Origin of the sequence: Clostridium sp. FP1 (genome assembly GCF_011065975.2) — a bacterium.
GTDB lineage: Bacteria > Bacillota > Clostridia > Clostridiales > Clostridiaceae > Clostridium_AD > Clostridium_AD tagluense.
On sequence record NZ_JAAMNJ020000001.1, the window covers coordinates 3,195,447 to 3,253,117 of the forward strand.

51 protein-coding genes (2 of these 51 cut by a window edge) are annotated in these 57,671 nt (G+C 31.4%); 5 read left to right on the forward strand and 46 right to left on the reverse strand.

What is annotated here, in order from left to right; all coding sequences use genetic code 11:
• The 3 genes from G9F70_RS15650 to G9F70_RS15660 all read right to left on the reverse strand — a co-directional run.
• Positions 1-576, reverse strand: the 5' portion of a protein-coding gene (locus G9F70_RS15650) for a YczE/YyaS/YitT family protein (RefSeq protein WP_164943855.1). The gene continues 93 nt to the left of window position 1, outside the view; only the first 576 of its 669 coding nucleotides appear in the window; it begins with the start codon at positions 574-576; its stop codon lies off the left edge, out of view.
• A 282-nt stretch (positions 577-858) separates the two neighbouring features.
• Complete coding sequence (locus tag G9F70_RS15655) at positions 859-2,436, reverse strand: diguanylate cyclase (protein WP_164943856.1); 1,578 nt, start codon at positions 2,434-2,436, stop codon at positions 859-861.
• Between the two features lie 480 nt (positions 2,437-2,916).
• Positions 2,917-4,725, reverse strand: a complete 1,809-nt coding sequence (locus G9F70_RS15660; RefSeq protein WP_164943857.1) for an N-acetylmuramoyl-L-alanine amidase — start codon at positions 4,723-4,725, stop codon at positions 2,917-2,919.
• 416 nt (positions 4,726-5,141) lie between these two features.
• Here G9F70_RS15660 and gltS point away from each other — a divergent pair, with 416 nt between their 5' ends.
• Positions 5,142-6,374 carry a sodium/glutamate symporter gene (gltS, locus tag G9F70_RS15665; protein ID WP_164943858.1) on the forward strand — a complete coding sequence of 411 codons (1,233 nt, stop codon included), beginning with the start codon at positions 5,142-5,144 and terminating at the stop codon, positions 6,372-6,374.
• Between the two features lie 82 nt (positions 6,375-6,456).
• Here the strand turns inward: gltS and G9F70_RS15670 are convergent, their stop codons facing one another.
• The 3 genes from G9F70_RS15670 to G9F70_RS15680 form a co-directional block, all read right to left on the reverse strand.
• Entirely contained in the window at positions 6,457-7,575 is a 1,119-nt protein-coding gene (locus G9F70_RS15670) for an NAD/NADP-dependent octopine/nopaline dehydrogenase family protein (RefSeq protein ID WP_164943859.1), read from the reverse strand.
• 578 nt (positions 7,576-8,153) lie between these two features.
• A complete protein-coding gene (locus tag G9F70_RS15675; protein ID WP_164943860.1) occupies positions 8,154-8,870 on the reverse strand; it encodes a VanZ family protein in 717 nt (238 codons plus the stop codon).
• 370 nt (positions 8,871-9,240) lie between these two features.
• Positions 9,241-10,683, reverse strand: coding sequence for a serine hydrolase domain-containing protein (locus G9F70_RS15680; RefSeq protein ID WP_164943861.1), 1,443 nt, complete (start codon positions 10,681-10,683; stop codon positions 9,241-9,243).
• A 340-nt stretch (positions 10,684-11,023) separates the two neighbouring features.
• On the opposite strand from G9F70_RS15680, the gene G9F70_RS15685 reads away from it, so the two are divergent.
• Entirely contained in the window at positions 11,024-11,890 is an 867-nt protein-coding gene (locus G9F70_RS15685; protein ID WP_164943862.1) for a polysaccharide deacetylase family protein, read from the forward strand.
• A gap of 90 nt (positions 11,891-11,980) precedes the next feature.
• On the opposite strand, the gene G9F70_RS15690 is transcribed toward G9F70_RS15685, so the two are convergent.
• The 14 genes from G9F70_RS15690 to glyA all read right to left on the reverse strand — a co-directional run bounded on the left by G9F70_RS15690 (position 11,981) and on the right by glyA (position 32,193).
• On the reverse strand, positions 11,981-15,766 hold the full coding sequence (locus tag G9F70_RS15690; RefSeq protein WP_164943863.1) for a DUF2062 domain-containing protein: 3,786 nt from the start codon (positions 15,764-15,766) through the stop codon (positions 11,981-11,983).
• 442 nt (positions 15,767-16,208) lie between these two features.
• The gene (gene ord, locus G9F70_RS15695) at positions 16,209-17,255 is read right to left on the reverse strand and encodes a 2,4-diaminopentanoate dehydrogenase (RefSeq protein ID WP_164943864.1); all 1,047 of its coding nucleotides are present in this window, start codon (positions 17,253-17,255) and stop codon (positions 16,209-16,211) included.
• A 2-nt stretch (positions 17,256-17,257) separates the two neighbouring features.
• Positions 17,258-18,313, reverse strand: a complete 1,056-nt coding sequence (ord, locus tag G9F70_RS15700; RefSeq protein WP_164943865.1) for a 2,4-diaminopentanoate dehydrogenase — start codon at positions 18,311-18,313, stop codon at positions 17,258-17,260.
• A 53-nt stretch (positions 18,314-18,366) separates the two neighbouring features.
• Entirely contained in the window at positions 18,367-19,437 is a 1,071-nt protein-coding gene (orr, locus tag G9F70_RS15705; protein WP_164943866.1) for an ornithine racemase Orr, read from the reverse strand.
• Entirely contained in the window at positions 19,434-20,840 is a 1,407-nt protein-coding gene (locus tag G9F70_RS15710; RefSeq protein ID WP_202017945.1) for a GlmL-related ornithine degradation protein, read from the reverse strand. The genes orr and G9F70_RS15710 overlap by 4 nt, the downstream gene beginning before the upstream one ends.
• A gap of 16 nt (positions 20,841-20,856) precedes the next feature.
• Entirely contained in the window at positions 20,857-23,073 is a 2,217-nt protein-coding gene (gene oraE / locus G9F70_RS15715; RefSeq protein WP_164943867.1) for a D-ornithine 4,5-aminomutase subunit OraE, read from the reverse strand.
• Positions 23,073-23,438 carry an ornithine aminomutase subunit alpha gene (locus G9F70_RS15720; RefSeq protein ID WP_164943868.1) on the reverse strand — a complete coding sequence of 122 codons (366 nt, stop codon included), beginning with the start codon at positions 23,436-23,438 and terminating at the stop codon, positions 23,073-23,075. The genes oraE and G9F70_RS15720 overlap by 1 nt, the downstream gene beginning before the upstream one ends.
• A gap of 30 nt (positions 23,439-23,468) precedes the next feature.
• Positions 23,469-24,881, reverse strand: a complete 1,413-nt coding sequence (gene ortB, locus G9F70_RS15725) for a 2-amino-4-oxopentanoate thiolase subunit OrtB (RefSeq protein ID WP_164943869.1) — start codon at positions 24,879-24,881, stop codon at positions 23,469-23,471.
• Between the two features lie 37 nt (positions 24,882-24,918).
• Entirely contained in the window at positions 24,919-25,209 is a 291-nt protein-coding gene (gene ortA, locus G9F70_RS15730) for a 2-amino-4-oxopentanoate thiolase subunit OrtA (RefSeq protein WP_124999275.1), read from the reverse strand.
• Positions 25,210-25,448: 239 nt separating this feature from the next.
• Entirely contained in the window at positions 25,449-26,843 is a 1,395-nt protein-coding gene (locus G9F70_RS15735; RefSeq protein ID WP_164943870.1) for a sigma-54 interaction domain-containing protein, read from the reverse strand.
• A 139-nt stretch (positions 26,844-26,982) separates the two neighbouring features.
• Positions 26,983-28,491, reverse strand: coding sequence for an alanine/glycine:cation symporter family protein (locus G9F70_RS15740; protein ID WP_164943871.1), 1,509 nt, complete (start codon positions 28,489-28,491; stop codon positions 26,983-26,985).
• 208 nt (positions 28,492-28,699) lie between these two features.
• Positions 28,700-29,530 carry a DNA-binding domain-containing protein gene (locus G9F70_RS15745; RefSeq protein WP_164943872.1) on the reverse strand — a complete coding sequence of 277 codons (831 nt, stop codon included), beginning with the start codon at positions 29,528-29,530 and terminating at the stop codon, positions 28,700-28,702.
• Positions 29,527-30,795 (reverse strand): ATP-binding protein, encoded by a 1,269-nt coding sequence (locus G9F70_RS15750; RefSeq protein WP_164943873.1) that lies wholly within the window; start codon positions 30,793-30,795, stop codon positions 29,527-29,529. The genes G9F70_RS15745 and G9F70_RS15750 overlap by 4 nt, the downstream gene beginning before the upstream one ends.
• A gap of 171 nt (positions 30,796-30,966) precedes the next feature.
• Positions 30,967-32,193: a serine hydroxymethyltransferase gene (glyA, locus tag G9F70_RS15755; protein WP_164943931.1), complete on the reverse strand. Its 1,227-nt coding sequence runs from the start codon at positions 32,191-32,193 to the stop codon at positions 30,967-30,969.
• 405 nt (positions 32,194-32,598) lie between these two features.
• On the opposite strand from glyA, the gene G9F70_RS15760 reads away from it, so the two are divergent.
• Complete coding sequence (locus tag G9F70_RS15760; protein WP_164943874.1) at positions 32,599-33,372, forward strand: threonine/serine exporter ThrE family protein; 774 nt, start codon at positions 32,599-32,601, stop codon at positions 33,370-33,372.
• Positions 33,369-33,794: a threonine/serine exporter family protein gene (locus G9F70_RS15765; protein ID WP_124999263.1), complete on the forward strand. Its 426-nt coding sequence runs from the start codon at positions 33,369-33,371 to the stop codon at positions 33,792-33,794. The genes G9F70_RS15760 and G9F70_RS15765 overlap by 4 nt, the downstream gene beginning before the upstream one ends.
• Before the next feature lie 31 nt (positions 33,795-33,825).
• Here the strand turns inward: G9F70_RS15765 and G9F70_RS15770 are convergent, their stop codons facing one another.
• The 22 genes from G9F70_RS15770 to G9F70_RS15875 all read right to left on the reverse strand — a co-directional run bounded on the left by G9F70_RS15770 (position 33,826) and on the right by G9F70_RS15875 (position 54,602).
• Positions 33,826-34,113, reverse strand: coding sequence for a metal-sensitive transcriptional regulator (locus G9F70_RS15770; RefSeq protein WP_224617608.1), 288 nt, complete (start codon positions 34,111-34,113; stop codon positions 33,826-33,828).
• A 229-nt stretch (positions 34,114-34,342) separates the two neighbouring features.
• Entirely contained in the window at positions 34,343-36,127 is a 1,785-nt protein-coding gene (gene aspS / locus G9F70_RS15775; protein WP_164943875.1) for an aspartate--tRNA ligase, read from the reverse strand.
• 56 nt (positions 36,128-36,183) lie between these two features.
• Positions 36,184-37,437: a histidine--tRNA ligase gene (gene hisS, locus G9F70_RS15780; RefSeq protein ID WP_164943876.1), complete on the reverse strand. Its 1,254-nt coding sequence runs from the start codon at positions 37,435-37,437 to the stop codon at positions 36,184-36,186.
• A gap of 91 nt (positions 37,438-37,528) precedes the next feature.
• On the reverse strand, positions 37,529-38,956 hold the full coding sequence (locus G9F70_RS15785; RefSeq protein WP_164943877.1) for a coproporphyrinogen III oxidase: 1,428 nt from the start codon (positions 38,954-38,956) through the stop codon (positions 37,529-37,531).
• A 55-nt stretch (positions 38,957-39,011) separates the two neighbouring features.
• Positions 39,012-39,620, reverse strand: coding sequence for an MBL fold metallo-hydrolase (locus G9F70_RS15790; RefSeq protein ID WP_164943878.1), 609 nt, complete (start codon positions 39,618-39,620; stop codon positions 39,012-39,014).
• Between the two features lie 10 nt (positions 39,621-39,630).
• On the reverse strand, positions 39,631-40,077 hold the full coding sequence (gene dtd / locus G9F70_RS15795; protein ID WP_164943879.1) for a D-aminoacyl-tRNA deacylase: 447 nt from the start codon (positions 40,075-40,077) through the stop codon (positions 39,631-39,633).
• A gap of 33 nt (positions 40,078-40,110) precedes the next feature.
• Positions 40,111-42,312, reverse strand: a complete 2,202-nt coding sequence (locus tag G9F70_RS15800; RefSeq protein ID WP_164943880.1) for a RelA/SpoT family protein — start codon at positions 42,310-42,312, stop codon at positions 40,111-40,113.
• Between the two features lie 120 nt (positions 42,313-42,432).
• Complete coding sequence (locus G9F70_RS15805) at positions 42,433-42,990, reverse strand: adenine phosphoribosyltransferase (RefSeq protein WP_263577345.1); 558 nt, start codon at positions 42,988-42,990, stop codon at positions 42,433-42,435.
• 112 nt (positions 42,991-43,102) lie between these two features.
• Positions 43,103-43,981 carry a DHH family phosphoesterase gene (locus tag G9F70_RS15810; protein ID WP_164943882.1) on the reverse strand — a complete coding sequence of 293 codons (879 nt, stop codon included), beginning with the start codon at positions 43,979-43,981 and terminating at the stop codon, positions 43,103-43,105.
• A gap of 155 nt (positions 43,982-44,136) precedes the next feature.
• A complete protein-coding gene (secF, locus tag G9F70_RS15815) occupies positions 44,137-45,015 on the reverse strand; it encodes a protein translocase subunit SecF (protein ID WP_164943883.1) in 879 nt (292 codons plus the stop codon).
• Positions 45,016-45,019: 4 nt separating this feature from the next.
• Complete coding sequence (gene secD / locus G9F70_RS15820; protein WP_164943884.1) at positions 45,020-46,258, reverse strand: protein translocase subunit SecD; 1,239 nt, start codon at positions 46,256-46,258, stop codon at positions 45,020-45,022.
• Between the two features lie 79 nt (positions 46,259-46,337).
• Positions 46,338-47,702 (reverse strand): thioether cross-link-forming SCIFF peptide maturase, encoded by a 1,365-nt coding sequence (gene scfB, locus G9F70_RS15825; RefSeq protein ID WP_164943885.1) that lies wholly within the window; start codon positions 47,700-47,702, stop codon positions 46,338-46,340.
• A gap of 62 nt (positions 47,703-47,764) precedes the next feature.
• A complete protein-coding gene (gene scfA / locus G9F70_RS15830) occupies positions 47,765-47,902 on the reverse strand; it encodes a six-cysteine ranthipeptide SCIFF (RefSeq protein ID WP_124999239.1) in 138 nt (45 codons plus the stop codon).
• Between the two features lie 67 nt (positions 47,903-47,969).
• On the reverse strand, positions 47,970-48,338 hold the full coding sequence (locus tag G9F70_RS15835) for a TIGR04086 family membrane protein (protein ID WP_164943886.1): 369 nt from the start codon (positions 48,336-48,338) through the stop codon (positions 47,970-47,972).
• A gap of 96 nt (positions 48,339-48,434) precedes the next feature.
• Positions 48,435-48,728 (reverse strand): preprotein translocase subunit YajC, encoded by a 294-nt coding sequence (yajC, locus tag G9F70_RS15840; RefSeq protein ID WP_164943887.1) that lies wholly within the window; start codon positions 48,726-48,728, stop codon positions 48,435-48,437.
• A 128-nt stretch (positions 48,729-48,856) separates the two neighbouring features.
• Complete coding sequence (tgt, locus tag G9F70_RS15845; RefSeq protein ID WP_164943888.1) at positions 48,857-49,987, reverse strand: tRNA guanosine(34) transglycosylase Tgt; 1,131 nt, start codon at positions 49,985-49,987, stop codon at positions 48,857-48,859.
• Positions 49,988-50,037: 50 nt separating this feature from the next.
• Entirely contained in the window at positions 50,038-51,063 is a 1,026-nt protein-coding gene (gene queA / locus G9F70_RS15850; protein ID WP_224617610.1) for a tRNA preQ1(34) S-adenosylmethionine ribosyltransferase-isomerase QueA, read from the reverse strand.
• Positions 51,064-51,095: 32 nt separating this feature from the next.
• Entirely contained in the window at positions 51,096-52,154 is a 1,059-nt protein-coding gene (gene ruvB / locus G9F70_RS15855) for a Holliday junction branch migration DNA helicase RuvB (protein ID WP_187352957.1), read from the reverse strand.
• Positions 52,155-52,177: 23 nt separating this feature from the next.
• A complete protein-coding gene (gene ruvA, locus G9F70_RS15860) occupies positions 52,178-52,777 on the reverse strand; it encodes a Holliday junction branch migration protein RuvA (protein ID WP_164943891.1) in 600 nt (199 codons plus the stop codon).
• A 193-nt stretch (positions 52,778-52,970) separates the two neighbouring features.
• The gene (locus tag G9F70_RS15865; RefSeq protein WP_164943892.1) at positions 52,971-53,729 is read right to left on the reverse strand and encodes a hypothetical protein; all 759 of its coding nucleotides are present in this window, start codon (positions 53,727-53,729) and stop codon (positions 52,971-52,973) included.
• A gap of 61 nt (positions 53,730-53,790) precedes the next feature.
• Positions 53,791-54,015, reverse strand: coding sequence for a DUF1722 domain-containing protein (locus tag G9F70_RS15870; protein WP_202882611.1), 225 nt, complete (start codon positions 54,013-54,015; stop codon positions 53,791-53,793).
• A 17-nt stretch (positions 54,016-54,032) separates the two neighbouring features.
• Entirely contained in the window at positions 54,033-54,602 is a 570-nt protein-coding gene (locus tag G9F70_RS15875) for a DUF523 domain-containing protein (protein WP_202882612.1), read from the reverse strand.
• 301 nt (positions 54,603-54,903) lie between these two features.
• On the opposite strand from G9F70_RS15875, the gene aat reads away from it, so the two are divergent.
• A complete protein-coding gene (aat, locus tag G9F70_RS15880) occupies positions 54,904-55,572 on the forward strand; it encodes a leucyl/phenylalanyl-tRNA--protein transferase (protein WP_164943893.1) in 669 nt (222 codons plus the stop codon).
• A gap of 103 nt (positions 55,573-55,675) precedes the next feature.
• On the opposite strand, the gene rd is transcribed toward aat, so the two are convergent.
• From rd to G9F70_RS15900, 4 genes are all read right to left on the reverse strand, one after another.
• Positions 55,676-55,834 carry a rubredoxin gene (rd, locus tag G9F70_RS15885; protein WP_124999217.1) on the reverse strand — a complete coding sequence of 53 codons (159 nt, stop codon included), beginning with the start codon at positions 55,832-55,834 and terminating at the stop codon, positions 55,676-55,678.
• Positions 55,835-56,041: 207 nt separating this feature from the next.
• The gene (splB, locus tag G9F70_RS15890; protein ID WP_164943894.1) at positions 56,042-57,052 is read right to left on the reverse strand and encodes a spore photoproduct lyase; all 1,011 of its coding nucleotides are present in this window, start codon (positions 57,050-57,052) and stop codon (positions 56,042-56,044) included.
• A 182-nt stretch (positions 57,053-57,234) separates the two neighbouring features.
• The gene (locus G9F70_RS15895; RefSeq protein ID WP_164943895.1) at positions 57,235-57,468 is read right to left on the reverse strand and encodes a hypothetical protein; all 234 of its coding nucleotides are present in this window, start codon (positions 57,466-57,468) and stop codon (positions 57,235-57,237) included.
• Positions 57,469-57,586: 118 nt separating this feature from the next.
• Positions 57,587-57,671: the 3' end of an LURP-one-related/scramblase family protein gene (locus tag G9F70_RS15900; RefSeq protein ID WP_164943896.1), read on the reverse strand. Its footprint extends 407 nt past the window's final position; the window shows 85 of its 492 coding nt (coding positions 408-492); its start codon lies off the right edge, out of view — the gene reads right to left on this strand; its stop codon occupies positions 57,587-57,589.

The following is a 57,671-nucleotide window of genomic DNA, read 5'->3' on the forward strand; positions in this document are numbered from 1 at the left end:
TTGTATGAATGGACCTGTCAATAATGCAGATGTTATTGTACCTATACCAAATATTCCGCCGAGTGTAAAGCCTATTATTAAAAAGCTAACATCTAATGCCATACGAATCCAACGATATTCTAAATTAGTTTTATCTTTTATTATAAATGAAATAATATCATTTGGTGCAACACCTAGATTACTTGCTGAAAGTATAGAAAAACCGATTGCAATTAGAACACAACCGAATACAACTAAAAGTATTTTTATACCAATATTTAAAGATTCAATTGGAAAAAATGAAACGGCCTTTACTCCAAGGTCAATAATGGGTCCTACTCCAATCACGCATATAATTGTTCCTATCTTTATACGAGTTCTTTCAACTAAAAGTATTATGCAAAACAATACAAATAAAATAATCATATTAGCATTTCCAGGTGTTTTCTTTAATAAAAATGCTAATCCTTGAGTAAATAAAGTAAACGGATCAGAACCAATATTAGTTTTTAAAAACAAAGCTACTCCAATCTGTATTATACTCATTCCTACAAAAAATAGAATTAGTCTTTTAATTAGATTTAGTTTTTTAGTCATATTTTCCATCCTTTTCTTTATATTTTATAGTTATTCTCTATAATATTTTCAAGATTTTTATTATAAACTAGCAAAAACAGCAATTTTAATTATACAATGATACAAATTTTTATACAAGCAGATATTAGAATAAATAACCTTTCATATAGAATTACCATTTATTACATCCCCCTTGTAGATATGCAGATGGAAGGTCAAACTTTACCTTTCTAATACAAAATACCAGCAAAGTGTATAATATACTTTGCTGGTATTTTTAATTCATTCCTTAGTTCACCATTATCAAACATTTATGTTACATTGACTTTCAACTGACTGAAAAGCAACTTTGTTTCTACCACTAGTTTTTACTGAATATAGTGCCAGATCAACTGCCTTTATAAGTATTTCAACAGATGATTCGGCTGAATAATTTTCGAATCCTGTTACACCAAAACTTGCAGTCACATTTATTTTACTATTATTATAATCACAATAACCCACCTCTAACCGACTACGAATACGTTCTGCTATATCTATTGCATCATCAATTTTAGTTTTGGGCAGTAATATCATAAATTCTTCTCCACCATATCTAGCAACAACATCTGTAGCTCTTAAAGAATCCTTACTCATAGTTGCAACATATTTTAGTACTTCATCACCTGCTTGATGACCATAATTATCATTAACTTTTTTAAAGAAATCAATATCAAACATAATCAAACAAATAGGTGTATTCCTTTGCTTTACATTTTCAAATTCTCGATAAAACAACTCAAAGAAAAATCTCCGATTGAATAGGCTTGTTAAATCGTCAACTGTAGCATGAACTTCAAGTTGTTTTTGATTATTAATCAGCTTTGTTATATCACTTACAGTAAAAAGCCATCCTAAAGTACTATCGGTCTTTGTTTTTAGTCGTATATTTTCTAAGGAATAATACCGTTCAGCTCCTGATTTTGTCAAAGAAAATTCAAAAGATTCATTTTTCTCAGATAAATCACCTATTTCCAACCACTTAGGAAATAAGTTGTAAAATTTATGATTTAGATGTTTATCAGTTAACCCTTCAAATATAGATATAGCTGCCTGATTAAAGTCAATTATATTTTCATTGTAATCAAGAATAATTATTCCATCCTTTGAATGATGAAAAACTGTATTTCTAGCTATAGGTATAGTTCTCAAAATTCTAAACCTAAAAATCCCCAGCATATAAAGAATGGAAGAAGGGCACAGTAATATAACACTATAATCTATTCCATATGGAGCAGTATTTGTCACATTCATATAAAAGGCAAGCCATGGGAATAGAGATGCCAAAACCATTAGTAAAATAGGTACATGGGTAACAATAGATGAATTAATGGCCGTTTTCAGATAAATTACAGTGGAACAAATCATGCATATAGTTAAAAATAATATGTAATAATAATAAAGTGGACCTTTACTCTTTACTAAAATATTAAAAAATCCATTTGATTCTAAAGCTACAGAAGTATAATACAAATGATGAATATTATTAGTAAATCTAATAACTATAATTGAAGTTGGTACTAAAACTAAACAAATTAGTCTAGCTTTAGACTGGAATATTTTAGTATTACCTGTATACTCAAATGCCATAAGAACAGCAAAAAGGCATAAAAAAGGACCTGCAAGATATCGAAATCTATTCCAAAACAAGGAAATTTCTATTGATTTACTTTGTAATTCCATACAATACCCAAAACAAAATATTGCAACTAAACAACATAAAAGAGTAAAATATTTCGCTCCAGGCACAATAGTACTCTTTACTGAGTATATTGCTAATGCAACTGCAATAATTGTAGAAGAAAATAATATTGCGAAAAAAATAATGGCTATATAATTCAAATTTTCACCTGCCTTTATTAAAATAAGTTTGTAAACATGCAATTTTTGATTAAAGATTCTGAATGTCAGTCGCCACAATGTAACACATTATTTACATGTGGTTATTATTCTACATAAATATGTGGAAATCCTCTAATATAAAACAAAAATTGTAGTATATTCAAATAAAGTCTGCCTAAAAATGTAAAAACCATGAGATATTAAGCATAAGATGCGTATTTTTACAAATACCTGTTTCTTCCACTTCTCCCTAGGTGATTCAAGAAATTGGAACGTAGTGAAGATTTTTTGTTGCTAATTATCCTTCAACCCTAGACAAAAAAAGTGAAAGTCCCCGGAACATAACTTCCATGGACTCCTTAACTATTTTTAATTATATAAAATACCATCGCTAATTTTATACTAACTTAATCTAATTAGATTAAGAAGTGATATCTTCACTTTTTAAAGCTTTCCACAAAGATATAAATGCGAATATCTTTAAAATACTATTTTACTTACTCCTAAACTCTTAAGAATACCCGTTGAGATTCCCTTAGCTAATTTATTTTGGTAGTCTTCGCTAGCTAATAGCTTTTCTTCCGTTGAATTAGAAATGAATGATGTTTCTACCAATATAGCCGTAGCATTCATATTTTTCAAAACATAAAAACCTGCAGTTTTAATATTCCTATCTACTCTACCAGTTTCTTTGATTAATTCAGTTTGGACAGACTGAGCTAATTTTGCCCCTGCTTCACTCCCCCTATTAGAATAAGTTTCAATGCCACTAGCTGACTCAAGTGAAAATGAATTTGCATGAATACTTACAAAATAATTTGGGTTAGCATTATTAGAAATATCACATCTTTCTTGAAGATTTTGTGCTTCATTAGTGGACCAAGTTATATTGTCACTTGTTCTTGTGTATATGACTTGAACACCATTCTTAGATAATATATTTCCTATTTTTAAAGCAATTGCTAATGTTACAGCCTTTTCCTGAATGCCTGTTGGCCCTACTGCTCCCGAGTCACTTCCTCCATGACCTGCATCTAAAACTACTTTGTACTTTTGCTTAGCAGTCGCTTTTACATTAATTATGGCTTTAATTTTTTTGTCATAATTTTTTATAACTCCTTCATAGGTCTGGGTACCTTCCTTATTTAAAGAAACTGAATCTTGAAGCCATTCTACCCCAACCTCTTTTTTTGAGTTATTATTCATAGTAGCCAGTACCGTTTTAGGAAAGGTATATTGATCACCTACTTCTAAATTAACCATTATATCTTGAACTGAAGATATTTCAAAAATAGGTTCCTTAATAAAATTGTAATTAGTATCATTGTTCTCAAATCCAGCATAGTCCATTAACCCATTAGCTATAGCCTTTGCAAGATTATTTTGATACTCTGGACTGCTTAATAATATTTCTTCCTTTTGATTGCTTAGAAACCCTAATTCCAAAGCTACCGTAGGACAGCTTGTCTTTTTTAATATTTCAAAACTTCCTTCTTGTATTCCCCTATCCTTAGCATTTGTTGCTTTTATAAGTTCAGTTTGTATTTCACCTGCTAACACCTTATTATTACTAATACCAGATAGGTAATATGTTTCAATCCCATTTGCAGTATCTAAATCATATGAATTAGTGTTAATACTTAAAAATACATCAGCCTTTGCATTCTTAGCTATTGCAACTTTTGCATCATCCTCGCTAATCTTATCCCAAGATACTGAATCACGGTCTCTAGTGTATACTACTTTGAATCCTCTTGTTTTTAGTATATTACCTAGTTTTATCGCTGTGCTTAAATTTATATCTTTAGCTTTTGCACCATTTTCGCCAGTAATTTCTTTATAGTACTGAGCTGGATCAATGCATACAGTAAACTCACTTGGTTTTGTAGGTAAACTTGGTTTTGTAGGCTCACTTTTAGTCCTAAAGTCCATTCTAACTTCTTTAGGAAGATGCTTTCCATCTGCAGACTTAACATTTTCCGTCACTATAAGCGTATAGGACTTATTAGATTCATAGTTTTTTACAGCTTGAACTATTATATTTTTATTATTAGCTAAACTAACCTTAATATCTATATATTTATTATCATCTCCAAGCACTTTTATATTTGTGTTGTTCACAGTAGTAGAACTAAGCGGTTTATTAAAGCTCACTGTCCAGGGTTTACTAACTATAACATCTTTTTTAGATCCCATACTTGTATATGTACTAGCCTTTACTATTTGCACAGGTATACACAATGCAAAAGTTAAAATCGTAATTATAAATGCTTTAAAGATGTTTTTCATATAATCCCTCCTAAATTGTCATTATCTTAAGTATATATGTAAATTATGGTGTTAATCATCCATTAATTATACTACACTTTTTATCTTAATCTGGATAATTTATAAATATTTTTTCAAATACGCATTAAATCATCACATGAGGTGCAATATAATTCATCTTTTTAGTTTGCTAAATAAAAAATCAATTCTGATTTTTTAGTATTCTAAAACATTTTAGTGAAAATACATTATTTTATTATTAGATAATATAAGTTATAAGTACAATCGTTGACTTTTTAATAAAAGTGTTTTACGATGATATTGTTAATATTTATGTTTTGTAAACCTTTTCAATTTAAATGAGAGTTTTTAACTCAAGCTTACATGCTATTTTGAGGGTGTATTAACACTATCTTAATATTAGAGGAGGATGAATTATGAAGACGGAATTAGTAGAAGGTTTACTTACTCTGAAGGTTGATATGGTAGCAACCTTAGCAACCGCAATTTTATTGTTACTATTAGGTTATTGGCTTATAAAAAAGGTAGCTTTTTTTAGGAAGTTCTGTATTCCTGCTCCTGTAATTGGAGGTTTGTTATTTTCAATACTTGCCCTCGTTTTAAAACAGAGCGGCATAATAACAATTAGTATGGATACAACCTTTCAATCACCTTTTATGATAGCCTTCTTTACAACTATTGGACTTGGCGCAAGTTTTAAATTACTTAAAAAGGGTGGAAAATGGTTAATTATCTATTGGATGCTTTGTGGCGTACTTGCTATTTCACAGAATCTTATAGGTGTTGTATTTGCAAAGATTACTGGTATTCATCCTATGTTTGGTATTATGGCAGGTTCAGTTTCCATGGAAGGTGGACATGGTGCCGCAGCAGCTTTTGGAAAAACTGCTGAAGCTATGGGTATAGCTGGTTCTACCACCGTAGCTATAGCTGCTGCCACTTTTGGTCTTATATCTGGTGGGCTTATCGGAGGCCCTATTGCAAAACATTTAATAGACAAGTACAAATTGAAACCCAGTACATCAGATAAATATGGCGTAAAATCTTTTGAAAATGTCGTAGATGATTCAGTAAATACAAAAATCACAACAGATATGATTATGACTCACATGGCAATAATAACCGTTTGTATGACAATCGGATCTATTGCCAGCGGATGGTTTTCAACAGTTACAGGACTTTCTTTACCAGGATATGTAGGTGCTATGTTTGTAGCAGTAGCTTTTAGAAATATAAATGACAAAATACATATTACTAAACTTGATTATTACACTGTAGATTTAATGAGTAGTGTGTCTCTTGGAATTTTCCTTTCAATGGCATTAATGACATTGAAGCTGTGGGAACTTGTAGGACTTGCAGGACCATTATTAATAATAGTTTCAGCACAGGTAGTATTTATGATATTATATACAATATTTGTTGTATTCAAGTTCCTTGGGAAAGATTTTGATGCAGCCGTTATGGCAGCAGGTATGGCAGGTCATGGACTTGGTGCTACTCCAAATGCTATAGCTAATATGGGAGCTGTTACTGAAAAATACGGGCCATCTCCAAAGGCATTTTTAATAGTTCCATTAGTTGGAGCATTTCTAATTGACCTTATAGGTATCCCAACTATTGTATTTTTTATGAATCTATTTAAATAAAATGTATATTGAGTACAATTAAATCAATTTAGTACAAATAGATTTATCCAATAATGCCACTTGCCACGTGGGTGGCACTAATTTATCTATAATATGCAATAATATCTTCTGGTGAATTTATTCCGAAGTTTTGTGGTAGTGGAAGATTTTTTAAATCTTTTCCTTCGAATTTACCATCCACATAATATTCTACCCCAGTAACCTTCTCAAACCACATAAGAATTTTATCAATTAATGGAATTTCAACTCCAACTATTTCAGAAAAGCTCTTAATAATACATAGTCCAAATGGGAAATCCTCCATAAAGTATCTTGACTTAAAATCTGGAATATACCCCTCCTCAGTTATTATCATTGGTGATTGGATGTTTTTAAGAGCAATCATATTGCTGATTTTAGCAGTCATCTGCTGAGGTGTTTCTGCTCCAAAATACTCCTTTACAAAACCAACTCTTTTCAAATCAACTGTAGCTAACCTACGGCACAGTGTTTGTACCTCTTCATCACAAGCAAGTAGAATTGTTGAAGCCTCATCTGTCCATTCAGTATAGAAACTAATCATTTTTTCCCAATAAACCCCTTCACTATAATTGTGAAACATTTCATAAAGTCTTGCAGTATGAAGAATTGGATTAGCTGGTGTAAGTGCAACATGAAGATAATTTGCTAGTGGATTACACTTCACATTAAATAAATCCTCTATTACCTTACATATGTCTGCTGTATTGCAAGATGGAATAGCTCCTATAAAAAGTTCTTTTTTCTTACCCAAATCATACACAGATTTTCCGTACTCTTTTATTCGAGCTATACCGTAAACCCTTTGAAATCCAAACAGTGTGCAGCCACTTTCAATAAGCTCCTTGCAATAGCATTCGCTGCCACCATTACCTGGCATCATGCCAATTAACACTCCAGCTTTAAGAAAAGGCTTTATTTTCTGTATAGTTCTATTAAACATATAAGATGGAAGCGTGGATATAATGATGTCCGCATCACTAATTACCTCCTCTGGATTACTTGATATTATATCCACCCTTCCTGAGTATTTAAATATGCCCTCATTATCACAAACCTCAATTATATGGTTCCAATCATCTGGTCTTGAAGTCAATAATCGGACAGAAATATCTTCTCTTCGTCCGATATCTCCCATTACAAGTGTACCTAAATTTCCACCACCTAATATACATATATTCATATTTTCTCCCCCTAAATTCTATTTATTATTTTGTATTTTCATCTAATCTATTAGATTGCACCTAATTGATACAAAAAATCTTAAAATACTTTTATACTATTCCACTATTATATCATATAAGCTCATATAACCCCAGAATAAATAATTATATTAAATCAGCTTAGTTTTTCTCCATTTTACTTAATATTACAACCCATACGGATATTTTTTAAGAATAATTGTAGCAGTTATCTATGAAAATACTGTAGAATATAATATATAAAGCAAATATACAATATTAACCATTTTATTCTTATTAGATGTGAGCAGCCTGATCCTCTTACTAAGACTGCATGAGCTTTTTTAAGCATGTCTACTTTAAAAGGTTCACTTTATTGAATTTTACGGTATTTTTACGTCGCACTTCAAAAATGTATCGATTACTGATTATTAGTCGACGTAACTATTGAAATTGAAAGTGTGAATAATGGCCTTTGAAAATTGAATAATACGGTATTGAAAAATATAATCATTTTCCATATATAACAAAAAAGTCAAAATTGTATAAAAATACCTACTAAAAGAATGTATGATTTTAGCTAAAATAAATATTTAAGTAGCTTATTATTAAAAATGAGAACCATATATTTTATATTAACAATCATAATAATCCAAACAGCTATTTGCAATATTGTAATAACATAACCCTTCCTTTTCCTTTTTAAGGTTAATTCGTTTATTGGTTTATTAATGGTAAATTTATTAAAAAAGTCAGGAAAACATTTTTCAAGAAAATTCAATATTTTTAATCCTATAAAAGTCCCTAAAGTATTCAAAATAATATCGTTAATATCCATAGCTCTTATAATAAAAACCTGAATAATTTCAATTATTAGTGATATTACGGCACCTTCTAAAACTATATGTTTTGTTCTTTTTTCTTTTCGAGAAAGTAAGGTAGCACAAAATCCAAAAGGCATAAATATAAAAATGTTTCCGAATATGTTTACAAAACCATGTGCTCCAAATTCAATGATTCCTTTAAATGGGATAAGATTTATACTTTTTAATGATTCATAAATATGTTGAGACATATATGGTAAATTAAAAAAACTGATACTTGTTCCAAGTGTTAATGTTACTATAAAAATGAATGAGGACATTAACGCAATAGCCCCTACTTCTCTATACGTTGTTGTTTTAATCCCTAAGTAATGGCGTTTTTTTATTTCTAAAATTCTATGTATTATTACAAATGGTATTGAAATGAAAAAAAATGGTGCTATTAGCATTAATTTATGTTTAATATAAAGCATCTATTATTCCTCCTAATAAAGCTTAATTTAAAAATGAACTTAAATTCTTTACATTTATAAAATATCATATTCAAAAATTACAGGTTGTACGATCTTTGTTTTTGAAGTGTTAATCAAATTGAATTTATTTTAATACTCATTGTTCCAACATTTTATTTTAAATAAGTTAGTTGGCATTTCTATTTTTCTAAAACACAGTAAATATATTTATTACAATACTTCCGAAAAAAACCCTTTGACCATAGCCAAAGAGTTTATCTCACTAATTTTTTTCTATTGAAACATGAAGAAGTTAAGAACAGTTCGGTTAATTATCCATATAAAAAACATTGGAATTTTTCTTGCTTAATCTTTTTAATATATGATATAATTATTTCACTTTATTACCACTATAACTTTCCCCTCCAACTATAATGTCCATTTTAATAGCTTTACCATTAGAATCTTTACAGAATATAAGCTTATAAGGAAGAAATTTACATAAATATATTGACTTATCATTAGCTTCATATGTTTGGTATATTTCACATTTATCATTTCCTCCAAAATCAGCGAAAATACTATTATTCTCTTTAACAATGCTTATACTTTGACCAATAGATTCTATTTTATATTCTCCAGTATAGTTATCATAAATTTTCGGATTTACTTTCATCGCTTTAGGCATATCTAATTTTTGATTAAAAATAATTTTTGATAAATCATTATTTAAATCCATAGGACTTGCAAATGCTAGATTACTTAATATAATAATCTGAACATCATCACTTGTATACATGCAATTGTATGCTGCAAACCCATTTACATTACCCCCATGAGAAATAGCATTTTTCTTTACATCTCCAATTTGCGTATCTCCAACAAAGAGTCCATATCCATAGCTTGTATTAGTACCCATATCTCCAACATTCACATATGATTGAGTCATTTTATCCCATGAACTTTTACTTATGATTTTTGTATTTAAAAGCATCTTATCCCAATTATATAAATCTTCAACTGTAGAATACAATGAACCTGCAGCATATGGAAAAGACATATCTATAAAATCACAATTAACAATTGCTGATGAAGCAAACCCATATCCCATGGCTCTATTTGCTATAACCTTTTCCGAATGATCATAACCTGAATTACTTAAGCCAGCTTTTTTGAATATGTTTTCATTTATATAATCTTCATAAGATTTTCCGGAAATTTTCTCAATTATATATCCTAATAATATATATCCTGAATTATCATATGAAAATTTTTTACCAGGTTCAAAATCTGAAGGCTTATCTTTAAAAGTTGCAACTAATTCCTCAGGAGAATAATGCAATCTGCATTTAATCTTAAAATCAAGCATTTGTGTATAATTAAATATTCCTGATGTATGTGTAAGTAACTGGTGAATAGTTATTTTATCACCTTGTGGATAATCAGGTATGTATTTATTTATAGTATCCTCAACTTTTATTTTTCCTTGTTCTTGAAGCTGAAGTATTGCAAGTGCAGTAAACTGCTTTGTAATCGAACCTATTCGAAATATGGTTTTTGGTGTATTAGGAACATTAAGTTCATAATTTGCATTTCCATATCCTTTATTTATTAAAATTTTTCCCTTCTGAGCTACTAAAACTGAACCACTAAACCTTCCTTGTTTTACTTGCTCATTCATGTATTCATCAATCTTAATACTTATATTTTTCTGTAGATCTTTATTTACAGAATCAAATGCAAAAACCCTATTGCTAAATATAAAAAAACAAATAATAAAAATCAACGTTATAAATTTAAATCCTTTCAACCTGTAATTTTTCACCTTTAACATATCTAATCCTCCCATTATTTTTTTAAAAAGCTTTAAAATTGCTTTTTTCATATAAAGTATTAAATTTACTTGATTTGTTGATTAATGAATGTAAATACACCCACTTATAACTATATGTCTATTTTGTAATAATATTGAATATTTTCATTATATAACAACTTTCTTTTTGTTTCAACTATTTTTTCTTAATGTATATGCATTTTAAAATTTGATAATTATAAAATGGAATATATGATGTATCTCTTTAAGGTATACTTAATTTGAAAAATCGTAAATTCATCCGCAAATCAAGAATTTTATAAATTACTATAGGGTAAAATAATCCAAGGAGGAGATTATTATGCTTACTAAAAAATCTAATTTTTTAATTTTCATATTATTATTGATGACTTTAATAAATTCTTTAATATTCGCTAATTTCTTCAAATCAAATAATGCTTTAGCTACGGGTAGAACAAATACATATACTAAGTCCTATAATAAAGACAACCCAATATTATATCCATTAGGCACATCAGATAAATTTACTGAAAAGCAACTTGCAAGTAATATAAAGTGGAAAAATAATATAGTTAAATTCGCAAAGGATAACCCTGACGTAATATTTTTAAATGGACCAACAAAAGAGAAAATTGTATCCTTATCCTTTGATGATGGTCCTGATTCAAAGATAACTCCCAAAGTACTTGATATATTAAAAAAGTATAATGTAAAAGCTAACTTTTTCTTCATAGGTGAAAGTGCTAAAGCTAATCCTAATGTGGTAAAAAGAGCTTTCAATGAAGGACATTTGATTTTAAATCATTCTTATACCCATGCTGATTTAACTAAGCTTAGTGAACAAGGAGTTACTAAAGAACTTAAGTCTACTGATAATATATTGTATACGCTTATAGGTAAAAAACCATTGATAGTTAGGCCACCTTATGGTGCTATAGATAATAAAGTTATCAATGTTTTTAGAACAAATAATTATAAAATGGCTATATGGTCACTAGATACATTTGATTGGTCTCAAATGGAAAAAAATCATATTGTTGATACTGTAATTAACAATGTTCGTCCTGGTGAAATAATACTTATGCATAGTAATTATGATAAAATTGCAACTACTGAAGCATTGCCACAAATTATTGAAAAACTTCAAGCTAAAGGATATAAAATCAAAACTATTTCTGATATGATAAATATTAAAGCTTACAGATAGATTAAAGTAGCAACTAAAGAGCCATTAAACCCCAAGTAAGAAAGTTGTTATAAAAAAACATCTGTGTGGTTACACACAGATGTTTTTTTCCTATTTAGGTTGTTTGGAGTTAGATAAACTTTCACTAGCTATGTCATTTTCCGCCATAACAACATTTCCTTTTCTTTGTAGTTTATTCCAACCAACAGTTATCCCTTTAAAGGCTGAAAAAATTGATTTTATAACTACATAAGTCATAAATTGACGATATATTATTCTTTGAAGGAATAACCATATTAAAGGTTTTGGATTTTCTTTTTCTAATCTAAATGCATATAATGAAGCTAAAAAATCGATTATAAAAAATGAAATGTAATAAATTAATACTTTTTTATAGTCCTTACTCGCAATCCCAATTATAAAATATATATCAGTAAGTGGTGATATGGATTGTAATATATATTGAAATAACCACATATTTGGTAGTGCAATAAACCCTAATGCTTTCTGTTTTAAGCTAAAAACAGCATCCTTGTGTTTCCATAGGCATTGTAATGTTCCATAAGACCACCTATATCTTTGCTTTATAAGACTTTTTACATCCTCTGGTGATTCTGTATAAGCATACGCCATTTCTTCATAAGCAATTCTATATCCGTTTTTAAGTAATTTTAAAGTAATATCAGTATCTTCAGCTAATGTATCCTCTTCATAATACCCAGCAGCTTTAACTGCTTCTCTACGCCATGCACCTATTGCTCCAGGCACAACTGTAATACAATTAAGGTATGCAAATGCTCTCCTTTCAAGATTGAATCCTGTTATGTATTCTACATGTTGCCAAGTAGTTAATAAATTATGCACATTACCAACCTTGCAATTTCCTGATACTGCAGCTACTTTTTTATCCTTGAAGTGACGTACCATAAGCGGTATTGCATTTTTATCAATCAAAGTATCTGCATCTAAGGCAACTACTATCTCAGAGTTAGATTCTTTAAATCCTACATTAACAGCAGAAGATTTACCACCATTTTTTTTAGTAATAACTTTTACCCTGTTGTTATCTTTAAATGTCTCTCTTACTATTTTTGACGTATCATCTTTAGACCCATCATCAACTACAATTATTTCAAAGTTAGAATAATCACTTTGTAATATAGAGCTTATGGTTTTACATATTACCTTTTCTTCATTGTAAGCCGCGATTACAACACTAACTGTAGGCTTATATGTTTCATCAATAGGTAATGAAGTGTGGTCTTTCTTTTGTTTCCATGAGAAATAAATTAAAAATATAAATCTAAAAATACCAAGTATTATTGCAACTGTAAATAAAACAGAAATAACATACTTAAATGCAACTATACCTCCAAATACTTGTTTATCATAAAACATAAATACATTTTCATTCGGAGTTACTACTGGCATAATAGCATCTCTATTTTTTCCTAAAAGCTCACCTATAGTAACAAATTTATATCCTTTATTTTTTAATTCTTTTATTATATTTGGCAATGCTTTAATTGTATTTTCCCTATGTCCTCCTGCATCATGAAGAAGAATTACATTACCTAAATGTAACTGTTCACCTATACGTTTTACAATTACATCTGGCTTAGGTGATTCCCAATCACGAGGATCTATAAGCTCTCCAATCATAGTATAGCCTTCTTTTTGAGCCCTAAGTATTGGAACAATTTCTTCTTGTGTAGATGGTTCTGCATCAGCAACATATGGCGGACGGAACATCACCATTGAATGCCCTGTAAGTTCCTCTACAAGTCTTTGAGTTGCATTTAACTCCATTTTTGTAGTAAGTTCCGATACTTCGGCTATATTAGGATGAGTAAATGTATGGTTCCCAATTTCATGTCCTTCCTTATATATCCTTTCTATGATATCAGGGTTAACCTCTGCATTTTCTCCAACAACAAAGAAACTTGCTTTAACATTATTTTTCTTCAGTATATCAAGGATTCTGGGTGTATATTGTGGATCAGGACCATCATCAAAAGTCAATACCACTTCCTTGCCTTTTGGTTTTCCGTATCTATAAGCCTCAAAAGCAACAGGATATTCTGCATAGTTCTCATTTATAATAAATCCATTTTTATCTAAAGATATGTCTCTCTTACCATCCTTAGAGTTAGATACAATCCGTAGTACTTCTCCTTCACCAGAATAATGAATAGGTACAGGATTTTTTAAAACCTTGAGACTATCCACATGTTTATCTAAATTTGAAGAGTCTTTTAATACATTCCAAACAGTAGGGTCTTCTGAACCCATTCTCCAAATAGCAACTCCTTGTGCTCCTGCTTCGTAAGATATTTTCATTTGATTGTATAATGTTACTCCATCTAAAAGCCAAATTATGTGATTTTCACCACCATCTTTATATCTTAAGTAAGGGTTTCCATTACCTTCATCCCAGTTAATTTTAAGCTTGTATTGGGTAGCCATTTCCATAGTATCCCCATATGTCATGACATTTGCTGGTTCCTTACTTCCTTCTATCCAGTCAAGTCCATATGCACCAAGCCCAACAATAAGCTTGTCATCTGAAATTTCCATGTTCTTTACAACACTTTCAAACCATTTATTTGAAGCAATTGGACCAGCTTGGCCTGTTTGATAATGTTCATCATAAGCCATTACAATGACATAGTCAGCTGAGGCTTCAAGCTTATTATAATCATAAGCAGCATCACTAGCTGGAACATCAATTGAAACTTGTAATCCATTTGAATGAAATTTTCCATAAAGTGCTGACAAAAATTCAATATACTTTTGTTTATCTGTTTCGAGCACATTTTCAAAGTCTACATTAATACCATTATATTTTTGTTTTTTTACTTCATTAAAAATATTTTCTATAAAAAGGTTTCTTGCTTTATTATCTGAAATAAGCCTGTGAAGTACATCAGAATCCCATTTTCCATCAATATAATTATTTATAAGAGGCGTAACTTTAACATTATGCCCTTTTGCAAGTAAATCAACTGAAGTGTCTGGTGTAGACTTAATACCTAAATCCTTATTAAGATGAAACCAATCTGTAACTAAAATGTTTATACGATTAATATTTGAATTTAAAGATACTTTGCTGCTTTCATCCCAACTTACATAGAATCCGAATATCTTTTTACTTTCATTATTAGAATGTTTTTTTATTCTCTTATGTTTTTGAAATTCTAATTGAAAGGATGTTTTAAATTTATCCTGTTTCTTTAATTTAGATGAAATTGAATTTTCGTTGAATTTATCAAATATAGGTGTTATATTTGAATGTATTTTCATGTGCTTAAATGCTATTCCACGTAAAAATGGATTAACTCCTATACTTAATCCAAAAATTGATACAGATACAATAGTTATTAGTATGAAAATAATTCCAGAACGTTTTAAAAATTTCCATCGTTGACCTGAAATATCATGGAAAATAAAGTTCTTATTATGTAATGTCACTTCATCTAAACCATTAAATATCCTACCATAAAACCATTTTAAAATAGGATATATAATACAAGATAATAAAAGTCCACTAATAACACTTCCTATTAAATGATATTTTGAACTTAGTGACCATTGTTTTAAATGTGAAAAGGATAAAAACTTCAAACTAAAAAATGGAATATCATAACCAGCTATAAAGTTACCTATCCAAAAAGAAAATATATGAAGTATTGGATAAAACATGGTTAATCCCGTTCCCAATATCAATGCAATAATATTAAGATTAAATATTATTGAAAAAGCTATTATTATAGGCATTCGAATTCCTAATAATGGCATCATACCAATGAAAAATCCTAGTGAAGTACCAAACGCCATTTTTTTCGATGAATTAATCGAAAAAAAACATTTGTAAATCCATTTTAATAATTTGTACACTATTACCACCCCCTGATTCTATTATTCTACACTAAGTATTAAATCGTCACAATTATGAACTTTCATATAATAGTTTGAGTCACTAACTCATTGTACAAGAATAATCATTTTGATTTTCTAATTATACTATTTAAATAATCGCCTTTCAATTTAAATATTGCACATTAAATTTAAATTTTGTTATAAACTTTTAAATTGTAATCTCACTATACCTCCCAAATCTAAAGGAATGGGCCTTCCACAGGAAATTGCAATTAAAAAGATACAGAAACTGAAAATAATATCAGTTCCTGTACCTTTTTTCTTATCCTATCTTTGAGGTAGTAAGTTGTTTTTCTGCATAAAACCTAAACCCCTTGAGAATTTTAGGCTTACTGTAACCTCATCTTTAGTTGTCATTCATATGATATATATGACAATAATTTATGAACAGCCCCCTAAGTTATTGTTTGTAATAATTAACTTGCTCTGCAAAACTATTTTCTATATTATGAGGAATTGGTAAATCCATCATTGTTTTAAGTCCTGCCCTGCTAGCAATAACTTGTGGAATCATGTTTACAGCTATAGCTATAGTTCCTATTCCACCAGGTGTTTCAGGTTTTATTGATAAATGAAGATCTGCATCTCCTTTTATATATATATAATCGCCAGTTTCCACTGCTTCACATTCTGGATGTATTTGTAGTAGATGTTCTAGTGTTATAATTTGTTTCCCGTTTTTTGTAGCTATAGCTCTATGATCACACCCAGCTACCATACCTGGCTTAACCTTAACACAGAGGGTTTCTCTATGAGTATTTGATACTATTGGTTCGAGAGTTTGAGTTATCTCATCATACTCAAGGCCTAAGGCTTTTGAAATCATTGGAATAGATTGTGCAAAGCCTATGTGACCAACTATGGAGCCATTTTCAATGCCAGCTTCAAATTCTTCTATAGTTAAGCCCACACCTTGAGTTCTCATTATAGTTGGCCCATATGGAGATAAATCGTTTATCCTTTCTGCTCTGATAGATGCTACATTTCTACAGCTAGAAGATAATGTAATAATTAATGTATCTAAAACAAATCCTGGATTAACACCTGTCCCTAAAATTGTTACATTATTTTCTTTTGCAATTCTATCCATTTCCTTAGATAATTCTTTTTCCACGGCAAAAGGATAAGTCATTTCTTCTGCAATAGTAATACAGTTTTTCCCATTTTTTACTATGGTTTTTATTGCTGGATATTCACTTTTCACAAAAGAATTAGTTGTAAGAATAACTATGTCTGCCTTTGTTTCTTTAATTAGTGTCTCTGCATCATCACTAACAATTATTCCCATATTTTTAGTGTTTAAAATTTGTCCTAAATCTTTCCCTAATTTCGAAGGCGCCTTATCTAATGCACCTACAATTTCAATACCCACTTTAGTAAGTATCATTTTACCAATACCGGTTCCCATTTCACCAAGTCCCCATATGATAACTTTTATGTTTTCCATTATTATTTTCTTACCTTTATTAAATCCCTAACATCTCCTATAATAGCTCTTGGAACCGGTAAATCCAGCATTGTTTTGAGGCCTGGCTCTGAATTCATTACAAGTGGAATCATATTAACACATATAGCTATTGTAGCAATTCCTCCTGGTATTTCTGGTTTTATTTGAAGGTTTAAGTTTGGAACTCCTTTAATTGTTATATAATCTCCAGTATCAATATTCTCCATTTCTGGTTTGATCTGTTGAGGATGTTCCATGGTTATAAACAATTTATCTCCTAAATTTGCATATCCAATTTGTTTACATCCAGCAACATCACCAGCATCTACGGAAACAATATCTGTGCTTCGTGGAATAGTTGTAAGAATTGGTGATTTTTCTTGTCTAATATTATTTAGCTTAATATTAAATGCTTCTTCAAACATTCCAAAGGATTGTAAAAATCCAACATGTCCATCTATTGTATTGTCTTTAACTCCTTGTATAAACTCTTCTTTTTTGAGTCCAATACCTTGCTCAACCATAACAGCTTTTCCAAAGCAAGCTAGGTCATTAACTCTAGTAGCATTTATGCTATCAACGGTATCAGAAACTCCTGTAAGCATTATTGCAACTAAATCCATAATAAATCCAGGATTTACTCCAGTTCCTAATATGGAAATTTTATTTTCTTTAGCAATTCTATCCATTTCATTTGACAATTCTGGGTCTAGTGCTCTTGGGTAGGACATTTCTTCAGCTGTTGTTACAATATCCATGCCAGCTTCTGCTGCCATTTTTATTAATGGAAATACCACTTTTGTAAAGGAAGCTGTAGCCATAAGGCAAACATCTGCATAACCTTTTTTTATTACATCTTCAGCATTTTTTGTAATTATACAGGAATTATCTTCATTGGCGTCTACTCCTAAGACTTCATAAAGCTTTTTAGAAACTTTACTAGGATCCATATCAATAGCACCTACGATAGTAAATCCTGCTTTACCCAGAACCATTTTAGCGATACCGCTACCCATAACGCCTAGTCCCCAAACTACTACTCTTATCTTGTTTTTCATAATATTTTCCTCCTCAAAATTTAATATTCTAGTTATACATTTTAAATTTAGTTTTAATTATTGTAATATTTTTCAACATAAGGAGATGTCATTGCCGCCATCAAACAACCATAATCTACGTTAAAATCTATTACATCTCCAACTAAAAGCTCTTTTTTGCAATTGGTTATGTCTAAAATAAGATGATCACTACTTGCACCAAAAATACTTATATCAGAGTCCACTGGAACTAACCCTTCAAGCCTTATATCTTGTCTTCCTACTGCTATAATAGCTCTTTTTCTTATTCCTTGATCTTCAAAATGAGGAATATTGCCAAAAGCGTCCATTCCAATATTCCCTGTTGGGATTGTTGGTTTATTCTTTATTTCAACTATTTCACCCTTTAAGATAAAAGCATCTTCATAACAATTAGCTACGGGCTTTCCATAAGCAGTTTCTCTGCCTAGAAGTATTGATTCTCCAATTCTTAACTGATTAATTTCTTTTGGCATAGAATTATTAATAACCATATAAAGACTGCTAGAATTCCCTCCTGAAATTACTGGTAAACTTATACCGAAGAGTTTTTCTATATCTCTTTTTAAGGCTATAAGCTTTCCTAAATTTTCATTATCAGGAATTACTCCACCATAACAAGTAACATTGGTGCCCAGTCCAATTAAATTAATCTTATCTAATTTTAATATTTCGCGCGCAGTGGAAGCTGCATCCTGGATTAGGACACCTTCTCTTAAATCCCCTATATCTACCATTAGAATAATATTGTGAGTTTTATTTAAATCTTTTGCAGCTACTGATAAGGCCCTAATTGTAGCAAGCTCTGAATTTAAACTTGTATCGCTATACCTAACAATTTCATAAGCTTCGCTAATCATTGGAATTCTAATCATCAATTTGGTGCAGTCTAAAACTTTAGATTTTTTCAAATTTGATATTCTAGAATCCGCAACCCCTTTAATTCCAGCCTTTAGTATAGCTTCTGTAATTGGACTTTGAGCACAAAACACTTTAGTCACCGCGGCAACCTCTATATTCACTTTATTACACATATCTGTGATTGTTTTTGCATTGTGTGTTAATTTCCCTAAATCTACGTCCACACAAGGGTAAATTTTTTTCATATATCTACTCTCCTTTTTCTAACTAGATCGCTATTTTCAATAATTTCCATGTCCACCGTTATGCCTAAGCTTTGAATTAGTAGTGCTTTGGCAACTTCTTTATTTTCTCTACTTAAAACTCCAGCGCAGGCCATAATATAGTTTTTGTCGAGTAGCACTTTAGCACTTTTTTTAGGTAGCATTGTAACTTCGTCCTTTAAATATCTTATTTCTAGGAGCATTGCTTCCCCTTTAGGAAGTCTTGTAAGTGCCCCTCCGGTGCCTATTATATATTTAACCTCAGATAAATCCTTACCATAAGCTACAAATCCGCTTTCACCATCATATTTCCTTTTTATAAATCCGACATGCCTGCTTATAGCAAGATCTAGGGCTTTTTTAGTTAGCAGGCTACTCGCATTTATATCCTCAGCTTCTGTAGGAATAGGTTTTATGTGCTGAGTTATATGCTGCTTAGTAAATTCACCTAAATCACGTGTATCTAGTAAATCTATTAGATTTTTACTGTTAATAAAAACTCCAAGATCCCCTTCTACAGTTCTTTTAGCCTTTGGTTCAGGATTTACTAGCATATCTAAAACTACAGTACTTCCATCAGTAACAGAATGTACATCCGTGGTAGCTCCTCCTACATCAAAAACTACTAAATCGCCTATAATATCATATAAAACTTTTGAGCTTTCCATAACTGCTCCTGGAGTTGGCATTATGCTTCCATTTACCATTTCTTTTATTTTATTCATTCCAGGTGCTTTAACGATATTCTTTTCAAAAGCCTCCTGTATTATTTTTCTTGCCGGCTCCACATTTAAGCTATCCACCATTGGATAAACATTATCAATCAAATAAATCTCTTGACCTTCAAATATGTCTTTAATTTCTTCTTGATTTTCAATATTTCCACAGTACACAATAGGTTTATTAAATTTTTCTGCACTTATAAGTTCTGCATTATAAAGAGCTGTTTCTCTTTCACCATAATCCGTACCACCAGCAATCATTATCATGTTGGGGTTTATATCATGGATTCTCTTTAAATCACTTTTTCTCATCTTGCCAGCAGTAACCATTTTTATGATACCACCTGCACCTAAAGCAGCTTCTCTAGCAGCTTTAACAGTCATCTGTTCCATTAGTCCATGAACAGTTATTCGAAGACCACCTGCAGCACTTGAAGTTGCTAGCATCCTGTCCCAGGTAAGTGATTCTCCAATTTGATTTTCTATATCTTTTACTGCAGTTTTGAGTCCCATAGTTACATCACCGTCTAAAACTGTAGTACAGCTTTTACCTTGAAAAGGTATATCTACAACAACGTGGCCTTTATCATCATAGATGGCATTAAAAGCTGTAACCAAAGTGGTTGTACTACCTATTTCAGCAACTAGATAATCTACTTTCAAATGAATTTCCTCCCTTTTATGCTTCTTCTTCCTCTTCTTCATTATCAGCAATACCCATTAACCTTTTAATTATGAAGGATGCAACAGCTGTACCATTTGATCCGCGACCAAATCCAACATCCATACCATTTGCTTTAGCTATATCATCTGTTACTTGTGTACCACCAGAAACAAGTATAATTTTATCTCTTACTCCTTTTTCGATGCATAAATCATTAAGCTTTCTCATGTTCTTTATATGCACATCATTATGAGAAATGATTGTACTACATAGTATTGCTTGAGCTTTTGATTCTATAGCGGCATCTACTAATTTTTCTATTGGGCAGGAGGTTCCAAGGTAAACTGCTTGTATACCAAATCTTTCAACTCCACCATGTTTTATATCAATAACTTCTCTGAGTCCTACTGAATGTTCATCTTCACCTACAGTAGCTGCGGCAACTTTTATTGGGTGCTCTTTTACATAATCTTTCATAACTTGATTTGATAACACTTTTCTTCTCTTAGGAAGTACTAATTCATCACGTTTTACAGGAGTAAAATCGCAAACACCCTTAATTTCTACAAGACAACCTTCAGATTTTTGCAGAACTTGTTTATGAAGAACTTCAACATTTTTAAGGTTCATTCGCTTGCCCATTTCAAGGGCTGCAGCCTCACTAATCTGCTCATTTTCTGGTATAAATAGAGTAACTTTAACGTACCCGTCTTTTGCCCATTGAACTTCCGGAATAATAGTACCATCTTCTTTAACTTTTTCCATTCTCTTAAATACATTATCATTTTCATCTAATTCATCAATATATTGAATTTTTGAATGGTTGCATAAGGTACATTCATGGATTGCATCACAAGCTTTTTTATATTCACTCGGAACATTATTAAAGCCAAAATGACCACAAACTGGTGCAAAATAATCACTGTCTCTTAAAACTATTGTATCCACAGCATCTCCGCCATCCATCTTTCTTGCAATACCATCATCATTTCTTTCAGGATACTCGCCTGAATCTATAAAGAATCCAGCATCAACTGATTTAAAATAACCCCCTACTTCTATCATTTCTTCAAGGAACATTATGGCTCTTTCTTCAAGTTCTCTAGCTTTTTCAGGTAAATATCCAGTCTTCTTAAGTTCTATCATGTCCATTAGACCATCCATACCTAAAAAGGATTGTTTTGTAGTATTTATAGCATGAATATTATTATAATGCCATGGAACATTACGTCCTTCATCAGGAGTTATAGTACTTTGAATGTCCACGGAAGTTAATTCTGATATTAATAAATTCAATGTATGACCAACTGTAGCTTCTCTTTCACAAGACTCTACATATTTTGTATTCATCTGAGCTCTCATTTTGTACTTTTTAAAGAAATGTCTAAGCGCCACTGCATAAGGCAAATCATATCTCATGCAAGGTGCTGGTGCTGAAGTTGGTGGTACAGTAGACAATGCAATATTTTCTGGTTTCATTCCTACCATTTCTGAAAAACAAGAATTTATAGCATGTTGAACCATTAGCTCTGGCATTACCTTATAGCCCTTCATAGCTGTTGCATTGGCATTATGTGCACCATCTATTTGAAGGATATTTGCCCAGCACATTACACCTTTTGCTACTGCTGCATCTACAAAGGATCTATACATATTTATATTTCTATAAAGAACATTGTATTGTGGATCTTGATGAGCTCCATTAACCCCTTCTTCTGCGAACATAACTGCTACATCTGGACCTGCCACACCTGATACATAGGAATGGAAATTAATTCTTCTTCCTACTTCTTCTTCTATTAAATCTATAGCTTTTCTTGTTGCTCTAACTTCTTTTCTAGTTATTGGAACGCCACCTATACCTTCTGGGCTTCCTTCAAGTAATCCATCAAAATGACTTTGCCCCATTGTCCTTATAACCATTAAATGATCCGCACCATGCCATGCAGCCATTCTCATTCTTCTTATATCATCTTCAAATCTTCCTGAAGCTATTTCTGTAGTAATAACAGGTCTTGGTTGTGGGTCTATACCCTCAAAGCTTCTTGCTGCTGGAAGACCATGGCTTTTCTTTAGTGGAGCTGATATTTCATGGTATGTAAACTCTCCTACTTTTCCTTCTTTATTTTCTTCTCTCCAGTGCCAACCTCTCCATTTTGGTTCATATTTATCTAAGTCTTTTAATATCTCTTCCACATTAAGTTTTATATTTTCTTCTAACTTTTCAACCATTACTTGTCACTTCCCTTCATTTTTTCTGATACTATATCCCAGCCTATTCCTCTGCACAATTCCTCTCCTGCTTTAAGGTAATCCATGTTCTTAATTTTTGCATAAGTTAAAATAACATTTCCAATACCTTTCCCAAGTAAATTATATTTCGTACCATAATCAATTAATGGTTTTGCCTGCAAACTTGAAAATCCCATTCTGAGTACTACAGACCTCTCTATAGATGGTGATGTATGAGTATAAGCTAAATCCACAATAGGTTTTACAATTTCCTCAGTTAAGTTCCAAAATCTATCATATAATTGCTCCTCGGTAAGACCTTTCAAATGTTCCCTTCTTATTTCAAAATCATCTTCTCTTTTCATAAATTAAATTCCTCCTAAAAATTTTAGTACTTAATCTATTTCAATATTATGTTGTTTTAATATTTCAACTGTTTTTTCCATACTTAGTTTTGTTTCTAAGGATAAAAACCTGATATCAACTTTTTCCACCTTATTATCTATCAATTTGTTAAGGCAATTTTTTATGTAGGAATTTTTTAGCCCTTCCATATCAACATCTGTGACTGTTACTACTTCTGGATGAGATGGAATTACTATATTAACGCCTGGTATTTGCTCTTTAGGATCACCTACATAAACCTTAATGCCGTTATCTTTAGCAAAATTAAGCTGAGGTATTAAATGTTTTCCAGCTCCAGTATATTCAGTCTCTTGCACAACTATTATGGCATCATCATCGTATTCCTGAGCAATTGCAAAAGCTGCTACTAAAGATGTATTGCCTGCTGGTCCTCTTTCTAGTCCTTCAAGCCCCGCGAGTATTTCAGTCATCCAAAATACTTCACCTTGAGAGGTAGTTACATATCTATCCAAATATCTTAGTGGCCGTGCTGCACTTCTAGGTACATCTGACCTGTCAGGATTTGTCATAAACGGAATACCAAAGCCTGTATGGCCTGTTGTAAACGATTTCTTATTAAAGTCTATGTCTGAGGCCATATGAAGTCCGGAAAGATCAACTGATGCTCCTATTATTTTCGTTTTCACAGCACCTGCCTTAATAAGCCCTCTTGCAGTACCAGTAACATTTCCACCACCTGCATGAGTTATAATAACTGCATCAGGATCTTTACCAAATTTTTCTCTACACTGCTCAGCTATTTCATATCCTAGTGTTTCAATTCCAGCTACACCGTAAGAAGAATATAAAGACGCATTATAATATTTTGTATCTTCAAGTATTTTTAGGTAAGTATAAAACAATTCAGGTCCTACGGAAAGCCTAATAACTTCTGCTCCAAGTCCCTCACACTTTCTTCCCTTTTCTAATATTTCTGGCTGCCCTATTTTTTTTGAATCATAACATTCGTTTGCTATTATACATTTAAGACCCCTAATGTTGGCTTGTGATGCAACCGCTGCTCCATAATTACCTGAAGTAGCTGCTCCTACGCCAATGTATCCTCTCTTCATTGCATCATATACAGATATAGATGCTCGTCTATCTTTAAAACTACCAGAAGGGTTACAACTTTCATCCTTTGCAAATATTCTAGCTGCATGTCCAGTTTTTGAAGTCTTCCTTGCAAGTTTTGTAATGTTTTTCAGCTCTATTAACGGAGTATTTCCTACCCCTACCTCATTTTGAATTTCTTTAACTTCCTCTAAGCAATATCCAACATCTTTCATCAATCCTTCATAATCAAAGGAAAGTTTGCCAGTTTCATATTTACTATAATCTATTCCTATAGATTTAAGAATTATTTCATTCTTACGTTCCATAAGCTCTTCATATTTATTCACCCTTTATTACCTCCTCTTAAATTATCATTAAACCTTACTATTTTGCTATTATTTCTCTAGCTTGTTTTCCTATATTACTTATTTCTTCAACATATTTACCATAGGTATGGTAGTATCCTGGCTCTATGTCTACAACTTCCCCGCTAGAAATTCTGCCTATATTAGTTTCAATTTGTACCTTATCTCCAAGTTCACAATCGCTAAGGCACTTTCCGCGTGTCCAACTCTTAAGTGGAGTTTTTTTTGTCTCATCTGGTATATTTGTAGCTCTATCTTCTGGTAGCAAAACGATTTCTTCTACTTCAACCCAGGTGCCTTTTTTTATCATAATTTTTACCTCCCATATTTGAAAGTATTTTATTTACATAGAGCAATTTCTGTGCCAAATAGAAAACACATGTATCTAAGCCAGTGCTTAAATACATGTGTTTATTATTCGCAAAATATTCTGCATATTTTTTATATAACTCAAAATTAAAATTGGTTATTTATGGTTGTCCATCTGTTTACTTGGGTTTCTATGTATGCATAATATTTTGCATACATAGCAAGAATTCTTGCTTTTTTTTAATATTCTACTAATATTTTATGTATTTTTATTTTGTATTGAAGATTTTGTCTCGAAATGCCAAGTTGCCTAGCCGCTTTACTAACATTAAATTTATTCTTTTTTAATGATTTTTCTATTATGGTCTTTTCGATTTCACTCATATAATTTTCTAAATGGAAGTTCCCATCATCATTTGTGATAATGTCTTGAGCATTGTTACTATTATCACAGGCTATTCTAAAATCAAAATAGTTTTCTGTTAAAATGGAATTGTAGTCTGCCATATTTATTGCAGCTTCAATAACATTTGTCAGCTCACGCACATTTCCTGGCCAATTATATTCTTGAAGTTTTTTCATCATAACTTCATCAATACCTATTATATTTTTACATAGAATTTTGTTATATCTTTCAATTAACTTATTCACAAATATAGGAATATCATCTTTTCTCTCTTTTAGTGGAGGTATATTTATTCTGAGTACACATAACCTATAATAAAAATCTTTTCTTAATTTACCACTTTCAATAAGTTTCTCTGGTTCCTCATTTAAAGTAGCTATTATTCTTACATCAATATCTATACTTTTAGTACCTCCAATGGGTCTTATATACCCCTCTTGCAGTACTCTTAAAAGTTTAGATTGAAGATAAGGTTCTAGTGAATTAACTTCATCTAATAAAATGGTCCCATGATTTGCCTCCTCAAATAATCCTTTTTTATTTTCTGCCCCTGTAAAAGCACCCTTTTCTGTACCGAAAAGCATTCCCTCTAGAAGTAGTGCAGGAATGGCTGCACAATTTATAGGTATGAAAGGCTTATTTTTTCTTAACCCATCATAATGAATACTTTGAGAAAACACTTCTTTACCTGATCCAGTTTCTGCATATATTAATACAGAGGAACTTGACATACTAGCTTTTTTAGCTTTTTCAATAGCAGTTTTCATAATAGGATTATCACCATATATATCACTAAAAGTATAATGACTATTAATTTTTTTATCTAGATTTTGCAATTTACAAATACTTTCAGTTAGCTCTTTTAACTGAGTCATATCTTTTGCTATTTCAATCACCGCTATAACCTTATTATCTAGGGTTACTGGCACTGTAGTATTTATAGTAGTGACTTTTTTCTTATATCCATTGCCATAATGTTGTATTAAGCCCACAATTTTTTCACCAGTCTTTAATACATTCATAAGGGTAGAATCATCTTCTTTTACATCCTCTAAATACTCACTAACTTTTTTACCTAAGACTTCACTAGGCTTTATACCTTCTACTTTTCCCATGACAGTATTATAATATATAGTCTTGCCATCCTTATCTACTACTTGAATTCCTTCCTCCAAATTTTCTAATAGACATTCTAGTATTTTTTCTGCATTTAGAATTTCACTATCCATATTACCCCTCCCTAATGGAGTATTTACACTTTAAATTAATTATACCACATGGAATTTTATTGTAAATTTATTTTTAATCTAAAAAAAAACGAAATATATAGATTTTACTATACATTTCGCTAGTTGGTGGTACAATAATTTAAACCATTGGTTTATTAATATCTCCTACCTTTTCTTTCAATGCTGACAACTGTTCTCCATAGTTCTTTTCAACGATGTCATCCCATATTTCTGCACCCTTAATCCCGCATCTCTTAGGAACAAAAACAGGGTCTAAGCCCATCTTTTTTTGCTGCTCATAGTCTTTAAGAGTTGCAAAAACAGGTTTTGATAATAGTATAATAGCAATAATATTCAGCCATGCCATCATACCAACACCAATGTCTGCAAGATTCCAGGCCACACTCGATGTACGGATTGTTCCGTAAAATGTAGATATTATTAAAATGATTTTTGTGAGAAATGTAATTGTTTTAAATTTCTTATTTTTATTAAATAGATATGCTACATTACTCTCTGTATAATATCCAAATGCTAGCAATGTAGTGAAGGCAAAGAAGAATATTGCTATAGCAATAAATGGACTACCAAGACCGGGAATCATTGTGTTTATAGATTCTTGAGCGAAGGCAGTACCAACGCCAACTCCTGGAAGATGCTCCACTATAAACCCGCCAGCAGGATTTACAACATTATATTTCCCTGTAGAGAGTATCATAAGTGCAGTTGCAGTACAAACGAATAATGTATCCACATATACTGAGAAAGCTTGAACAAGACCCTGTTTTGCTGGGTGAGATACTTCAGCAGCTGCGGAAGCCTGTGCACCACTCCCCATTCCTGCTTCGTTAGAGTAAAGTCCCCTTTTTACTCCCCACATAACTGCATTTCCAAATATAGCACCGAATGCTGCATTAAGGTTAAATGCAGAACTGAAGATTAAACCAAGCATTGCTGGTACATTTTTAAAATTTATAACCAAAATAACTAAAGCAATTAGGATATAAGCACCTGCCATAAATGGAACAACTGCTCCAGCAAAATTACCTATTCTTTTAATTCCACCGAAAATTACAAATCCGAATAAAACAGCAACAAATACTCCTGTAATAATTGGAGAAATACCAAAAGCGTTTTTTGATGACTCTGCAATGTTAAATGCTTGGATACCTGGACCGGTAAAACCATTTCCTATAATGGTTACTATAGCGAACAGTATAGCAAAAGGTTTATTTTTCAGACCTTTTTCTATATAGTACGCCGGACCTCCACGGTAATCACCTGAAATGTCTTCTTTCCACACCTGGGCTAGTGCAGATTCTGCGTATGCCGAGCCTGCCCCTAAGAAAGCAATAATCCACATCCAAAAGATTGCTCCTGGACCACCATAGAATATTGCAGTAGCAACTCCAGCAATATTTCCAACACCTACTCGTCCACCTAATGCCATAGCAAAGCTTTGAAAAGACGAAACACCTTTTGTAGAGCTCTTTCCTCCAAACAATTGCCCCACCATGTCTTTAATTAGGCGTAGTTGTGGGAATTTCATTCGTAATGAAAAATAAATTCCAGATCCCAAACAAAGATAAATCAAACCCGTACTCCAAAGCAGACCCGCGATTTTACCTGTTAAAGTAGCAAAATCCATTTATTAAACCTCCCCTATAATATTTTTTTAATTTTAGCTATTCTGTAGATACATCCTTAAATTTTTTTAATCACTTTCCAAATCAAATAAATAATCGTTTTCTATTTATTTTTCCTCCATTATAATATGATCATTTCAAAAATACTCAATTTAAATCAAAAAAATATTCAGAATTCTGAATATATCTTATTGTTAATACTACTATTTTTCAGCCTATTTCACAATATAGTAGAAGTCCTTCAAAAAATTTATTTATAGAAATTTTGCCTCCAGTATTTTTTTTCCCTTTTATATGATCCATCTCAGCTCTCACGCTGGAAAAATCGAAAAGTACATTTGCATAAGTATTAAAAGTTTCATTCATATAATCTTCAATTCCTAAGTTTGCCATATTCTCTAGTCCATTCTTAATGGACCTTCGAATCCTTTGTTTTACAATCTCTGGAGTGTCTCCAAAGCAAGTGAACAGTTCCTCTAAATTAGATTCGGAAAAGGATTTTTTTGTTTCAATTATAAGTGTACATATTTTGATTATATCTGTTGTTCCTTTTTCACCAAGCATTCCAAGAATACTTAAAACGTGTTTTACTTCCTTTAGGCTATCCTTTATATCCACATTGGGCTGTTCCGAACTTTTTAACATTTTCTTTATATTAGACAACATCATTTTCATTTCAATTTTTTCTGCAACTTTTGAAATCACTTTTTCCACTTCAATTTTATTAATGGGTTTATTTATAAAAAATTCTATTCCTGATTTGTATGAATCTGCGATAAGCTCACTATCTAAAACCTGAGATATCATAATAAAACAAATATCAGGTTTTAATATTTTAAGCCGCTGTACAAGAGTATTTCCATCCATTTTAGGCATGAGAAAATCTACAAGTACAATATCAGGGCTTAATAAAAATATTTCGTTATAAGCAGTTTCACCATTATTTGAGCAACCTATAACTTCAAATGAATTGTCTTCTTCTATTATATTAGTGAGTATTCTTACCATGCTTATGTCATCATCGGCAATATAGTATCTCATATAGCTTCTCCTTCCATTATATCTTCCTTTATTTTTATAGTAAATTCCGTTCCTTTATCCACTTCCGAATGAACTTCTATAGTACCTGAAAAAATATCATTAACAATGCTTTTTACATGGGCAAGTCCTATACCACGGCAAATGTCACCAGTCTCTGTATTAAATTTTGTTGAAAATCCAGGATTAAAAATATATTCAATATCTTTATCTTTTATGCCTTTGCCATTATCGGATATAAGAAAAATATAGTACCCTTGGCTCTTTCTAATAGAAATATTTATATTCCCATTCTTCATTTCTTCCATAGCTTCTATGCTATTGTAAATAAGGTTCCTCAATACGGAAACCAAATAAAAATGTTCCTTCACATTAAAATTATCTATTACTTCGAAGTTTAAACTTGCATTAGATTTATTTCTTTTTATATGATCCTTTACATCCATCTCAATAATATTTGCCATGTCTCTAATATTCATTTTCACCCTATCCGTTTTTTCTCCAACCATTTCTTCTAATCCTTTTATAACGCTGATATAATCCTTTTTTATTTCATGTACATCTTTTGCTATATCAAGAGAAATGTTTTTTAAATCTAAGGGATAGTTTTGCTGCGATATGACTTTATAAAGATAATAGGCTTTTTTCATAACATCTTCAATATCCGAATTGTTTTTGTTCATAAAATAAATTTCACTTTTTACACTTGAAGTCATTAAAATTAATTTTCTATATCTTTCTTCATGCTCATCCTTTATCAGTAAAAATTTGTAATATTTCAGTAGTAATATTATAGATATTGCTATTGCAGTTCTTATAAAGGCTATAATTGCTAAATCTTGGAACAATATATAGCTATACCCCTTGAAACAAAGCATTGTGTTAATTTCTATAATGTTTGAAAGAAAATCACAGAAAAATACCGAAAAAAATAAATCTGTTAAATTCGTTTTTGCTTTCCTCAAATAGAATAAATAAAATAATATTCCATAGCTAAAATAAAACAAAATATCAGCGCCTATAAACCCAAGGGTAGTATGTAAATTATTAGTCCCAACGTATAAGAATATTCCCCTATAAAGGGGAGACATTATACCAGTTGCAAAGATAATTTCCATTGCATTAAATTCCTTATAAAAATAAATGAAAACAGGCAATATTACAACTGACAAGGTTATTATAAATCCTGGCACAAAAAAATTTATATTAACTTGAGATGCTAAGGCGATGCCTATAGAAATAATAAAAATGGATTTTATCTTTTTCATGATTTTCTCCCTTATATAATGATATATAATATCATTATATATCAAATTAATTAAATCTAACACTTTAAAGACCTTAAATTATTTTATAATAAATAAACAAAAGCACCTACTCCTAAGCAGATGCCATTGACTATACTATAAAATTATTTTTTTATTTACTACTCAATTGCACTAATATAAAGGAAACTTACTACCTAATTGAACTACTTTTTCTCTAATCTCTTCTATATTGCCTTCTCTATTTTCTATAGTTTCATTCATAAGTCCCGCTATTATTTTCATTTCTGCTTCCTTAAATCCTCTTGTAGTTACAGCCGGTGTTCCAATTCTTATACCGCTTGTAACAAATGGGCTTAATGTTTCATTTGGTACAGTATTTTTATTTACAGTAATACCCACAAGGTCTAATAGCTTTTCAGCTTCTTTACCCGTTATATTTTTATTTGTTAATTCTATAAGTAAAAGATGGTTATCTGTACCGCCTGATACTAATTTAAAACCATATTTTAAAAGCTCTTCACCTAGTACTTTTGCATTTTTAACTACTTGGTCAATGTAAACTTTGAATTCTGGTCTAAGAGCTTCTCCAAAACAAACAGCTTTAGCAGCTATAGTCTGCATTAATGGTCCACCTTGCATACCTGGGAAAATAGACTTGTCTATTTGTTTTGCATATTTTTCTTTACATAAGATTGCTCCACCTCTAGGTCCTCTTAATGTTTTATGAGTAGTAGTTGTAACAAAATCAGCATAAGGCACTGGAGACTGATGTGCTCCTGTTGCTACAAGCCCTGCTATATGAGCCATATCTACAAACATATAAGCTCCAACTTCATCGCATATTTCCCTAAAGGCTGCAAAATCTATAGCTCTTGGGTAAGCAGAAGCCCCAATAACTATCATCTTAGGATTATGCTCTTTAGCAAGTGCTAGCACTTGCGCGTAATCTATAGTCTCTGTTTCTAGATTAACTCCATAAGGAATGAAGTTATATAAAATTCCTGAAAAGTTTACTTTACTCCCATGAGTTAAATGTCCACCATGACTTAAATTCATACCAAGTACTGTATCTCCTGGTTTTAGTACAGAAAAGTATACGGCCATATTAGCTTGTGAACCTGAGTGAGGTTGAACATTAGCATGCTCTGCACCAAAAAGTTCTTTCATTCTATCCCGTGCTAAATCTTCTACTTTATCCACTACCTCGCAACCACCATAATATCTTTTAGCAGGATAGCCTTCTGCATATTTATTCGTTAATATAGACCCATTTGCTTCCATTACAGCTTTGCTAACAAAATTTTCAGAAGCAATTAGTTCTATATGATCCTCTTGTCTTGCATCCTCCTCTTGAATAATTTCGTAAACTTTTAAATCACTCTTTTTTAAATATTCCATCATATAAGTACCCTTCCTCTCATCTTTTAAATTAAATTATTATTTTGGTTTCTAATTTTGAAATTAAATAAATTTTTGAAAATAATATTATACCCCTATTATAAAATTTAATAACCTATTAATCAACCTAAAGATGAAAATTTTCCCGAAATGTTCTGAATTATTTGGGAAATACACTTATTATGAGATTTTAAAACACTTTATAGCATATTACTATAGGTATGTATGATATTTTGCACTACAAACAATAACAAATAATTCAATTTTCCAAAAAATAATATTTTATTAGATTTATGGTATATAATGATAGTGCGAATTTATTATAATATAATAAACATAATTTTATATTTACGATTTATAATAGCTATAAAATCTAAAATTAATTTTATACTGAAAGGAGATACCATGCATATTGATGATATTATTCATGTAGCCACTGACGCTGGTAAAATCATACTCGAAAATGGCGGAGAAACTTATAGAGTTGAGCAAACAATTAGTATGATATGTAAGTCCTATGGCATACCACACACTGAAAGTTTTGTTACTCCCACGGGCATTATGGTTTCTATAACTAACAGTGAAAATAAAACCATTTCATTAGTTAGAAGAATAAATAATAGAACGGTTAATCTTCGTAAGGTTGAGATGATCAACAATCTGTCTAGAAAAATAGTTACAAAACCCATATCCACTTATGAAATGAAAAAAGAAATTGAATATATTAATAATATACCACCCTATTCTTATAAGACCACCACATTTTTTGCTGCTGGCTCTTCAGGATTTTTCACCTTGCTTTTTGGCGGAAATTATAAAGATTTTTTTGTAGCCTTTATAATTGGAGCTCTTATAAATTATTCAGGTGGATATTTAGATAAATTAGAGGTAAATGGTTTTCTGAAAAATATGCTTGGTGGTGCCTTAGCTGCAACCGTAGCCCTTATAGCAGCAGCTTTAGGAATAGTTGGTAATATGGATACTATAATAATAGGGTCTATAATGATACTCGTACCTGGTATTTCTATAACAAATGCAATACGAGATACTATTGCTGGTGATTTAGTTTCTGGCGTATCACGGTCAATAGAAGCGCTATTCGTAGCTATCGCCATATCTGCAGGCACAAGTATAATTTTCAAAATATGGGTATTGCTATTTGGAGGTGGTTTAATATGATTCTTAATTCATTTTATGCTTTTTTAAGTTCTCTTGGTTTTGGAGTACTATTTAATATCAGAGGTAAAAACCTAATTATAGCATCAATTGGAGGAGGTCTTAGCTGGTTTACTTATCTTCTTTCCGCAAGACTACAGCCCTCATTAGTTTTTTCATTGTTTCTAGCCTCCCTGATAGGTAGTGTTTACTCAGAAATAATGGCAAGGATTTATAAGAGTCCTGTGACCCTATTTATAATTTGTGCAATTATACCTCTTGTTCCAGGTGGTGGAATGTATTATGCAACTCTTGAAGCAGTAAAGGGGAATTTTGATGCTTCTCTATCCAAAGGTGTAGTAACTTTGTTTAGTGCAGGTGCTATTGCAATTGGAATAGTTTTTGTATCCTCCATAAGTACAATTTTCAAAAAAATAAAGAAGTAAAATTTGTTAACAAATTTTACTTCTTTATTTTTTATTTTAAAAACATAAGAAATGTTGAAACTAACTCCTGAATTTTTTCTTCTTCAATTGGGTCATCATCATGTAAAAGACAGTTTTTTGTATATCTCTCTAAAACTAAACCACCGACCTTACTCATAGCAGCGCGAGCAGCCGCAACTTGAACCAATATATTCTTGCAGCAAACTTCACTTGTCACCATCTTTTCTATACCCTTAACCTGTCCTTCAATTTTCCTTAGTCTCACTTGAATATCTCTCACTAGCTCATCATTCATTGCTTTATCTTTTTCCTTTGTCATTTTATCACTCCTATATATAATATAGTGAACCACTGTCCATGGTTAATTGTAAATTTTAGTTCTATCATCATACCCGGTATAGGTACTATTTATAATTATAGCATCAGAATTATTACAAATCAAGAGGTAAGCAATGGAATTAATACATAAATTTTAAAATTATAAACGTAAAAACAGCATAATATAAGAATATTATGCTGTTTTCACTTAACTATATTCTATTGGTATATTACTTCTTTATCTCTGCTTTTGCGATACCTAATTCCTCAAGTTGCTTGTCATCAACCATATTTGGTGCCTGGGTCATTGGACAGAAAGCATTTTGATTTTTAGGGAAAGCTATTACATCTTTAATATTTTCTGTTCCGGCTAAGAACATTACTACTCTATCTAGTCCAAAAGCAAGTCCGCCATGTGGTGGTGGTCCAAATTTAAACGCTTCTAGTAAGAATCCAAATCTTTCCCATGCTTTTTCCTGAGTAAATCCTAAAACTTTAAACATAGTTTCTTGTAGGCTAGAATCATGTATTCTTATGCTTCCTCCACCTAATTCTTCACCATTTAATACCATATCATAAGCTTTGGCCCTAACTCTACCTGGCTCTGACTCTAAATACTGTAAATCTTCATCCATTGGCATTGTAAACGGATGATGAGCTGCTACATATCTATTTTCTTCTTCGTTATAATCTACCAGTGGAAATTCTGTAACCCATACAAAATTAAATTCCACATTATCTTTTAATATTTCTAGTTCTTTAGCTAACTGTAATCTTAATGCACCTAATGATTGTAATACTATGCTATCTTTATCCGCAACAATAAGTACTAAATCTCCAGTCTTTGCTTCTACCTTATTTAATATAGCTTGCATTTGCGTCTCACTTAAGAACTTAGCTATAGGGGATTTAATCTCATCTTCTTTATACGCAATATAGGCAAGACCTTTTGCTTTGTAAGTTTTAACAAACTCACCTAATTTGTCTAGTTTTTTTCTTCCCATATCTGCAGAATTCGCAACTTTTATAGCTCTTACTGACCCACCATTATCTATGGCATTTTTAAATACTACAAATTCACATTCACGTACTTCTTCACTAATATCCACTATTTCCATTCCAAATCTTAAATCAGGTTTATCTGAACCATATTTATCCATAGCCTCTTTGTATGTTATTCTTTTCATAGGAAGCATAACATCCTCATTTACTACTTCTTTAAATACTTTTTTAATTAGTGCTTCATTTACAGCTATAACATCTTCCTCTTCCACAAATGACATCTCTATATCTACTTGCGTAAATTCAGGTTGCCTATTTGATCTTAAATCCTCATCTCTAAAACATCTTGCAATTTGGAAATACTTATCATATCCAGAAACCATTAATAATTGTTTGAACAATTGTGGTGATTGTGGAAGTGCATAAAAGTTTCCTGGGTAATTCCTACTTGGAACTAAATAATCACGAGCACCTTCTGGAGTACTTTTTGTAAGCATAGGTGTTTCTATTTCTAAAAAACCATTTTCGTCCAAAAAGTCACGAATTACCTTAGCTGTTTTATGGCGTATCATAAGGATTTTTTGCATATCTGGTCTTCTTAAATCAAGATACCTATATTTTAGACGTATATTTTCTGAGGCATCTAAATCTTCTTTTATATATATAGGTGGAGTTTCTGATTCAGACAATATCTTTATACTTTCTCCTTTAAGCTCTACTTGCCCAGTTGGCATATTATCATTAGGAGATTGTCTTTTAATTATTTCTCCAGTTATAGCAATACAGTACTCTGGTTTCACTAAATCCGCCTTTTCAAAAGCTTCTTTGTTTATTTCTTCTCCAAATACTACCTGTAATAGTCCTGTTCTATCTCTTAAATCGATAAAAACAAGTCCTCCTAAGTTTCTTTTTGTTCCAACCCAGCCCATTACTGTTACTTTATTTGATATATGTGTTTCACGAAGATCGCCACACATATTTGTTCTTTTTAAGCCGTTTAATGCTTCTGCCATTTTGTTCCCTTCCTCTCTTTAATGTCAACCTTAACCTTTTTGCTCATGGTTGTAATTTATGCTTTTACTATATCAATAATTTCTTGTAACCTATCTAATTTAATTTCAAACTGCTGCCTGTCAGACATTCTTTTTATTTTAGCAATTCTTGTTTTAATTTCATCTTCACCTAAAATAATTGTATAGTAGGCCTCAATCTTATTTGCATATTTCATTTGAGCTTTTACACTTTTGTCCATATGGTCGCATTCACATTTTATTCCCTTTTCGCGAAGAGAATTCACAATTTTAATTGCTTCACATTTAGATGCTTCATTCATAGAACCAACATAAAGCTCCATGTATTTTTCACTTGGAATCTCTATATTATTTTCTTCAAGTGACATTAATAGTCTTTCAATTCCCATACCAAAACCCATAGCTGGAACATCTGGTCCACCTATTTGTTTAATTAAATTATCATATCTTCCACCACCGCAAAGTGCAAGGCCATTTTTGTCAAGTACTTCAAATACAGTTTTAGTGTAATAATCCAGTCCCCTCACTATAAGTGGATCCACATCAAAGTGTATTTCCATAACCCTAAGGTAATTTTTTAAGCTTTCAAAATGAGTAGAGCATTCGTCGCAAATGTAATCAGATATAATTGGAGCACCGCTAACTATTCCCTTACAACTATTAACTTTACAATCTAAGATCCTTAGTGGGTTTTTTTCAAATCTACTTTTGCAAGTTTCACAAAGCTCTTCATATTTATTCCCTAAAAATTCTTTTAATGCTCCGTTATATTTTTTTCTACAACTCGGACATCCCATACTGTTGATTTTTAATTGAACACCTTCTATTCCAAGCTCTTTATACACTCTCATAACAAGGCTAATTACCTCAGCATCAATGGAGGCTTCCACAGATCCACAAACTTCAACCCCAAACTGATGGTGCTCTCTAAATCTTCCCTTTTGCATTTTCTCATATCTGAAACAAGGAGTAAAATAATACAATTTTGTAGGTTGCACCTCATTAAATAGCCCATTTTCTATAAATGCTCTTACTGCAGGTGCTGTTCCCTCTGGTTTTAGTGTAATACTGCGTCCACCCTTATCTTCGAAAGTATACATTTCCTTTTGAACCACATCTGTAGTTTCTCCTACGCCTCTTTTAAACAATTCAGTATGTTCAAACATAGGTGTTCTAATTTCGCGGCAACCATATACAGAACATAATTTTCTGAATAAATTCTCTACATACTGCCATTTATAAATATTTTCAGGTAGTATATCTTTAGTACCCTTAGGTGCTTGAATATCCATTTTATACCTCCTCTTACTCCGTTGAAAATTGAAAATGGAAAGTTGAAAGTTTTAACTTTCCATTTTCAACTATAAACATAAACTTCAATTTTTAACTATACAAAGTTTCCAGTAGCTCAATTTTCTTTTCTATCATCTCATCTATCCTTTTCATGTACTCGCGAACATCCTTAATATTTGCAAACCTTTCATGCCTGTTTTCCTCTAAAAAAACAACTTTACAAACAGCATCTGCACCAAGTGCTATAACTGTCTGCTTTTCTTCAATCATTTGAATATTATATATTCCTTCTTTACCCGGTGTTTTATATCCAATATTCTCCATATTACCCACCATATTTTTCTGCCTATACATATAATAAGGTTTCATATTAAGTTTTTTAGATAATTCCACCGTCTGCTCATACATTTGGTTTAATTCTTCTTGACCAGGAATTACAAACTTATAGTTATTAAGCATCTTTTCATGGAGCTTAGAAGCTCTTTTTATAGACAAGCCATGAATTGTAATACTATCAGGTTTAATTTCAAATATTTTATCACAAGTTTTTATTATATGTGAAATTTTCTCCCCAGGAAGTCCTACTATTAAGTCCATATTTATATTATCAAACCCTAATTGCCTTGCCATATCAAACTTTTGAGTAACGCTATCTACGGAATGACTTCTACCAATTAATTTCAAGGTATCATCATTCATAGTTTGAGGATTAATACTTATTCTATGCACTCCATACTTTTTCATAGTAGTTAACTTATTAAAAGTTATACTATCGGGCCTTCCGCATTCTACAGTAAATTCACGTACATTGTTATTCTGAGTAAAAGCTTCATAAATACATTTCATTATATATTCAAATTGCTCATCATTTACAGAAGTGGGGGTACCACCTCCAAAATAAACACATTCAATATTTAGCTTCTTTTCTTTGATGTAATTACTTATCTCTTTAATCTCATGAGACAGTGCCTCAAGATAAGGCTGTACTATGTCTTTGCAACTTTCTATAGGATTTGAGGCAAAAGAACAGTATAGACAACGTGTAGGACAAAAGGGCATGCCAATATAAACACTTATATTGTCCTTGTTTTTATTAACAATATTTTTCTCAAACTTTGCAACATCAATACAAAGTTGTGCTTTATCTTCTCTTGCAACATGTTTTTCTTTGAACTGCGCTATGATGGCTTCCTCCGAATATCCCTCTTGTAATAGTTCAAGAGCTTTTTTAGAAGGCCTAATTCCTATTAAGGTACCCCAAGGCAGCTGATTTTCTGTGCTCTTTGAAAAATATAAAAAAACAGCTTTTTTTACTTCATCCTTTAGTTTATAGGAATTATCAACTTTGTATTCAAAACTTTCAGAGTCTTTTTTTATTGTTACTATATCTTCCTTTACTTCAATATTAAAATCATAATTTTCTTCTACAAATTTAATATCAGCGAATAAAAAAAATAAATTTATCATTTGATATACATCATAATTAAATTCTTCATTATTTAATTTTACCTTAATCATTTTAACTCCTTACGAACCATAGTTTAAAAAATTCTTATTCCTATAATGCTCTATATTAATCTTGTAAAAAAGGGTTGCTTAATTTTTCATTGTTTATTGTGCTACTTGGTCCATGACCAGGATACACTATGGTGGATTCAGGAAGGCATAGAAGTTTTAATTTTATACTCATAATTATAGTATTAAAATCTCCTCCTGCAAAATCTGTTCTTCCAATGGAACCTGCAAAAAGAGTATCTCCAGTGAAAACACAGTTTTCAACTTTAAAGCACATACCACCAGGTGTATGACCTGGTGTGTCTAAACAAGTGAACTCTAAGTTAGAAATTTTTATTACATCCCACTGCTTTAATAACTTATCTGCACCACCTTCAATAAGAGGACCAAATAAATACTCGCCCTTTGTTATTAAATCATCATCTGCTTTGCTTATACATACTGTTGCATTTGTGATGGCTTTTAACTGCGCCACACCAGTGGTATGATCTAAATGCCCATGAGTCAAAAGTATATACGTAACTTTCGCACCCATAATATCTATAGCACGAGTAATATCATCCACGTCTCCACCAGGATCTAGTACTACAGCTTCTTTTGTAGTCTCATCCATTACAATATAGCAATTTGATCCATATATTCCTGTAATAAGTCGTTTAATTTCCATTTTATACCTCCTAGAACTCTTTCTTGCTCTCTATAAGTAAAGTTACTGGTCCATCATTTTGTATAAAAACCTGCATATCTTCTCCAAAATCTCCGGTTTTAACATCACCTAATACTGCCTTGCACTGTTTAACAAATTCTAAATATAGTATTTTCGCTCCATCTCCACCAAGTGCTCTCATGAAATTCGGTCTTCTGCCTTTTCTACAATCCCCATATAGCGTAAATTGAGAAACCACAAGCATTTCTCCCTCTACGTCTATTAGTGACTTATTCATTTTTTCATCTTCTTCAAAAATCCTAAGATTTAATATCTTATCTACTAGGTATTTTACATCGTCTTCCGTATCTTCCTCGCTAATACCTAGTAGAACATTTAAACCAAACCCTATTTCACTCCGTAATTTACCATCTACTTCAACCTTTGATGACTTTACTCTTTGCACTACTGCTCTCATAAATATTCATCTCCTAAATAGAAAAAATATCCTTTAGTTTTTAATTCTGTATACTTCTATTACCCCAGATAATTTAGTGATTTTCTTTTGCAATTCCTTCAAATGCTCTGTATCAGAAACTCTTAATTTTATATTTATTAAAGCCACATTATTTTTTAGTGTTTTTGCGTTAATTGAATATAACTGAGTTTTTGTTACTGTTATTACTTCCATTATGTCGGACAATAAACCATACCTATCATCTGCTTTAATTTCAATTTCAGTAATATAGCCTTTTCCCTCAGAAGCGCCCCAGCTTACTTCAACAACTTTATTAATTTCATTTTTCATTAAGGCTTCAACATTTTTACAGTCACATCTATGAACCGAAACTCCTCGTCCCTTAGTTATATAACCTATTATTTCATCTCCTGGAACTGGATTACAGCACTTAGCAAACCTTACAAGTACATTGCCCTCACCTTTGACTATTAACCCTTGAAAATCCAATTTCTTTTTCTCATCTTTAGCCGAAGTCTTGGTTATTTTTTGTTCAATGTCTTCTATTGTCAAATTTTCCGTTTTATTTTTATTTTCAAAAACCTCTCTCAATCTATTAACTACAGTGGAAGGCATAATATCCCCTACTCCAACATAAGCAAATAAATCATCAATAGCTTTAAAATTATATTTCTTGTATATTTTTTCTATGGCTTCACCCTTAGCAATTTCTCCAAAATTGTGTCCTTGCCTTTTTGATTCTTTTTCTAATACTTCTTTACCCTTTTCAATGCTCTCTTCTCTTTTAGCCTTTTTAAACCAAGCTTTAATTTTACTTTTAGCTTGATTACTCTTTGTAATATTAAGCCAATCAATATTAGGGCCCTTAGGTGCAGGTGAAGTTACAATTTCAACTATTTCTCCGGTTTTTAGATGATATTCTAGTGGTACCATTCTCCCATTCACCTTTGCACCCATGCACCTATGTCCTATGTCTGTATGAATTCTGTATGCAAAATCAATTGGTGTTGCATCAAGTGGTAAATTAATAACCTCTCCCTTTGGCGAAAACACAAAAACTTCGTCAGAAAACAAATCAATTTTAAACCCTTCCATAAACTCTTCTGCGTCAAAGGTTTCCCCTTGCCATTCAAGAATATCTTTTAACCATGAAAGTTTAGAATCGAAATTTTCCTCATTATTTCCTTCTGGATTATCTTCACCCTCTGTGCCCTCTTTATATTTCCAATGAGCAGCAATGCCATATTCTGCAGTTTTATGCATCTCATAGGTTCTAATTTGGATTTCAAAAGGTTTACCCTGTGGTCCAATTACTGTTGAATGAAGAGATTGATACATGTTGGGTTTAGGCATTGCAATATAATCTTTAAATCTTCCCGGAATTGGTTTATAAACTGTATGCACTATTCCTAGAGCTGCATAGCAATTTCCAATATCATTAACTAAAATTCTAACTGCAGTCAAATCGAAAACTTGATCTAAAGTTTTGTTTTTTTCAACCATTTTTCTGTAAATACTATAAAAATGTTTTGGCCTTCCATCAATGTCAGCATCTATTCCTACAATATTTAAGTTGAATTTTAATTCTGTTATTATGTTGCTGATATTTTCTTCTCGCTCAACTCTTTTTTCTGCAATTTTCCGTACTAAATTATAATATTCATTTGGGTTTAAATATCTAAGTGATAAGTCCTCTAGTTCCCATTTGATTTTAGACATTCCAAGTCTGTGAGCTAGTGGAGCATAAATATCCAAAACTTCTTTTGCCTTTAACTTTTGATTTGCAATGGGCATATATCTTAGGGTACGCATATTATGAAGTCTATCTGCAAGCTTAATAAGGATAACTCTAATGTCCTTTGCCATAGCGAGTAGCATCTTGCGAATATTATCTGCTTGTTCCTCTTCCTTAGTCTTATATTTTATGAGTCCAAGCTTTGTTACACCCTCAACTAAATTTGCTACTTCTATATTAAATTCCCTAGTTATATCTTCATAAGTATATACTGTGTCTTCAATTACATCATGAAGTAAGCCCGCAACAATAGTGCTAGTATCAAGCCCCATTTCTGCCAAAATACAGGCTACCTCCAATGGGTGCACAATATAAGGCTCTCCTGATTCTCTCTTTTGCTCTTTATGCGCAGCATAAGAAAAATTAAAGGCCTTAAGAATAAGCTCTTTATCTAGAATATTACAATTATTTTCAATCTTATATAATAGTTTTTCCAACATGCTTATACACTCCTAAAATCAAAGGCTGGTTTAATTAACCAGCCGATACTTTTTACTAATATTATATAATATTATGTAGAATTATGCAATTTTAATTTACTACATAAATTTAAATAAGAATTAAATATCGTACTTTACAAGAGACATTATATCATAACCCTGTAATTTGTCTTTTCCATTAAGGCCTGTTAACTCAATTACAAAGTTTAAAGAAACAACTTCTCCACCCATTTGTTCTATAAGTTTTGTTACTGCTGCAACTGTTCCACCAGTAGCAAGTAAATCGTCCACTATAGCTACCTTTTGTCCAGGTTTTATGGCATCTGCATGAATTTCAAGTTTATCTGAGCCATATTCAAGATCGTACTCAATCTCTATAGTGTCATAAGGTAACTTGCAAGGTTTTCTAATTGGTACGAATCCTGCTCCAAGGGCATAGGCAACTGGTACACCAAATAAAAACCCTCTTGCCTCTGGTCCTACTATAACATCTATTTTTTTATCTTTTAAATATACTACCATTTCATCTATAGTGTATTTAAGGGCATTGTGATCTTGTAGTAAGGTAGTTATATCTTTAAAGCTGATACCTTTTTTCGGAAAATCCTCTATTATTCTAATACTATTTTTTAAATCCACGATAATTCCCCCCCAAAAAAATAAAGTCAACGTGTACATCTGTACCAAAATCCGACTATTTTTTTCATCAATAGTGCTCATTATAATATATTATACTGCCTATTATATATTATAATGAGCTATTTATGCAACACAAAGATTATGTAGTATCTCACCTATCTATGAGACTATGTTTTAATTCTTTATCTAAGTACTTTGATATCTGTAGCGCTCTATTACTATCTGAGGTAATAAATAACTCAACAACAATCTTAGCATTATCCATTCTTCCAACGGCATTAATGGTAGGCATTACTGTTAATGCTAATTTCGATACTGTATCTTCATTAATAACAAGAATATTATGAGTTTTTAGTAGTGCACAAAACCCATAATTATTTGTGCTTTTTAATTGCTTTATGCCTTCCTGAGCAAATATTCTATTCTCACTCTCAAGCTTTGTTTTACTAGAAACAGTACCTATCATTACCAAATCCATATATTTGTTTATGGACTTCATCTTGTAGTAGGATGATATTGCTTGTGCTATTTTAAAGGCTACTCCGCAGGCACATAACCCCTTGAAAGGATAATCGCAACCCTTCTGTTTTGGATTCACAACAATGGTGTCTGGGGCTATATTAATGGGTTCATGAAAATCTGTGATTATAACATCAATTCCCATGTATTTGCATAATTCTATTTCACTGAAAGAATTTATGCCACAGCCTAAGGTTATTATAAGTCCTGGGCCTAAATATTTTATATGACTAGTAATATCACTTTCACATAAATCACGACTTTCACTACATTCACCTGGTATAAAATACTCAACATCAGCATTTAGAAACTTAAGCACGAGCATCAATAAGGAAATTGCCGTAATACTATCTACATCATAAAATCCATAAAGGACTATTTTTTCTCTTTCATTTATAGCTTTGACAATTCTAAATAATGCAGCCTCCATCCCTTTTAATAAAAATGGATTATACATATTATAATCTATAAAGTCATTATTATTCACCTGCATGTCTTTAAGATAATCCATTATAAAAACTCCTCAAAGTTAATAAAAAAATAAAATAAATTTTAAATTTCTTATTTAACAAAATTAAAAAAGACAAAGAAGTAATTAATACATCATACTTCTCTGTCTTTAATTTTTAACTATTTGAGCAAAAGTGTAACTCCAGCAATTGCCTCTTATGCTCTTGCTTTCTTAGTTTCCTTAATACTTCTTTTTTTAAGAATTACCCAAACTGGACTTGCTATAAAGATTGAAGAATAGCATCCAACTAGTATACCGATTATTAATGGGAAACTAAGTTCTCTTATAGATGGTACAAATATATATACTGCAATTATAGTAAATAGTGTTGTAGCAACTGTATTTATTGATCTTGCCATAGTTTGTGTAACACTTGTATTTGTAATCTCTTCTATAGAAGATTTTCTCATATTTTTTTGATTTTCTCTTATTCTATCAAATATAACTATAGTATCATTAATAGAGTAACCAACTACAGTAAGAATAGCTGCTATAAAAGTTGCATTTACCTGTATTCGGAATACTGCGTATACCCCAACCATAATTAGAATATCATGCAATAATGCAATTATTGCTGCAGCTCCAAACTTAAATTCAAATCTTATACCGATATATATCAGCATACAAATTATAGCAATAATCAAACCAGTTATTGCCTTTGATTTTAATTCACTACCAACAGATGCACCAATTGTATTTTCTGAAATTAATTCACTAGATTTAAACTGGGTCTTAATTTCTTTTACCATGGTTGCTGTTTGATCAGCGGTAAGCGCATCACTCTTTACGGTTATTTCCAAATTTTTGCCTTCATCTAATGTTTTTGACAAATACTCATTTTTTGCATGTTTGTCTATTATTTTATCTACATCTGCCTTTACAAAAGCCTGATTCATCTTTATATCAAGTTTTGTACCACCTTTAAAATCTATACCTAAGTTTAGTCCTTTTGTTACCATGAATCCCATTCCTATTATAATAACGAATAGAGACATAGCAAACCATAATTTAGTTTTTTCAACTATTTTTAGCATATGCTTACCCCCTCTTCACGCCAAAATGAGATGTTTTACTTAATAGTCCCATTTCGACAGCTAATTTTAATAAGAATTTAGTGCTAGTAAGTGCTGTAAATACGCTTATAATTATACCAATCATAAGTGTTAGTGCGAAGCCTTTAACTGCGCCTGATCCAACAGTATAAAGAACTAAAGCAGAAATTATAGTTGTAATGTTTGAATCTAATATTGATGACAAAGCTCTATGAAAACCAGCATCTACAGCAGATTTTATTGATCTTCCAGTTCTAAGTTCTTCTTTTATTCTTTCGAATATTAATACATTAGCATCTACTGCCATACCAACCGTAAGCAAGAATCCTGCTATACCTGCCAGTGTCAAAGTAGCATTAATGGCTGAGAATGCGCCAAGAACCAAAACCACATATAAAATTAGTGATATGTCTGAAATTATTCCAGGTGCTCTATAATATAACATCATAAATATCAATATAAATAATATTCCAACAGCTCCAGCCTTCATACTTAATGGTAATGCATCTTTACCTAAAGTAGCTCCAACTGTATTAACTGAAACAGCTTTTAGTGTTACAGGTAGTGCTCCTGATTTAATGATTTGAGATTGTCTTGTAGCTTCTGCCAAATCTTTACTTCCTGAAATTTGAGCCTTACCATCCGTAATAACTGATTCCACTGTAGGATCAGTTAACACCACATTATCCATAAGAATAGTAATTTTTTGTTTTAAAAATTTCTGCGTAGCTTGTGCAAATTTTTGCTTTCCTGCTTCATTAAGTTCAAGATTTATAATAGGTTTATTTCCTTCACCAAAGCCTGTAGTGGCATCCTTTATATCTTTACCAGTAAGAATTGTAACTTTATCAGGTCCAACGAATTTAAGCTCTCCTGACTTTGCAACAGTATCAAGGACTACTTTAGAATCGAATATTCCTGGTATTTCAATTCTGATTCTATTATTACCTTCTTTGGCAACTAGTGTTTCACTAACTCCCATTTTATTGACTCTCATAGAAATAAGCTCAATTGTTCTATCTAAGGTCTTTGCATCAACCTTCCCACCTTGAACTTCTTCTAAGACAGAAATTCCACCTTGCAAATCTAACCCTTTATTTATCGTTTGGGTAAAAGGTTTAAATCTATAATCTCCTATTGTAAACCCTTTGAAACCTGTAAATGCCAATATCCCAACAACTAAAACACTGGTCAAAAACAGTATCGCGCTTTTTTTCTTTTTCATCTTTATCCCCCTCTGTTGCTTAATCATAAATACAATTATATTATGATTAACAAAATTAGTCAATATTAGGTAAATTTATTTATTTTTCCATAGTTTTTGCTTTTAATGCTATAGCACATTCTATCCTTTTCTTTTGCATCTTGCATCCGATTTCATAAGGAATGTGCATATCCCCATTAAAATTGAAGTTATTTGCTTGGCATCCGCCACTACAATAAAATTTAGCCCAACAATCAGTACATTTAGGCTTGTTGTAAATGTGTGCTTCTTTAAACTCTAGTTCCATTTTTTTATTATGCATTCCATTATATATATCGCCCATTAGAAAATCTTTATTACCAACAAATTGATGACAAGGGTATATATCACCATCTGGAGTAACAGCTATATATTCATGGCCTGCTCCACATCCAGAGATTCTCTTATAGACACAGGGGCCGCCTTTAAGATCTATATTGAAATGATAAAATTTAAACTCATTTCCGTCTTTATGTCTTTGAAGCATATCTTTATATAATTTATCATATTGCTCAAAAATAGTCGGTAAATCTTCCTCTCTAAGTGACAGCGCATGTTCATTTGGTAGTACTACTGGTTCTATTGATATTTCTTTAAAACCTAAATCTGCCATATGTTTTATATCTTCATAAAAGTCAGTATTCTCTCTAGTGAAAGTTCCACGAGCGTAATAAGCTTTTGACTTATCTCTCATATCAACCATTTTTTTAATCTTAGGAAGTATTCTATCATATGAACCAGTTCCATCTGCGCGTACTCTAACCTTATCATTAACAGATTTTCTACCATCTATGCTAAGTATTATATTACCCATATTTTCATCCATATATTTCATGATTTCGTCATTGAGCAATGTAGCGTTAGTTGTCATAGTAAATCTTATAGATTTATTATGAAGTTTTTCTTGGACTTTCGCATGTTCCACTATTTCTTTTATTGTATCAAAAGCCATAAGTGGCTCTCCACCAAATAAATCCACCTCAATGTTTCTTCTTGGACCTGATTTCTCTATAACAAAATCTATTGCTTTCATTCCCACTTCTGCGGACATAACGCTTCTAGCACCATGATATTCACCCTCATCAGCAAAACAGTATTTACATCTCAAATTACAATCATGTATTACATTAAGACACAGTGCCTTTATGTAAGATTCGGTTTCTCCAATGCCCATAGCGATTTCTCTATACAAGTCTTTTGTGTAGATCATTTCTTCCTCAATTAAGCTGAGAATTTCACCATAAGCTTCTTCAATATCTGCTACCGTATATTTATTTTTAAAATTTTCTAATAACTCTTCTTTTTCTCTTAGGAAATTATCATCCAAAAGATCATAAACTATTTCATCAACTACATGTAGTGCTCCGGAATTTACATCAATTACATAATACTCGCTATCTTGTATATATTTATGAATTAGTGACAAGTTATTTTCCTCCTAACAAATTTAAAGCAGTAACTCTAAGTGTTACTGCCACATTAGTAATATTAGTTCTCACAAGCTAAGTTAGCTACTGTACAAGAAGTTTTACATGCTGATTGGCATGAATTAGCACATTCTTTGCATCCTGGTTTTTTCAAACTTTCTTTAATGCTTGTTTTATTTATAGTTTTTATATGTTTCATTTCAATTCCTCCATTCATAAAGTTTCGGTATGATTATATCATAATATCTTGGCTAAATAAAGTATTTCTATAGATTTATTCCAAGCATTCCAGCAAGTGTACCTATACCCAAGGCTAAAGCCATTCTTACTACTTCTCTCATACCAATAGAAGTACTTCCACCACCAACGACTTTAACTAGGTATAAAATTATCATGTAAATAGCTGCCACCATAATACCCATTAGCCAACCTTTTTCTCCTGCTTTTTTTGCAGCATATACTGATCCATAAAGCACACTAACCAATGTTATTACAATATAAAAGACAGATGTTACCTTCATGCTAGCTGTTAAATAGCTTGTTATTATAGAATAAGCTACTAATACAATTAAGGTTAAAATTGAAGCCCTAAATACACCTTCTGCAGCACAAGAAAATTTTATTTTGTTTTCCATGTAAATCCCCCCCTTTTGTGGATTTCAATAAAAAAAATTTAGTTGAAATCTATAATATTAATTATGATTAAAAAGGGGGTTTTATTACTTAATTCTTTATTTTTTCTCTAGTACCACATCAGAACTGCTTGAATTTCTAACAGAACCTATTCCTGTTCTTGCCAATTTAATTTTAGTTCTATCTGGACCACTTTCCAATATAACAAATTCTTCTTGTAGATTAACTATTTTTCCAATTATACCACCTTTAGTCATTACTTCATCATTTAATTTTAAATCATTTAAAAGTGCGGCATATTTTTTCTTTCTTTTGTTTTCTGGTATAAATACTACTAAATAAAACACTACTAACATTAATATTATAGGTAATAAAGATACTATTTGATTCATTTATATTCCCCTCCTTTCAATATTTTTTAAATTATAATAAAATAATTCCCCTATAAAAATTAATACCTAAGAATTAATAACTTTACTTATTATTACTTTGTATAGGGTAATCATATTATAGCAATTAATTATGCGTTCTCATTCCACTGCGCTAATTTTTCAGCCTTAAATTCTTCAAAACAATCATTATCAATGGCAGATCGTATGTCTTCCATAAGTTTATTATAAAAATACAGATTATGAAGTACACAAAGTCTCATGGCTAGCATCTCTTTTGCCTTAAATAAGTGTCTTATGTAGGCTCTTGTATAATGCTTGCAAGCAGGACACTGACACCCTTCATCAATAGGAGCTGCATCTAGCTCAAATTTAGCATTCATTATATTTATTTTACCATCACTTGTAAACACATGTCCATGCCTTCCATTTCTTGCAGGCAAAACACAATCAAAAAAATCTACGCCTCTTGATACAGCTTCTAAAATATTACTTGGATAACCTACTCCCATAAGATATATTGGTTTATCCTGTGGCAAGTATGGAACAACAGCATCAATAATTCTATACATATCTTCATGAGATTCTCCCACTGCAAGACCACCAATAGCATAGCCATCCAGGTTCATCTTAGTAATGGTTTTAGCATGTTCTACTCGGATATCCGCGTAGGTTCCCCCTTGATTTATTCCAAATAACATTTGTTTATTATTGACAGTGTCCGGAAGAGAATTTAGTCTATCCATTTCAATTTTACATCGTTCTAGCCACCTTGTAGTTCTTGCTACTGAATCAACTACATATTCTTTGGTAGATGGGTTGGGTATACATTCATCAAAAGCCATAGCGATGGTAGATCCTAAATTGCTTTGTATTTGCATACTTTCTTCTGGCCCCATGAATATTTTCTTTCCATCAATATGCGAATTAAAGTAAACCCCTTCTTCTTTAATCTTTCTCATGGCTGCAAGAGAAAATACTTGAAATCCACCTGAATCTGTAAGAATAGGTCTATCCCAATTCATGAATTTATGAAGTCCTCCCATTTGCCTTACAACCTTGTCTGTTGGTCTTAAGTGCAAATGATAAGTATTAGATAATTCAACTTGGCAATTGATTTCTTTTAAATCCATGCTAGAAACGGCACCCTTAATAGCTCCTTGAGTTCCTACGTTCATAAAAACAGGTGTTTGAATTGTGCCGTGAGGAGTTGTAAATTCTCCACGTCTTACTTTACCACTTTTCTTAAGTAATTTAAACATTTTTACCCTTCTTTCCTTACAATAATTAAGAGTTAGTTCTTAATTATTCACTAATATAAAAACATTGCATCTCCAAAGCTGAAGAATCTATATTTTTCTTTTACCGCCATATCATAAGCACCCATAACTAAATTTTGGCCTGCAAAAGCACTAACTAGCATTATTAGTGTAGATTCTGGTAAATGAAAATTAGTTATTAATGCATCAACAATTTTGAATTTATAGCCTGGATAAATAAATATATCTGTCCAACCTGATTTTTCTTCTACTCTCCCATTCTCATTTGCTATACTTTCTAAGGTTCTATTAGAGGTAGTTCCTACCGCAATTATTCTGCCACCATTTTCTTTTGTTTCATTAATTACATCAGCTGTATGTTTATTTAAAACATAGTATTCTGAATGCATTTCATGTTCTTCAACCGTTTCAGCTTTTACAGGTCTAAAAGTACCTAGCCCTATATGCAGTGTTACAAATGCAATTTTTACACCCTTAGCTTTAATTTTAGACAGCAGATCCTCTGTAAAATGAAGCCCTGCAGTAGGAGCTGCTGCTGACCCTATTTGTTTTGAAAACACAGTCTGATATCGTTCTTTATCTTCTAATTTTTCAGTTATATATGGTGGTAGTGGCATCTCTCCAAGTTTATCTAAAACCTCTTCAAAGATTCCTTCAAATTCAAATTCTACTATTCTACTACCACCCTCAGAAATACTTATGACCTCTGCCTTTAATTCTCCATTACCAAAGATAAATCTAGTTCCAATTTTTGCTTTTTTTCCAGGTTTTACTAAGGTCTCCCAGTGATTAATATCTATTCTCTTTAGAAGAAGAAATTCCATTTTACCGCCTGTTCCTTCTTTTACCCCAAGAAGTCTTGCAGGTAAAACCCTAGTATCATTTAGCACTAAACAATCTCCTGAGTTTAAATAATCTATTATATCTTTGAATTTTTTTTGCTGTATTTCGCTACTTGTTTTATTAATTACCATAAGTCTTGACTCATCTCTTTTTTGGAGTGGATGCTGCGCTATAAGCTCCTGTGGTAAGTCAAAATTAAAATCCTTTACTTTCAAAAAAACTACACCCTTTCTTTATGCAAAATAATTTAAATTTCATTGTCTTTATCATCAAATACTGTAAATTGTCTAAGGTTTTTATGAACCTTGGACTTTTTCAAAGGTTTATTTAAATGTTCATAGGCCTTTTCAGATGCTATCCTTCCCCTTGGCGTTCTTATTATAAATCCCTTTTGAATTAAATAAGGTTCATAGACATCCTCGAGAGTCCCTATTTCTTCACCTATAAAATAGGATAGTGTCTCTATGCCTACTGGTCCACCATTAAAATTATCTATAATAGCTGCCAGCATTTTGTTATCTATTCTATCAAAGCCTTCACCATCTATTTCAAGAAGTTCTGAAGCTAACCTAGCTATTTTCAAATCGATAATTCCATTGCCCTTAACGTCACAATAGTCGCGAACCCTCTTAAGCAAACGATTAGCAATTCTAGGAGTACCCCTTGAACGCCTTGCAATTTCAACAGCCGCCTCATCAGTGATTTCTACTTTTAAAATATCTGAAGACCTAATTACTATTTCTTTTAACTCATCTTGCGTATAATATTCCATAGCACTTAGTACCCCAAATCTATCACGAAGAGGTGCTGTTAGTAGTCCTATTCTAGTGGTTGCACCAATGAGTGTAAACTTTGGTAAATCGAGTCTTATAGATTTAGCTGAAGCTCCCTTTCCAATTACAATATCTAGTGCATAATCCTCCATAGCAGGATATAATATTTCTTCTATATTTCTACTGAGCCTATGTATCTCGTCAATAAAAAGCACATCATAATCACTAAGTGAAGTTAAAATAGATGCCAAATCTCCTGCTCTTTCAATAGCGGGACCTGAGGTTATTTTTAAGTTTCCCTTCATTTCCTTTGCAATAATATTGGCAAGGGTTGTCTTTCCAAGTCCAGGCGGTCCATATAAAAGCACATGATCAAGAGCTTCTTCTCTGCTAATAGCTGCTTTAATGAATATATTAAGTTTTTCTTTTATCTTTGGTTGACCAATATACTCTCTAAGCCTTTGTGGTCTTAGGGAATATTCCGCCCCCATATCTTCTTCAATGATAGAAGAAGTAATAATTCTTTCCTCTATATCATCCATAGTATACTCCCACCTTAGTTCATTAAATATTTCAAACAATCTTTAATCATATTTTCAAGGGTTAGTTTCTTATCGCTAACTTTTAATGCCTTTTCAGCTTCTTTTTCAGAATATCCAAGTGACATAAGAGCTCCCAAAACCTCCATAAGTTTTCTATCCTCAACTAAGTCACTCCCTAATCCCTGTGATAAATTGTTAACTTCAGACTGCTCAATATGAATTTTTTCCCTAAGCTCTAGAATTACCCTTTGCGCAATTTTCTTCCCTATGCCAGGGGCTCTTTGCAGAGTTTTTTCGTCTCCTGATACAATAGCATATCTTAGACTTTGTACATTACAAATAGAAAGTAGTGATAAGCCAGCTTTTGCACCAACTCCATTGACCCCCATTACTAGGGTAAACATCTCAATCTCATCCACTGTTAAAAATCCGTATAATCCAATAAAATCTTCTCTAACAATTTGCTTTATATATAATAACACACTTTCATTAGTTTTAGGCATCTTTGCCATAGTACTGCCGGAGGTATATATTTTGTACCCCATACCATTATTATCTACTACAATATAGTCTTTATTAATACCTACAAAAATTCCTTTTATATATTCGTACACAATATTCCTCCTAGCGTTCTCCAGGGATATAAAAATTGACATTTACTATTTCCACCAGAAAATAGCGACTATATAATACTTTACCACCTAACCGCTATTAATTCAATAATTAACAATAGAAATGTTATAAATAAGTAAAAAAACCTTAAGAAATATGTTTTTCTTAAGGTTTTTTTATTTTACAATGAGGGTATTAAGATTTTAATAAACCCCTAGCATAATCAAAAGCTTTTTCAGGAGTTTTGAATTCTCCACTTTCGTATTCCTGATCAACTTCTATAGATTGAGGACCAACAATGTCTTTACTATATTTCCTGCCATAAATTAAATCTTCTACCAATCCGTCTTTTTCTTTTAAGTCATTTATTTTTACATATTGTAATTCTCCGCTGTCTTTTGCCTCAAAATCATATTGCCTCTGGTTACCATTTTCTGCATATACATTAGAATTAAATATTTTATGAGCTGTTATATCGCCTTTATTATCTGTTTTGTAAATTGTTACAAGGTTATCATATACACCTAAAAAATATCTATTTGCACTATAACTGTACCTATCACTTTTACTAACAAAAACGATTTCACTATTACTCATATTAGAAACTGTGTAACCTTGGTTTTTAAAAATTTCATCAAGCTGTGCCTGTGTTTTACTATTTAATAGAGTTGATCCATTAAAATGTTTTTCTAATACCATATTTCTTACTTCACAGTCTTTATATTTAATTTTAAAAACAAATTTCGTATTTTCTAAGGCCTTAGGCAAATTAGTAGTCACTGATGCTTGCATTGAATCCTCACCTTTGGTAGTAAGTTTTAAATATGGAATTTTACTAGAAGATTGTAGCTCTAATTTATGGTTAGTAATATATTGAGCAAGTGAGTAGCTTGCAATAACAAAAGTAACTAACAGGGTAGTTAACATTGCGTATAAAATTTTTCTGTTTTTCATATTACCCCTCCTTATTTGGAATTATGTCCATACAAAGAGGTATTTATTCAAATAATATGTTTTATTTATCTAGACCCTTGCCAGAATCAGTAACATTATCTAATTCTAGGGGATAAGGCTCAAAAAAACTTTGATTAATAAGGTTTTTTTCTTCAAAACGTATAGCATTTGATTTTATAACATAAAGTGGCACACTAAAAGGTACTTTACTTTGTCTATATTGTTCTATCGTATCTAAAATGAATTCTTTTTCTCTATGAGTTAGCTTTTCCGAAAAATATCCCATATACTTTGTTAGTACATTTATATTAGCATACTTTCTTTTATCACTCTAAAATTTTTCATAATATATAATTTTGTTAAAAAATATTGCCTTATATTGTAATTTTTAACCCGACCATCATCCTCAATGGCCAAACCTTCAAATTTTCCCATTACAAGTCCTCCAAATAATCCACTGCCCTTAACAGATGTAGAACCTTTTTCTATACTTTTGTAAATTTTCACTTCTTTTATTCCACAAGAAGGAGATTTACTCTTTAGTATAAATCCATCCACTTTTGGTAACTCTTTAAGGAACTTCTCTCCAAATCCCATCATTTCACTACTCAATTCTCTTTCACCGCTATGTTGCATAAGTTTTACAGGTGCATCCTCATTTTCTTTAACCACGCTTATAGCTTCTCTTGGTATTTCGAGTCCTATTTGCACCTCTGGGCATACAGTTATAAAATCAACAAAATCCTTTAGCTTTTCCACTAAATTACAACCATCCAGCTGACCATTATATCTGCAAGCTTCAAATCCTAAGCATCTACTCACTACAACTACTGGTTTCACATTATTTGTTCTCTCTTTATAAGATAGTTTCATATGTAAACATGCTTTCAAAATTAAAATTTATAATAAAAAATCTATTTAATGATTCTATTTTAACTTATTCAATATTAGTTTTAATTCCCCTCTTTTTATCATACACCAGACTGCATTATTTAACGGCATTTCAGAAGGAAAGTCCCCCACTTCTATAAAAAATTAACCACAAAAGAAAACTGCCCTTGCAATATTTCTTCAAAAAATATAAGATTACCTTCCTTTAATGGAATTTATGCTGTAAAATTTAATATTATTATGATTGTTAATTGATTTTCAAATGCAATGAAAGGAGCATATAATGCCAATTTATAGATTATCAAATGATTTAGCATTCCCTGACCCATCTTTTGCAGAGGAGGATGGACTTTTAGCTCTAGAAGGAGATCTATCCCCAGAAAGATTACTCCTTGCCTATTCTAATGGAATATTTCCATGGTTTTCAGAGGAGGAGCCCATACTTTGGTGGTCACCAGATCCAAGATTTGTTCTTTATCCAAAAGATATTAGAATTTCTCATTCTATGAAAAAAATACTTAAAAATAACACCTATAGAGTTTCCTTTGATACTTGTTTTAGAGATGTTATATCCAATTGTTCTAATATGAGAAAAGAAACAGGTACATGGATTACAAATGAAATGATAGAGGCTTACTGCAAGCTACATGAGCTTGGCTTCGCACATTCTGTAGAAGCCTTTTATGAGGATAAATTAGTTGGGGGATTATATGGTGTGTGTATTGGAAAATGTTTTTTTGGTGAATCTATGTTTTCAACTATGGATAATGCCTCTAAGTCTGCCTTTATTACGCTTAGCAAGGTATTAGAAGAAAAGGGGTTTATTGTGATTGACTGCCAAGTTCATACAAATCATTTGGAAAGCTTAGGCGCAGTTTATATTTCTAGAGAGGATTTTTTACAGGTGGTACAAAGAGGAATTTCAGTAGAACCTTTGAAATTGTGCTTTTAGTTACATATATTCTTCAATTATTAGTAAGATAATAGATATATCTATAATAGAAAAAATAAATTAGCATAAAGATATATATCTTTATGCTAATTTATTTTTTCTATTATACTTTTTCAAACTCTGATTTACTAACTCCACATAGTGGACAAACCCAATCTTCAGGAATATCTTCAAACTTAGTTCCTGGTTTAATTCCACCTTCATCATCACCTACTGCTGGGTCATAAATGTAACCGCATACTGTACAAACATATTTATCCATAAATATTCCTCCTTTTTATTTCTATAGAGTAAATAACAATTATTAGTTATTATCCCCCTCGAAATTTTTTATTACCATATTATTTTTCAATTCCAATTGTAGAAATACCTTTAATGATTTTCACGAATTTTCTAATAATTTAACTTATTGACATATTATCATATTTGCTAGGGATTAACAATATTTATTTTTTCTTGATAGTGAGTATTAAGTAAAATATTCAATTATTGCTCCGTTAAAATTACTATTTATCAGTTTTGATATATAACTACTCATATCCTCACTATCTAGTTTCTTATATACATACTTAAATTTTCCATAAGGCCCCCATTTTAATTGCCTATTTTCTTCATTTAGATTAAGCGCAGTATTCTTAAATCTTTGAACTATTAGTTCCTTTGCTGCTTTAGTAAATCTATGTTGAATAAGTTCAAAACTTATTTCGCCCTTATAACTCTGTAATGCTATTTTCAATATGTCAAATAATTCCTTATACTCTTCTTTCCAATTATCATATATCATAATTGGAGCTATTATGAATCCTATAGGATATCCGGCACGAGCAATTTTTTTAACTGCTTCTATTCTCTCATAAAAACTTGAAGTATTATGTTCGAAGTTATTTATTACATAACGGGAATTTAAAGTAAATCTAAACTTTGTGTGCTTATTATGTTTTAGCTTTAAAAATGGATCAACATCATCAAATTTAGTAACCAATCTCAATCTGCCATTGGAACTCTCTCCAAAATATTCTATGCACCTTTTTAAGTTTCCACTTAAGTGTTCAAGAGCAACGGGATCTGTTATACTTGCACATTCAAATGAAGTAATATTTGGCATGTTATTATCTATATAACTTTGAATAACTTCCAAAATCTCATCCATATTTAAAAAAATTTTCATAAAAGGTTTTTCACCTTGAGTTGTCTGAAGATAACAATATTCACAATTGGCAGGGCAGGAACTTGATAGTGAAAATTGATAGTCTGCTGATGGTCTGCAGCTTACCAATTTCTTTTGGCCATTTGTTGTAAAAAGAACAGTCTTTTTAGCCATAGCATAATTTTCCTCAGGAGTTTCACAATCGATTACTACTTTTTTAGAATTAACTATGGGAATATTCAAGCTTTCTAAATATTCTATAACTTTTTCCCCAGCAGGGTATTTTAGAATTTTAGGGTCTATATATGCAATATCTGGTATAAACAACTTCATTATTTTCACCTCATAGGTATTATTTTATTAAAGAAAGTTATTTATACATTTTATATATTATCATTTAGATATTATAGCTGATGACTTTCTATTTAGCATTACAACCAAAATATAGGGAGAATGATACAATAAAAATATATCATCCTCCCTATATTAAATTATTATTATTAAATAAATAATTTTTACCTAATATTGTATTTGTTGATTACCTTATTTCTTAATTTTATGCCAAGTGTTTCATTTACAAATCTATCAATTATGTCTTCCTTAGTAGCTTTACCTTCTACAAATATGTTATATCTCTTGCAAAGCTTACTTAAGTCGCCCTTACTTATCTCACAAGTTTTAACAAAGTTTTTTGCAGCTTTAACACTAGCCATAATCATTATACGTTTATATATCTCATCATTAGTCATATCTGCACCTCTAATCTCTTATTTATCAAATACATTATAACATCTTAAAGAGCATGAATAAATCATTTCTACTCAAATTAATAAAATTTTATTAGAAAATCCAGTATTTTAGTAGTAATTATCCATTATTATTGTTTTTGTTATCATGTAATACTTGATCTACTACAATTACCATTGCTAATATAAATGCATAGTTTTCCTGT

Bases quoted from the DNA above. Each gene is read 5' to 3' on its own strand.
- hisS (WP_164943876.1), bottom strand. From the start codon at position 37,437: ATGGATATTCAAGCACCTAAGGGTACTAAAGATATACTACCTGAAAAT.
- splB (WP_164943894.1), bottom strand. From the start codon at position 57,052: ATGAAGTTGTTTATACCAGATATTGCATATATAGACCCTAAAATTCTA.
- ord (WP_164943864.1), bottom strand. From the start codon at position 17,255: ATGGAAAACATAAAAGTTATCATATGGGGACTTGGTGAAATGGGAACC.
- G9F70_RS15685 (WP_164943862.1), top strand. From the start codon at position 11,024: ATGCTTACTAAAAAATCTAATTTTTTAATTTTCATATTATTATTGATG.
- G9F70_RS15745 (WP_164943872.1), bottom strand. From the start codon at position 29,530: ATGAGATACTATATTGCCGATGATGACATAAGCATGGTAAGAATACTC.
- G9F70_RS15785 (WP_164943877.1), bottom strand. From the start codon at position 38,956: ATGATTAAGGTAAAATTAAATAATGAAGAATTTAATTATGATGTATAT.
- secF (WP_164943883.1), bottom strand. From the start codon at position 45,015: ATGCTAAAAATAGTTGAAAAAACTAAATTATGGTTTGCTATGTCTCTA.
- G9F70_RS15760 (WP_164943874.1), top strand. From the start codon at position 32,599: ATGCATATTGATGATATTATTCATGTAGCCACTGACGCTGGTAAAATC.
- tgt (WP_164943888.1), bottom strand. From the start codon at position 49,987: ATGTTTAAATTACTTAAGAAAAGTGGTAAAGTAAGACGTGGAGAATTT.
- aat (WP_164943893.1), top strand. From the start codon at position 54,904: ATGCCAATTTATAGATTATCAAATGATTTAGCATTCCCTGACCCATCT.
- glyA (WP_164943931.1), bottom strand. From the start codon at position 32,193: ATGGAATATTTAAAAAAGAGTGATTTAAAAGTTTACGAAATTATTCAA.
- G9F70_RS15750 (WP_164943873.1), bottom strand. From the start codon at position 30,795: ATGAAAAAGATAAAATCCATTTTTATTATTTCTATAGGCATCGCCTTA.
- G9F70_RS15800 (WP_164943880.1), bottom strand. From the start codon at position 42,312: ATGTTGGAAAAACTATTATATAAGATTGAAAATAATTGTAATATTCTA.
- secD (WP_164943884.1), bottom strand. From the start codon at position 46,258: ATGAAAAAGAAAAAAAGCGCGATACTGTTTTTGACCAGTGTTTTAGTT.
- G9F70_RS15805 (WP_263577345.1), bottom strand. From the start codon at position 42,990: ATGTACACGTTGACTTTATTTTTTTGGGGGGGAATTATCGTGGATTTA.
- rd (WP_124999217.1), bottom strand. From the start codon at position 55,834: ATGGATAAATATGTTTGTACAGTATGCGGTTACATTTATGACCCAGCA.
- gltS (WP_164943858.1), top strand. From the start codon at position 5,142: ATGAAGACGGAATTAGTAGAAGGTTTACTTACTCTGAAGGTTGATATG.
- G9F70_RS15670 (WP_164943859.1), bottom strand. From the start codon at position 7,575: ATGAATATATGTATATTAGGTGGTGGAAATTTAGGTACACTTGTAATG.
- oraE (WP_164943867.1), bottom strand. From the start codon at position 23,073: ATGGTTGAAAAGTTAGAAGAAAATATAAAACTTAATGTGGAAGAGATA.
- G9F70_RS15865 (WP_164943892.1), bottom strand. From the start codon at position 53,729: ATGAAAAACAGAAAAATTTTATACGCAATGTTAACTACCCTGTTAGTT.
- G9F70_RS15740 (WP_164943871.1), bottom strand. From the start codon at position 28,491: ATGGATTTTGCTACTTTAACAGGTAAAATCGCGGGTCTGCTTTGGAGT.
- G9F70_RS15835 (WP_164943886.1), bottom strand. From the start codon at position 48,338: ATGGAAAACAAAATAAAATTTTCTTGTGCTGCAGAAGGTGTATTTAGG.
- G9F70_RS15735 (WP_164943870.1), bottom strand. From the start codon at position 26,843: ATGGATAGTGAAATTCTAAATGCAGAAAAAATACTAGAATGTCTATTA.
- orr (WP_164943866.1), bottom strand. From the start codon at position 19,437: ATGAAAAAAATTTACCCTTGTGTGGACGTAGATTTAGGGAAATTAACA.
- G9F70_RS15870 (WP_202882611.1), bottom strand. From the start codon at position 54,015: ATGGGATATTTTTCGGAAAAGCTAACTCATAGAGAAAAAGAATTCATT.
- G9F70_RS15675 (WP_164943860.1), bottom strand. From the start codon at position 8,870: ATGCTTTATATTAAACATAAATTAATGCTAATAGCACCATTTTTTTTC.
- scfA (WP_124999239.1), bottom strand. From the start codon at position 47,902: ATGAAACATATAAAAACTATAAATAAAACAAGCATTAAAGAAAGTTTG.
- aspS (WP_164943875.1), bottom strand. From the start codon at position 36,127: ATGGCAGAAGCATTAAACGGCTTAAAAAGAACAAATATGTGTGGCGAT.
- G9F70_RS15680 (WP_164943861.1), bottom strand. From the start codon at position 10,683: ATGTTAAAGGTGAAAAATTACAGGTTGAAAGGATTTAAATTTATAACG.
- G9F70_RS15810 (WP_164943882.1), bottom strand. From the start codon at position 43,981: ATGGATTATCTTAAAGACATGCAGGTGAATAATAATGACTTTATAGAT.
- yajC (WP_164943887.1), bottom strand. From the start codon at position 48,728: ATGAATCAAATAGTATCTTTATTACCTATAATATTAATGTTAGTAGTG.
- G9F70_RS15790 (WP_164943878.1), bottom strand. From the start codon at position 39,620: ATGGAAATTAAACGACTTATTACAGGAATATATGGATCAAATTGCTAT.
- ord (WP_164943865.1), bottom strand. From the start codon at position 18,313: ATGAAAAACAAGATAAGAGTAGTAGTTTGGGGACTAGGCGTTATGGGT.
- G9F70_RS15895 (WP_164943895.1), bottom strand. From the start codon at position 57,468: ATGACTAATGATGAGATATATAAACGTATAATGATTATGGCTAGTGTT.
- G9F70_RS15770 (WP_224617608.1), bottom strand. From the start codon at position 34,113: ATGACAAAGGAAAAAGATAAAGCAATGAATGATGAGCTAGTGAGAGAT.
- G9F70_RS15765 (WP_124999263.1), top strand. From the start codon at position 33,369: ATGATTCTTAATTCATTTTATGCTTTTTTAAGTTCTCTTGGTTTTGGA.
- G9F70_RS15875 (WP_202882612.1), bottom strand. From the start codon at position 54,602: ATGAAACTATCTTATAAAGAGAGAACAAATAATGTGAAACCAGTAGTT.
- ortA (WP_124999275.1), bottom strand. From the start codon at position 25,209: ATGATAAAAAAAGGCACCTGGGTTGAAGTAGAAGAAATCGTTTTGCTA.
- G9F70_RS15660 (WP_164943857.1), bottom strand. From the start codon at position 4,725: ATGAAAAACATCTTTAAAGCATTTATAATTACGATTTTAACTTTTGCA.
- dtd (WP_164943879.1), bottom strand. From the start codon at position 40,077: ATGAGAGCAGTAGTGCAAAGAGTAAAGTCATCAAAGGTTGAAGTAGAT.
- G9F70_RS15720 (WP_164943868.1), bottom strand. From the start codon at position 23,438: ATGAAAAGAGAAGATGATTTTGAAATAAGAAGGGAACATTTGAAAGGT.